Origin of the sequence: Porticoccus sp. (genome assembly GCF_965660005.1) — a bacterium.
Lineage (GTDB): Bacteria > Pseudomonadota > Gammaproteobacteria > Pseudomonadales > Porticoccaceae > Porticoccus.
In genome coordinates, this window is record NZ_CBFHYF010000013.1 from 1 (window position 1) to 49,571 (window position 49,571).

The 49,571-nt window shown below is 53.5% G+C and carries 54 protein-coding genes, 1 rRNA gene and 1 other RNA gene; 35 read left to right on the forward strand and 21 right to left on the reverse strand.

Annotated features, from left to right (window positions below; genetic code table 11):
* From ACTF5G_RS04705 to secB, 3 genes are all read left to right on the forward strand, one after another.
* A partial coding sequence (locus tag ACTF5G_RS04705; RefSeq protein ID WP_438951665.1) for a hypothetical protein occupies nucleotides 1-411 on the forward strand: 411 nt, incomplete at its 5' end.
* A gap of 90 nt (nucleotides 412-501) precedes the next feature.
* Complete coding sequence (locus ACTF5G_RS04710) at nucleotides 502-1,002, forward strand: acetone carboxylase subunit gamma (protein WP_438951666.1); 501 nt, start codon at nucleotides 502-504, stop codon at nucleotides 1,000-1,002.
* Nucleotides 1,003-1,270: 268 nt separating this feature from the next.
* Entirely contained in the window at nucleotides 1,271-1,717 is a 447-nt protein-coding gene (gene secB, locus ACTF5G_RS04715; protein ID WP_438951667.1) for a protein-export chaperone SecB, read from the forward strand.
* A gap of 150 nt (nucleotides 1,718-1,867) precedes the next feature.
* Here secB and ACTF5G_RS04720 read toward each other — a convergent pair whose 3' ends face one another.
* Genes ACTF5G_RS04720 through ACTF5G_RS04740 form a run of 5 tightly spaced genes read right to left on the reverse strand, consistent with a single transcriptional unit; the run spans nucleotide 1,868 to nucleotide 7,079 of the window.
* A complete protein-coding gene (locus ACTF5G_RS04720; protein WP_438951668.1) occupies nucleotides 1,868-2,602 on the reverse strand; it encodes a 16S rRNA (uracil(1498)-N(3))-methyltransferase in 735 nt (244 codons plus the stop codon).
* The gene (gene metF / locus ACTF5G_RS04725; protein WP_438951669.1) at nucleotides 2,595-3,440 is read right to left on the reverse strand and encodes a methylenetetrahydrofolate reductase [NAD(P)H]; all 846 of its coding nucleotides are present in this window, start codon (nucleotides 3,438-3,440) and stop codon (nucleotides 2,595-2,597) included. The genes ACTF5G_RS04720 and metF overlap by 8 nt, the downstream gene beginning before the upstream one ends.
* Nucleotides 3,441-3,486: 46 nt before the next feature.
* On the reverse strand, nucleotides 3,487-4,860 hold the full coding sequence (gene ahcY, locus ACTF5G_RS04730) for an adenosylhomocysteinase (RefSeq protein ID WP_438951670.1): 1,374 nt from the start codon (nucleotides 4,858-4,860) through the stop codon (nucleotides 3,487-3,489).
* 27 nt (nucleotides 4,861-4,887) lie between these two features.
* Complete coding sequence (gene metK / locus ACTF5G_RS04735) at nucleotides 4,888-6,042, reverse strand: methionine adenosyltransferase (protein ID WP_438951671.1); 1,155 nt, start codon at nucleotides 6,040-6,042, stop codon at nucleotides 4,888-4,890.
* Nucleotides 6,043-6,080: 38 nt separating this feature from the next.
* The gene (locus ACTF5G_RS04740; RefSeq protein WP_438951672.1) at nucleotides 6,081-7,079 is read right to left on the reverse strand and encodes an ArsR/SmtB family transcription factor; all 999 of its coding nucleotides are present in this window, start codon (nucleotides 7,077-7,079) and stop codon (nucleotides 6,081-6,083) included.
* Between the two features lie 148 nt (nucleotides 7,080-7,227).
* Here ACTF5G_RS04740 and tkt point away from each other — a divergent pair, with 148 nt between their 5' ends.
* The 6 genes from tkt (at nucleotide 7,228) to ACTF5G_RS04770 (ending at nucleotide 13,979) form a co-directional block, all read left to right on the forward strand.
* On the forward strand, nucleotides 7,228-9,222 hold the full coding sequence (gene tkt / locus ACTF5G_RS04745) for a transketolase (RefSeq protein WP_438951673.1): 1,995 nt from the start codon (nucleotides 7,228-7,230) through the stop codon (nucleotides 9,220-9,222).
* A 38-nt stretch (nucleotides 9,223-9,260) separates the two neighbouring features.
* Nucleotides 9,261-10,283, forward strand: coding sequence for a type I glyceraldehyde-3-phosphate dehydrogenase (locus ACTF5G_RS04750; RefSeq protein ID WP_438951674.1), 1,023 nt, complete (start codon nucleotides 9,261-9,263; stop codon nucleotides 10,281-10,283).
* 41 nt (nucleotides 10,284-10,324) lie between these two features.
* Nucleotides 10,325-11,488: a phosphoglycerate kinase gene (locus ACTF5G_RS04755; RefSeq protein WP_438951717.1), complete on the forward strand. Its 1,164-nt coding sequence runs from the start codon at nucleotides 10,325-10,327 to the stop codon at nucleotides 11,486-11,488.
* Nucleotides 11,489-11,581: 93 nt separating this feature from the next.
* On the forward strand, nucleotides 11,582-12,646 hold the full coding sequence (gene fba / locus ACTF5G_RS04760; protein ID WP_438951675.1) for a class II fructose-bisphosphate aldolase: 1,065 nt from the start codon (nucleotides 11,582-11,584) through the stop codon (nucleotides 12,644-12,646).
* Between the two features lie 99 nt (nucleotides 12,647-12,745).
* Complete coding sequence (locus tag ACTF5G_RS04765) at nucleotides 12,746-12,976, forward strand: DUF2798 domain-containing protein (RefSeq protein ID WP_438951676.1); 231 nt, start codon at nucleotides 12,746-12,748, stop codon at nucleotides 12,974-12,976.
* Nucleotides 12,969-13,979: an alpha/beta hydrolase gene (locus ACTF5G_RS04770; protein ID WP_438951677.1), complete on the forward strand. Its 1,011-nt coding sequence runs from the start codon at nucleotides 12,969-12,971 to the stop codon at nucleotides 13,977-13,979. The genes ACTF5G_RS04765 and ACTF5G_RS04770 overlap by 8 nt, the downstream gene beginning before the upstream one ends.
* A 42-nt stretch (nucleotides 13,980-14,021) precedes the next feature.
* Here ACTF5G_RS04770 and serA read toward each other — a convergent pair whose 3' ends face one another.
* Complete coding sequence (serA, locus tag ACTF5G_RS04775) at nucleotides 14,022-15,251, reverse strand: phosphoglycerate dehydrogenase (RefSeq protein WP_438951678.1); 1,230 nt, start codon at nucleotides 15,249-15,251, stop codon at nucleotides 14,022-14,024.
* Nucleotides 15,252-15,352: 101 nt separating this feature from the next.
* Between serA and ACTF5G_RS04780 the strand changes: the two genes are divergently transcribed.
* The 5 genes from ACTF5G_RS04780 to ACTF5G_RS04800 all read left to right on the forward strand — a co-directional run bounded on the left by ACTF5G_RS04780 (nucleotide 15,353) and on the right by ACTF5G_RS04800 (nucleotide 18,691).
* Nucleotides 15,353-16,753: an FAD-binding oxidoreductase gene (locus ACTF5G_RS04780; protein WP_438951679.1), complete on the forward strand. Its 1,401-nt coding sequence runs from the start codon at nucleotides 15,353-15,355 to the stop codon at nucleotides 16,751-16,753.
* A 15-nt stretch (nucleotides 16,754-16,768) separates the two neighbouring features.
* Nucleotides 16,769-17,179 carry a DUF4870 family protein gene (locus ACTF5G_RS04785; RefSeq protein WP_438951680.1) on the forward strand — a complete coding sequence of 137 codons (411 nt, stop codon included), beginning with the start codon at nucleotides 16,769-16,771 and terminating at the stop codon, nucleotides 17,177-17,179.
* On the forward strand, nucleotides 17,166-17,843 hold the full coding sequence (locus tag ACTF5G_RS04790; RefSeq protein WP_438951681.1) for a fumarylacetoacetate hydrolase family protein: 678 nt from the start codon (nucleotides 17,166-17,168) through the stop codon (nucleotides 17,841-17,843). Before ACTF5G_RS04785 ends, ACTF5G_RS04790 begins: the two co-directional genes overlap by 14 nt.
* 92 nt (nucleotides 17,844-17,935) lie before the next feature.
* Nucleotides 17,936-18,415: a peroxiredoxin gene (locus ACTF5G_RS04795; RefSeq protein ID WP_438951682.1), complete on the forward strand. Its 480-nt coding sequence runs from the start codon at nucleotides 17,936-17,938 to the stop codon at nucleotides 18,413-18,415.
* A gap of 57 nt (nucleotides 18,416-18,472) precedes the next feature.
* Nucleotides 18,473-18,691 (forward strand): DUF1653 domain-containing protein, encoded by a 219-nt coding sequence (locus tag ACTF5G_RS04800; RefSeq protein ID WP_438951683.1) that lies wholly within the window; start codon nucleotides 18,473-18,475, stop codon nucleotides 18,689-18,691.
* Nucleotides 18,692-18,740: 49 nt separating this feature from the next.
* On the opposite strand, the gene ACTF5G_RS04805 is transcribed toward ACTF5G_RS04800, so the two are convergent.
* Entirely contained in the window at nucleotides 18,741-19,052 is a 312-nt protein-coding gene (locus ACTF5G_RS04805; protein WP_438951684.1) for a hypothetical protein, read from the reverse strand.
* Between the two features lie 171 nt (nucleotides 19,053-19,223).
* Here ACTF5G_RS04805 and ACTF5G_RS04810 point away from each other — a divergent pair, with 171 nt between their 5' ends.
* Both ACTF5G_RS04810 and ACTF5G_RS04815 read left to right on the forward strand, forming a co-directional pair.
* Nucleotides 19,224-20,402, forward strand: coding sequence for a hypothetical protein (locus tag ACTF5G_RS04810; protein WP_438951685.1), 1,179 nt, complete (start codon nucleotides 19,224-19,226; stop codon nucleotides 20,400-20,402).
* Complete coding sequence (locus ACTF5G_RS04815) at nucleotides 20,399-21,421, forward strand: serine/threonine protein kinase (protein ID WP_438951686.1); 1,023 nt, start codon at nucleotides 20,399-20,401, stop codon at nucleotides 21,419-21,421. Before ACTF5G_RS04810 ends, ACTF5G_RS04815 begins: the two co-directional genes overlap by 4 nt.
* A gap of 15 nt (nucleotides 21,422-21,436) precedes the next feature.
* On the opposite strand, the gene rpiA is transcribed toward ACTF5G_RS04815, so the two are convergent.
* Entirely contained in the window at nucleotides 21,437-22,129 is a 693-nt protein-coding gene (rpiA, locus tag ACTF5G_RS04820) for a ribose-5-phosphate isomerase RpiA (protein ID WP_438951687.1), read from the reverse strand.
* A gap of 144 nt (nucleotides 22,130-22,273) precedes the next feature.
* On the opposite strand from rpiA, the gene ilvA reads away from it, so the two are divergent.
* Both ilvA and ACTF5G_RS04830 read left to right on the forward strand, forming a co-directional pair.
* A complete protein-coding gene (gene ilvA, locus ACTF5G_RS04825; protein WP_438951688.1) occupies nucleotides 22,274-23,785 on the forward strand; it encodes a threonine ammonia-lyase, biosynthetic in 1,512 nt (503 codons plus the stop codon).
* A gap of 31 nt (nucleotides 23,786-23,816) precedes the next feature.
* Nucleotides 23,817-24,719: a prenyltransferase gene (locus tag ACTF5G_RS04830; protein WP_438951689.1), complete on the forward strand. Its 903-nt coding sequence runs from the start codon at nucleotides 23,817-23,819 to the stop codon at nucleotides 24,717-24,719.
* A 22-nt stretch (nucleotides 24,720-24,741) separates the two neighbouring features.
* Here ACTF5G_RS04830 and ACTF5G_RS04835 read toward each other — a convergent pair whose 3' ends face one another.
* The 6 genes from ACTF5G_RS04835 to ACTF5G_RS04860 all read right to left on the reverse strand — a co-directional run bounded on the left by ACTF5G_RS04835 (nucleotide 24,742) and on the right by ACTF5G_RS04860 (nucleotide 28,920).
* Entirely contained in the window at nucleotides 24,742-26,136 is a 1,395-nt protein-coding gene (locus ACTF5G_RS04835) for an alkaline phosphatase (RefSeq protein ID WP_438951690.1), read from the reverse strand.
* A gap of 3 nt (nucleotides 26,137-26,139) precedes the next feature.
* Nucleotides 26,140-27,564, reverse strand: coding sequence for a pyruvate kinase (pyk, locus tag ACTF5G_RS04840; RefSeq protein WP_438951691.1), 1,425 nt, complete (start codon nucleotides 27,562-27,564; stop codon nucleotides 26,140-26,142).
* 28 nt (nucleotides 27,565-27,592) lie between these two features.
* Nucleotides 27,593-28,165: a 5-formyltetrahydrofolate cyclo-ligase gene (locus tag ACTF5G_RS04845; RefSeq protein ID WP_438951692.1), complete on the reverse strand. Its 573-nt coding sequence runs from the start codon at nucleotides 28,163-28,165 to the stop codon at nucleotides 27,593-27,595.
* A gap of 30 nt (nucleotides 28,166-28,195) precedes the next feature.
* Nucleotides 28,196-28,372: non-coding RNA, 6S RNA (gene ssrS / locus ACTF5G_RS04850), on the reverse strand.
* Between the two features lie 24 nt (nucleotides 28,373-28,396).
* A complete protein-coding gene (locus ACTF5G_RS04855; RefSeq protein ID WP_438951693.1) occupies nucleotides 28,397-28,708 on the reverse strand; it encodes a cell division protein ZapA in 312 nt (103 codons plus the stop codon).
* A 5-nt stretch (nucleotides 28,709-28,713) separates the two neighbouring features.
* Nucleotides 28,714-28,920 (reverse strand): TIGR02449 family protein, encoded by a 207-nt coding sequence (locus ACTF5G_RS04860; RefSeq protein WP_438951694.1) that lies wholly within the window; start codon nucleotides 28,918-28,920, stop codon nucleotides 28,714-28,716.
* 179 nt (nucleotides 28,921-29,099) lie between these two features.
* On the opposite strand from ACTF5G_RS04860, the gene ACTF5G_RS04865 reads away from it, so the two are divergent.
* The 6 genes from ACTF5G_RS04865 to ACTF5G_RS04890 all read left to right on the forward strand — a co-directional run bounded on the left by ACTF5G_RS04865 (nucleotide 29,100) and on the right by ACTF5G_RS04890 (nucleotide 35,330).
* Complete coding sequence (locus tag ACTF5G_RS04865) at nucleotides 29,100-29,669, forward strand: UPF0149 family protein (RefSeq protein WP_438951695.1); 570 nt, start codon at nucleotides 29,100-29,102, stop codon at nucleotides 29,667-29,669.
* A gap of 41 nt (nucleotides 29,670-29,710) precedes the next feature.
* A complete protein-coding gene (pepP, locus tag ACTF5G_RS04870; RefSeq protein WP_438951696.1) occupies nucleotides 29,711-31,024 on the forward strand; it encodes a Xaa-Pro aminopeptidase in 1,314 nt (437 codons plus the stop codon).
* A complete protein-coding gene (gene ubiH / locus ACTF5G_RS04875) occupies nucleotides 31,021-32,301 on the forward strand; it encodes a 2-octaprenyl-6-methoxyphenyl hydroxylase (RefSeq protein WP_438951697.1) in 1,281 nt (426 codons plus the stop codon). Before pepP ends, ubiH begins: the two co-directional genes overlap by 4 nt.
* Complete coding sequence (locus ACTF5G_RS04880) at nucleotides 32,294-33,532, forward strand: UbiH/UbiF/VisC/COQ6 family ubiquinone biosynthesis hydroxylase (RefSeq protein WP_438951698.1); 1,239 nt, start codon at nucleotides 32,294-32,296, stop codon at nucleotides 33,530-33,532. The genes ubiH and ACTF5G_RS04880 overlap by 8 nt, the downstream gene beginning before the upstream one ends.
* A gap of 89 nt (nucleotides 33,533-33,621) precedes the next feature.
* The gene (gene gcvH, locus ACTF5G_RS04885) at nucleotides 33,622-34,011 is read left to right on the forward strand and encodes a glycine cleavage system protein GcvH (RefSeq protein WP_438951699.1); all 390 of its coding nucleotides are present in this window, start codon (nucleotides 33,622-33,624) and stop codon (nucleotides 34,009-34,011) included.
* Nucleotides 34,012-34,109: 98 nt separating this feature from the next.
* The gene (locus ACTF5G_RS04890) at nucleotides 34,110-35,330 is read left to right on the forward strand and encodes a class I SAM-dependent rRNA methyltransferase (RefSeq protein WP_438951700.1); all 1,221 of its coding nucleotides are present in this window, start codon (nucleotides 34,110-34,112) and stop codon (nucleotides 35,328-35,330) included.
* A 9-nt stretch (nucleotides 35,331-35,339) separates the two neighbouring features.
* Here the strand turns inward: ACTF5G_RS04890 and hemB are convergent, their stop codons facing one another.
* A complete protein-coding gene (hemB, locus tag ACTF5G_RS04895; RefSeq protein WP_438951701.1) occupies nucleotides 35,340-36,353 on the reverse strand; it encodes a porphobilinogen synthase in 1,014 nt (337 codons plus the stop codon).
* 431 nt (nucleotides 36,354-36,784) lie between these two features.
* Between hemB and ACTF5G_RS04900 the strand changes: the two genes are divergently transcribed.
* The 4 genes from ACTF5G_RS04900 (at nucleotide 36,785) to ACTF5G_RS04915 (ending at nucleotide 38,671) form a co-directional block, all read left to right on the forward strand.
* Complete coding sequence (locus tag ACTF5G_RS04900) at nucleotides 36,785-37,135, forward strand: hypothetical protein (protein ID WP_438951702.1); 351 nt, start codon at nucleotides 36,785-36,787, stop codon at nucleotides 37,133-37,135.
* Between the two features lie 383 nt (nucleotides 37,136-37,518).
* Nucleotides 37,519-37,968, forward strand: a complete 450-nt coding sequence (locus ACTF5G_RS04905; RefSeq protein ID WP_438951703.1) for a hypothetical protein — start codon at nucleotides 37,519-37,521, stop codon at nucleotides 37,966-37,968.
* 200 nt (nucleotides 37,969-38,168) lie between these two features.
* Nucleotides 38,169-38,411: a type II toxin-antitoxin system Phd/YefM family antitoxin gene (locus ACTF5G_RS04910; RefSeq protein ID WP_434985316.1), complete on the forward strand. Its 243-nt coding sequence runs from the start codon at nucleotides 38,169-38,171 to the stop codon at nucleotides 38,409-38,411.
* On the forward strand, nucleotides 38,408-38,671 hold the full coding sequence (locus ACTF5G_RS04915) for a Txe/YoeB family addiction module toxin (protein WP_438951704.1): 264 nt from the start codon (nucleotides 38,408-38,410) through the stop codon (nucleotides 38,669-38,671). The genes ACTF5G_RS04910 and ACTF5G_RS04915 overlap by 4 nt, the downstream gene beginning before the upstream one ends.
* 39 nt (nucleotides 38,672-38,710) lie before the next feature.
* Here the strand turns inward: ACTF5G_RS04915 and ACTF5G_RS04920 are convergent, their stop codons facing one another.
* Together ACTF5G_RS04920 and hemL are read right to left on the reverse strand one after the other, a co-directional pair.
* On the reverse strand, nucleotides 38,711-39,292 hold the full coding sequence (locus ACTF5G_RS04920; protein WP_438951705.1) for a DUF2238 domain-containing protein: 582 nt from the start codon (nucleotides 39,290-39,292) through the stop codon (nucleotides 38,711-38,713).
* Nucleotides 39,293-39,445: 153 nt separating this feature from the next.
* Nucleotides 39,446-40,759, reverse strand: coding sequence for a glutamate-1-semialdehyde 2,1-aminomutase (gene hemL, locus ACTF5G_RS04925; RefSeq protein ID WP_438951706.1), 1,314 nt, complete (start codon nucleotides 40,757-40,759; stop codon nucleotides 39,446-39,448).
* A gap of 92 nt (nucleotides 40,760-40,851) precedes the next feature.
* Here hemL and ACTF5G_RS04930 point away from each other — a divergent pair, with 92 nt between their 5' ends.
* On the forward strand, nucleotides 40,852-41,463 hold the full coding sequence (locus ACTF5G_RS04930; protein WP_438951707.1) for a DUF924 family protein: 612 nt from the start codon (nucleotides 40,852-40,854) through the stop codon (nucleotides 41,461-41,463).
* Between the two features lie 9 nt (nucleotides 41,464-41,472).
* Here ACTF5G_RS04930 and hemJ read toward each other — a convergent pair whose 3' ends face one another.
* Both hemJ and ACTF5G_RS04940 read right to left on the reverse strand, forming a co-directional pair.
* Nucleotides 41,473-41,928: a protoporphyrinogen oxidase HemJ gene (gene hemJ / locus ACTF5G_RS04935; protein WP_438951708.1), complete on the reverse strand. Its 456-nt coding sequence runs from the start codon at nucleotides 41,926-41,928 to the stop codon at nucleotides 41,473-41,475.
* Nucleotides 41,929-41,938: 10 nt separating this feature from the next.
* Nucleotides 41,939-42,118, reverse strand: coding sequence for a hypothetical protein (locus tag ACTF5G_RS04940; RefSeq protein ID WP_438951709.1), 180 nt, complete (start codon nucleotides 42,116-42,118; stop codon nucleotides 41,939-41,941).
* A gap of 100 nt (nucleotides 42,119-42,218) precedes the next feature.
* Between ACTF5G_RS04940 and argC the strand changes: the two genes are divergently transcribed.
* The 4 genes from argC (at nucleotide 42,219) to erpA (ending at nucleotide 44,875) form a co-directional block, all read left to right on the forward strand.
* Nucleotides 42,219-43,250, forward strand: coding sequence for an N-acetyl-gamma-glutamyl-phosphate reductase (gene argC, locus ACTF5G_RS04945; RefSeq protein WP_438951710.1), 1,032 nt, complete (start codon nucleotides 42,219-42,221; stop codon nucleotides 43,248-43,250).
* A gap of 11 nt (nucleotides 43,251-43,261) precedes the next feature.
* Nucleotides 43,262-43,969: a DUF6776 family protein gene (locus tag ACTF5G_RS04950; RefSeq protein WP_438951711.1), complete on the forward strand. Its 708-nt coding sequence runs from the start codon at nucleotides 43,262-43,264 to the stop codon at nucleotides 43,967-43,969.
* 11 nt (nucleotides 43,970-43,980) lie between these two features.
* A complete protein-coding gene (locus tag ACTF5G_RS04955) occupies nucleotides 43,981-44,421 on the forward strand; it encodes a bactofilin family protein (protein ID WP_438951712.1) in 441 nt (146 codons plus the stop codon).
* A gap of 100 nt (nucleotides 44,422-44,521) precedes the next feature.
* A complete protein-coding gene (gene erpA, locus ACTF5G_RS04960; RefSeq protein ID WP_438951713.1) occupies nucleotides 44,522-44,875 on the forward strand; it encodes an iron-sulfur cluster insertion protein ErpA in 354 nt (117 codons plus the stop codon).
* Between the two features lie 43 nt (nucleotides 44,876-44,918).
* On the opposite strand, the gene ACTF5G_RS04965 is transcribed toward erpA, so the two are convergent.
* Nucleotides 44,919-46,043 carry an anhydro-N-acetylmuramic acid kinase gene (locus ACTF5G_RS04965; protein ID WP_438951714.1) on the reverse strand — a complete coding sequence of 375 codons (1,125 nt, stop codon included), beginning with the start codon at nucleotides 46,041-46,043 and terminating at the stop codon, nucleotides 44,919-44,921.
* 11 nt (nucleotides 46,044-46,054) lie between these two features.
* Nucleotides 46,055-47,482: a peptidoglycan DD-metalloendopeptidase family protein gene (locus ACTF5G_RS04970; protein WP_438951715.1), complete on the reverse strand. Its 1,428-nt coding sequence runs from the start codon at nucleotides 47,480-47,482 to the stop codon at nucleotides 46,055-46,057.
* Nucleotides 47,483-47,651: 169 nt separating this feature from the next.
* Between ACTF5G_RS04970 and tyrS the strand changes: the two genes are divergently transcribed.
* Both tyrS and ACTF5G_RS04980 read left to right on the forward strand, forming a co-directional pair.
* The gene (gene tyrS, locus ACTF5G_RS04975) at nucleotides 47,652-48,959 is read left to right on the forward strand and encodes a tyrosine--tRNA ligase (protein ID WP_438951716.1); all 1,308 of its coding nucleotides are present in this window, start codon (nucleotides 47,652-47,654) and stop codon (nucleotides 48,957-48,959) included.
* 547 nt (nucleotides 48,960-49,506) lie between these two features.
* Nucleotides 49,507-49,571 (forward strand): 16S ribosomal RNA (locus ACTF5G_RS04980); the annotation flags it as partial.

A 49,571-nucleotide genomic window follows, 5' to 3' on the forward strand; every position in this document is an offset into this window, starting at 1 on the left:
GAAGACCTTAACCAAAACTTCCTGATGGAAGAGTTCGCTGTAAAAATCTACGGTGCAGTTTTCACCAAAGATGAAGAAGGTGTTTACACTATGGATGCAGCGAAAACCAAAGCCCGTCAAGCTGAAATCCGCAAAGCACGTATTGCTCGCGGTGTTCCAGTGCGTCAGTGGATGGAAACAGAGCGTGCTAAAATCATCGATAAAGACGCATCTTTGGCAGTCCAGCAGATGTTCGCGTCAAGCTTCTATCTGTCAGCCAAATTCCTTGCCGAATTCAAGGAATTCTGGGATCTTCCTGCAGATTGGGAACTGCCTGAAGAAGAGCTGGGTACGCCGATGTACGGTGCAAGACACAATATTGATATTGGTGATCTGCCCGACGTCCATCCAGTGATCATGGTAGAAGAATAAGGTATTAATCTGCCTATGAGCGGGGCTGCCACTCTAGTAGTGGCACGCTCCATCACTTGACGAATTGACAGAATATAAGAGAGTTTAGTTATGTCTACTTACACTAAGAAGCAGGTTAGTGACCTGGTCAAAGGAACTTTGGATTGGGATACAGTTCACCTGATGCTGTCCATGCCAAAAGACGAAGGTCGTTATAAACTGTACATGGAAGTGCTGCAGGAAAATGTCTCCTATGATGACAAAATCCTTCTGGCTGTTGGTCCTCACCTGAACATTGTTGAGTCATCCAAAGATCAGGAAATCATCATCAAGTGCGATTGTGGCCACGAATTTGGTCATTACAGCAAAAACTGGAAGCTTAACGCATTGATTTATGTACGCGACAATGTGGAGAAGATGAAAGAGGTTTATCCAGAGTTGATGGCTCCGGACACCAACTGGCAGGTATACCGTGAGTACTACTGCCCGTCGTGCGGTATTATGCATGATGTGGAAGCACCAACTCCCTGGTATCCTGTTATGCATGACATCCAGCCTGACCTGAAGACTTTCTTCGAGTGGGTGGGAATGCCTGCACCGGCTAAGATCTAATGGTGTTGGGTCCCGGCCTTTGGCCGGGACCTTTTTTATGTCTGGTATAAAACTTTAGTTACAAATTTCTACGATAAAAGTAATGCACTGACTGTTAAACTTTCGGTTGGCAGGCAAATGTTTTACACACCCCTTTCATGCCGCCTGAAACTCGATCTGAATAGTATCGGGCCGGTAGACTATTCAAAAGATATCAACGGCCCAATAAACAGGCTCTGCATGTGTTTTTTTTGGTCTGGTATCCTGTGCGACATACAGAGGAAAAATTATGTCTCAGAATAAAAAAGCGCAAACGACCCCACACTTTTCGATGCAGAAGATCTATCTCAAAAAAAATGATTACGAAGCACCGAATCCTGCTTCCGTATTTAAGACGGATTGGAAGCCAGAAGTGACTTTGGATCTCGATATCAAGGACCAGAAACTGGAAGAAGACAGGTATGAAGTGATTCTGTCAATTTCGATTACCGCAAAGAATTCAGATCAGATTGCGTTTTGTTTGAAGGTCGATCAGGCCGCTTCGTTTTTGATTAGCAATTTCCCAGATGATCGTCTTGAAGAGGCATTAGGTTCGGCATGCCCGGCCATTATGTTTCCTTACTTGCGTGAGACTGTAGACCATATGTTGCTGAAGGGCGGTTTCCCTCCGCTCATGTTGGCACCGGTCAACTTTGATTCACTGTATAAAGATAAAAAGGCACAACTTACTCAATAACTGTCGGGAGGTCGCGGCCTCAAGTTGTGTAGTAGCTTCATTGGAATACGCTGTCGTGTACGCTGATCAAAGTTTTGGTCAGCGTTTTTGAATGATCTAAAGGCACGGGGGAATCCAGACCGGGCAATATAAACGGCAAGTGAAGGGCTGCTAGGTAAAATCCCCCCAAAGGGATTGCAGCAGCGTGATGGCGACGATGGGTGCTGTTTCTGTCCGCAGGACGCGAGGACCTATTGTCAGCGCTTCAAAACCACTCTGCAGCGATGATGAAATCTCATCGTCTGTGAGACCACCCTCTGGCCCTATCAACAATGCGGCGCTTTTAATCTTTTGGTTACGGAGTTCAAATACAGTTTGGTTGCTGCGGTGGTGGAGCACAAGCTTCTTGTCCGTGTATAGGGATTGTGCCCACTGATCAGGGAGAACCGGGTCATGGATAATCGGGGGGATGTTTCGGTAGCATTGCTCACATGCGTTAATAGAAATTTGTTCCCAGTGACGAATTTTCTTGTTGGCACGCGCTCCCTTGAGTCGAACTTCACTGCGTGCTGTAAAAAGCGGGGTGATTTCAGAAACACCGACCTCCGTTGCTTTTTGGATAATCGAGTCCATGCGATCACCCCGTGACAAGCCAATTCCCAGTGAAATGTATAGTGGAGATTGTCTGTCAATATCGAAAAAATCAGTGACTAGTGCGCGGGCCTGTTTACCAGCGTGCTCGCAGAGTGTTGCTGTATATTCCCCACCGCTTCCATTAAATAGAACAATACTGGCGCCAGCTTTTAGGCGTAACACGACAGTTAAGTGGTGGGTACTCTTCTCGTCGAGTGATACTTCGGTATCTACTGCCAGGGGCTGAGTAGTGAAAACTCTGATATCACGCATCGGTCATTGAAAAGCCTAAATTACGACATAGAATTGCACAGGTATCCGCCTGATTCATTGTATAAAAATGCAGGCCCGGTGCCCCGCCCGCGATAAGCTTTTCACAAAGCCGGGTGACGACTTCAAGCCCAAAGGCTCGGATGCTCTGGTTATCAGCACCATAGGATTTCAGTTGCTGTTTGATCCAGCGGGGTATATCTGCACCACAACTGTCTGAAAAGCGGATGAGGTTTTGATAGTTAGTGATTGGCATTATTCCAGGGATGATCGGATTTCGGATACCTGCCGAGTAACATTGATCGCGAAAATAAAAATAAGCATCCAGATTATAAAAATATTGTGTAATACAACGACTTGCACCAGCAGCAAATTTTTGACTAAGCCAATAAATGTCTTTCTGGTAGCTTTCGGCCTCGGGATGGATCTCCGGGTAGGCTGCTACAAGTAACTCAAATGTATCACCAAAATGCTCGCGAATGAAATGAACCAGCTCATTGGCATAGACGAGTTGCGCAGAGCCACCCATGCCCGAAGGTAAGTCACCGCGCAGGGCCACGATACGACGTATACCGGCTTCACGGTAAGTTTCAAGCAGGGATAGAACCGACGATTTGCTGTCGCCACCGAAGGATAAGTGTGGAGTGGCATCGGAACCGGCCTGATTTATCTCCAGGACGATGTCCCGGGTGTGCTCGCGGGTAGAGCCACCCGCACCATAGGTGACAGAGAAAAACTCAGGATTGAACCGGGACAGCTGACGGTGAACAAGACGTAATTTGTCACACCCTTCAGCGGTTTTCGGTGGAAAGAACTCAAAACTTAAATGTCGATCATTCATGGTTGATCAGTATTCCCTGCGGCCAAAAAATGTAGTGATTGAGTTATCAATAACGGTAACTGTCTTCCTTGAATGGACCATTTATGTCCACGTTGATATAGGCGGCCTGGGAAGGCTTCAGCGTCGTCAGTACGCCACCAAAGCCTGAAACCATATGGGCAGCCACCTCTTCGTCCAGCTTTTTGGGTAATACTTCGACACGCAACAAAGTCTCTTTTGTGCCCTCATCGCGGTCGGCATATTTTTGCTGGTATAAGTGAATTTGAGCGAGGACCTGGTTGGCAAAAGAGCCATCCATGATACGGCTCGGATGACCGGTGGCATTGCCGAGGTTGACCAGTCGCCCCTCAGAGAGCAGCAGCAGGTGGTCATTGGTGTTGCGATTTCGATAAACTTTATGAACCTGGGGTTTGATTTCTTCCCAGTGCCAGTTTTTGCGCATGTAACTGGTATCGATTTCATTGTCGAAGTGACCGATGTTACAAACCACGCAGCCGGATTTCAGCGCGTGAAGAATATCGGCATCGCAGACATTGTAGTTGCCGGTGCAGGTGACCAGCAGATCGGTGGTCGCCAACAATGTTGAATTAACACCGCTCCCGGGATTGCCTTCAATATAGGGAGAGACGACCTCGAAACCATCCATGCAGGCCTGCATGGCACAGATTGGATCAATCTCGGTCACCTTGACAATCATGCCTTCCTGACGGAGGGACTGGGCAGAACCCTTGCCCACATCGCCGTAGCCGATCACAAGTGCTTTCTTTCCGGACAGCAAATGGTCAGTGGCACGTTTCAGCGCGTCATTCAGGCTATGACGACAGCCGTATTTATTGTCATTTTTTGACTTGGTTACGGAGTCATTGACATTGATGGCAGGAATTTTCAGTTCGCCCTTTTTCAACATTTCGTAAAGGCGATGCACGCCGGTTGTGGTCTCCTCGGTAACGCCGTGTACGCGCTCAAGTACCTGTGGAAATTTTTCATGCAGCATGGCGGTGAGATCGCCACCATCATCGAGAATCATGTTCGCATCCCAGGGAGAGCCCCCCTTGAGGATTTGCTGTTCCAGACACCATTCGTACTCTTCTTCAGTTTCACCTTTCCAGGCAAAAACCGGCGTACCATTTGCCGCAATCGCCGCCGCCGCGTGATCCTGGGTAGAAAAGATATTGCAGGATGTCCAGCGCACCTGGGCTCCCAGTGCCTCAAGAGTCTGGATCACTACAGCTGTTTGAATCGTCATATGAATGCAGCCGAGAATTTTTGCACCGGCGAGGGGCTGTTCTGCACGGTACTTTTCTCGCAGTGCCATCAGCGCTGGCATCTCGGTTTCAGCAATGGAAATTTCACGGTTGCCCCACTCGGCGAGGGAAATGTCAGCAACCTTGTAATCGTTTTTGATGGCCATGTTGGTCATAGAAAATTCCTGTTTGTTCAATGAGAATTACAGAGCGCGTTTCAGACTTTCAGCGCGATCGGTCCTTTCCCAGGTAAAATTATCAAGTTCGCGACCGAAGTGCCCGTAAGCGGCCGTTGGCCGATAAATAGGGCGTTTGAGGTTGAGCATTTCTATCAGACCCTGTGGTCGCAAATCAAAGTTTTCGCGGATCAGCAGTGCGATTTCGTCATCCGTTAATTTCCCCGTACCAAAACTGTTGACGCTGATTGATGTGGGTTCAGTGACACCAATGGCGTAGGAGATCTGAATTTCGCAGCGCTCTACCAGCCCGGCAGCGACAATGTTTTTTGCCACGTAGCGGCCGGCATAGGCAGCCGAACGATCTACCTTGGAAGGATCTTTGCCGGAGAAGGCGCCGCCACCGTGGTGGGCCATGCCGCCATAGGTATCCACAATTATCTTTCGGCCGGTGAGACCGCAGTCACCCATGGGGCCGCCGATGATGAATTGCCCGGTAGGATTGATATGGTAACGGGTGCTTTTGTGGAGCCACTCCTCGGGGAGCACATGTTTGATGATCTCTTCGAGAACGGCTTCCTGCAAATTGGCTTGAGAGATACTGGGTGCATGCTGTGTCGATAACACAACGGCGTCCACTGCCACTGGTTTGCCATCGGCGTAACGCAGGGTCACCTGGCTTTTGGCGTCCGGCCTCAACCAGGGCAGTACACCTTCTTTGCGCAACTGTGCCTGGCGCTCTACCAGTCGATGGGCGAAATAGATCGGTGCGGGCATGAGGACATCGGTCTCGTTGTTGGCATAGCCAAACATCAGGCCTTGATCACCCGCGCCGAGCTCTTTGTCATCGGCTTCATCAACACCAATGGCAATATCGCGGGATTGCTTGCCAATGGCATTCAACACGGCGCAGGATGCGCCATCAAAGCCCACATCCGAGCTGTTGTAGCCAATCCCCAGAATGACACCGCGGACAATATCTTCCAGATCGACATAAGTGTTGGTGCGTACCTCCCCGGCGATGATGGCCATACCGGTTTTCACCATGGTTTCCACCGCCACTCTGGAATGTGGGTCATCGGCGAGAATGGCATCCAGAATGGCATCGGAAATCTGGTCGGCCATCTTATCGGGATGGCCCTCGGATACGGATTCAGAGGTAAATAAGTTGTAATTTGACATAGATAGCAGTTCCTGTGCTGATGAGTGTCAGCTATTTCTCATATGGGTTTATGTTTAAAAAATTGTCTCAGTTGCACCTGAAAGCCATTGCGCTGGGCCAGAAACAGGCTGTCCCCTTCGGTCAGGGCCGCAGCCGATGCCCAACTGCTGAGATCCTCCGGCTCAAAACCAAGCCATAGGTCGCCGCAGCTTTCGCGGGCCCAGCTTTGATCGTGATGGCAAAGCTCAGTCACGATCAGAGCGCCGCCAGATACCAGGAGGTCGGCAAGATGTTTAAAGATAAGCGCCGGGTTCGAGGTATGATGAAGCACCATGTTGAGGGTGATGTAATCCGGGCTGAGGGAATGCGCTACTGCAAGCCCGGTGTCGCCGTGCATAAATTGTATATTTGTCAGGTTGCGTGATTCGGCAAATTTGCGTGAGCGGTTGAGCATCTCTGCGGATGAGTCCAGTGCAATCACCTGATCAAAGCGCCGGGAGAGTGCGGGTAACAAGCTGCCTTCACCGGGGCCAATCTCAAGTACCGTGCCACGAACTCCCGGTGTTGCGTCCAGGAAATCGGTGACCGGCTCACCGTATTGATCGAAACTGGCAATCAGATCCTGATTGACATGAAACCGGTCTGCATTCTGTTCAAAAAAAGCGCTTGATGCCCGGGTACGCTCGTCATTGATGCGCTGTATGCGCTGTTGCAATTTTCGGTCGGGTTCAGTCTGGTCAATGGCGGCAAACAGGGCGCGGTATAATGACTGAAGTCGTGGTTCCCCCGGTATTGGCGACCGCCGGTAAAAAATGCTGTTGCCTTCCCTGCGGGTGGCGGTCAGGCCCGCTTTGGTGAGTATTTTCAAATGATGGCTCATCCCGGATTGGCCAATATCCAGAATCTCACTCAATTCCAGTACACCGTAGGCGTTCTGGCGCAATACCCTGAGAATATCCACCCGCAGAGGGTCGCCCGCCGCCTTGCAAAGAGCAGCCAGTGAGTCGGTGTCTGAACCGGTAGAATGCCGGATTTCGGTTTGAAGACAGGTGGTCATGGCAGCGACTTTAACATAGCTGAAAATCTATATCAAAAAAATTAGATATAGATATAGCATGCTATTGGTTGTTTACTGTGCAGCGCGAGTACGAGAAAATAGCGCCCCTTTCGATCTCCCCGTTTTGCCCTCCAGGAGCCTGTTCCAAATGCCTTCCAGACGTGATCTCGCCAATGCCATCCGCGCCCTGAGTATGGACGCAGTTCAACAAGCCAATAGTGGTCACCCCGGCGCTCCCATGGGGATGGCGGATATCGCCGAGGTATTGTGGAACGACTACCTGGTGCACAACCCGGCCGACCCCTCCTGGGTTAATCGAGACCGCTTTGTCTTGTCCAATGGCCACGGCTCCATGTTGCTCTACTCCCTGTTGCATCTGAGCGGCTACGACCTGCCGCTGGATGAGCTGAAAAATTTCCGCCAGCTGCATTCCAAAACGCCGGGCCACCCGGAATATGGCTATGCCCCGGGTGTTGAGACCACTACGGGACCATTGGGGCAGGGTATCAGCAATGCCGTGGGCATGGCGTTGGCAGAGAAAATTCTGGCAGCACAGTTCAACCGCCCGGGACACGATATCATTAACCACTACACTTACTGTTTTCTCGGTGATGGTTGTCTGATGGAGGGGATATCCCATGAGGTCAGTTCGCTGGCGGGAACCCATAAGCTGGGCAGGCTGATCGCTTTTTATGATGACAATGGCATTTCCATTGATGGTGAAGTGGATGGCTGGTTTACCGATAACACGCCGGCCCGTTTTGAGGCCTATGGCTGGCAGGTGATCCCGAATGTCGATGGCCATGATGCGGCGGCCATCAAGGCGGCCATCGAGATTGCCAGAATGAATGAGGAGCAACCTACCCTGATCTGTTGCAAAACGATCATCGGTTTCGGCTCGCCAAACAAGCAGGGCAAGGAAGATTGTCACGGTGCCCCACTGGGTGCCGAGGAAATTGCACTGGCCCGCCAGCAATTGCAATGGAATCACGGACCCTTTGATGTGCCCGATGAGATCTATCGTGGCTGGAATGCCCGCGAAAAGGGTAGTAAAGCGCAGGCAGACTGGCAGGAAAAGCTTGAGCGTTACCGTGCCGAGCACCCGGATTTAGCCGCTGAGTTGATCAGGCGCAGCAAAGGCGAGTTGCCGACAACATTTCTTGATCGAGCCGATGCCTATATTCAGCAATGTCAGCAAGCCATGGAAAAAGTGGCTTCCCGCAAAGCGTCGCAAAACTGCCTCAATGCCTTTGGCCCGCTGTTGCCTGAACTGCTCGGCGGTTCTGCAGACTTGGCCGGCTCCAACCTCACGCTGTGGTCCGGTTGTCAGGGCATCACCGCTGCGGATGCGTCCGGTAATTACCTGTATTACGGGGTTCGTGAATTTGGGATGAGTGCCATCATGAATGGTCTTGTGTTGCACGGCGGTTTTGTCGTGTATGGCGCCACTTTCCTGATGTTCATGGAGTATGCCCGCAATGCGGTACGTATGGCTGCCCTGATGAAACAGAGAAGTATCTTTGTTTATACCCATGATTCCATCGGATTGGGTGAAGATGGCCCCACCCATCAGCCGGTGGAGCAGCTCACAGCCCTGCGGGCAACTCCCAATCTGCATACCTGGCGCCCCTGCGATACGGTTGAATCGGCGGTCAGTTGGAAGCAGGCCATTGCTCGCAGGAACGGGCCAAGTGCGCTGATTTTTTCCCGGCAGAGCCTGGTTCCGATGTCGCGTTCAGATGCTCAGCTGAACAATATCCAGCGCGGTGGTTATGTGCTGAAAGATTGCGATGGCAAGCCACAGACGATATTGATTGCGACGGGTTCAGAGGTGTCTCTGGCGATGGATGCTGCTGCGGAGTTGAAAGGTGCAGGGGTGGCGGTACGGGTTGTCTCCATGCCCTGTGCCGAATTGTTTGATGCCCAGGACGCGGTCTACCGGGACAGCGTGCTGCCACCTCAGGTCAGGGTGCGGGTGGCTGTTGAGGCGGGGCACCGGGATTACTGGTATAAGTATGTCGGCCTCGACGGCAGGGTGGTTGGTATGTCGACTTTCGGCGAGTCTGCTCCCGGCGATCAGTTGATGAAACAGTTTGGTTTCACCATGGAAAACGTGGTTGAAGCTGTCAGAGCCGTGTTGTAAGCGGGGCGTTTATCGCCAGTGAAAGAGAGTCGAGCTCGATGATTCGTGTAGCAATTAATGGTTATGGTCGAATAGGTCGTTCGGTCCTGCGGGCACTTTACGAGTCCGGGTCCCGCGATCGTATCCGGGTCATTGCCATCAACGAGCCGGCGGATTGCAAGACCATCGCTCACCTGACCAAATATGACTCCACCCATGGCCGGTTTCCCGGTACGGTGGATATTCAGGACGATACCCTGATCATTAATGGTGATGCCATCTCGGTTTATCACCGTGAGGATATTTCAACTCTTCCCTGGGGTGAGCTGGGAGTGAATGTAGTGCTAGAGTGCAGCGGCACGTTCACCGATCGCGAGACGGCCGAGGGGCATCTGCGTTGTGGGGCAAAGAAAGTATTGTTTTCCCAGCCAGCTGAAGCAACGGTGGATGCCACTATCGTACTGGGTGTCAACGAAGGGATACTGACCGGTGCAGAGACGGTAATATCCAATGCCTCCTGTTCCACCAACTGCGTGATCCCGGTAATTAAAACCCTGCATCAGGCATTTGGTGTGGAGGGGGGGGTGATCACCACGATCCACTCGGCCATGAATGATCAGCCCGTTATCGATGCCTACCATCATACGGATTTGCGTAAAACCCGTGCCGCAATGCAATCCATTATCCCGGTGGATACCGAGTTGGCGCGAGGCATCGACCGCCTGCTGCCCGAACTCAGGGGATGTTTTGAAGCCCAGGCGATGCGCGTTCCCACATTGAATGTGTCTGTGATTGATCTTTCCGTATTGCTCAACACGGACGTCGATGTCGCCACTATAAACCGGGTACTGGCTGATGCCGCCGGTGCCGAACTGAGCGGAATTCTCGGTTATACCGAGGAGCCGCTTGCCTCCTGTGATTTCAACCACGATCCGCGCAGCGGTATTGTAGATGCGGGCCAGACCAGAGTCAGTCAACGCCGTCTGGTAAAAGTTTTGCTCTGGTTTGACAACGAGTGGGGCTATGCCAACCGGATGGTGGAGCTGGTGAACTACTGGCTGTCCATTCCCGAACCAAAATAACCTGAAATACAATACATGGATATAGAGTAACCAGCATGCCATTGAATGTAGTGAAGATGACGGATCTGAACCTGGCGGGAAAGCGGGTGCTGATTCGTGAAGATCTCAATGTCCCTATCCGCAACGGGGTGGTCACGTCTGATGCAAGATTGCGCGCCACACTGCCCACCATTAAGTGGGCGCTCCAGGCCGGGGCTACGGTTATCCTGATGTCCCATCTGGGACGTCCGGTGGAGGGGCAGTTTGATGCCGAGTTTTCCCTGCAACCGGTGGCGGATCGATTGAGTGCCTTGTTGGGGCGAGAGATATCGCTTGTCAGTGACTGGCGAAAGGGCATTGAGTCGGGAGATGGCCAATTGATTTTGCTGGAGAATGTGCGTTTTAACCCCGGTGAGAAGGGGGATGATGAAACCCTGGCGAAAGCCTATGCATCACTCTGTGATATTTTTGTCATGGATGCCTTTGGCACGGCACACCGCGCCCAGGCTTCCACCCATGGTGTGGCAAAATTTGCCCCGCTGGCCTGTGCAGGACCACTGTTGGCTGGAGAGTTGGAGGCACTGGAAAAGGCGCTGGCCAATCCGGCCCGCCCGCTGGTGGCCATTGTAGGAGGTGCCAAGGTTTCCACGAAGCTGACTATACTTGAAACACTGTCTGAAAAGGTGGACCAGTTGATTGTTGGGGGTGGCATTGCCAATACCTTCCTTGCTGCAGCTGGATTACCCGTTGGTAAATCCCTCTGTGAACACGAACTGCTCTCCGAGGCCAAACAACTGATGGCCAAAACAAGCATTCCCCTACCCACTGATGTGGTCGTCGCCAGTGAGTTTTCCGCCTCGGCCGAGGCGACCCTCAAAGCAGTGGCGGATGTGGAGGAAGGGGATATGATTCTTGATATTGGTCCCGATACAATCGCGGTGTTGACTGCGATACTCGAAGGCGCAGGGACTATTATCTGGAATGGCCCGGTAGGTGTCTTTGAGTTTGATCAGTTTGGGGCCGGTACTGAGGCCATCGCCAAAGCCATTGCCGCCAATAACGGGTTTTCGATAGCGGGTGGTGGCGATACCCTGGCAGCAGTAGACAAATACGGCATTGCCGACCGGGTTTCCTACATTTCAACCGGTGGCGGGGCCTTTCTGGAATACGTGGAGGGGAAAATCCTGCCCGCGGTTGCGGTGCTTGAGACGCGTGCAACCTCTTGACAGCAGGTGAATTTTTTACAACCCCCCGGTGAGTGTTGAAAAGCTTTCCTCGCTCTGGCGGGAGCCAATCAAAAATGATGGAAGGATAACCAAATGGCACTTATTTCACTGCGACAGTTGTTGGATCATGCCGCCGAGTACAGCTATGGTGTGCCGGCATTCAACGTGAATAATCTGGAGCAGATGCGCGCCATTATGGAGGCTGCAGACCAGACAGATTCCCCGGTAATCGTTCAGGCTTCAGCGGGTGCGCGAAAATACGCGGGAGCGCCTTTTTTGCGACACCTGATTCTGGCGGCGATTGAGGAGTTCCCTCATATACCGGTCTGCATGCATCAGGATCATGGCACCAGTCCGGCAATCTGCCAGCGGTCTATTCAGCTGGGGTTCAGTTCAGTGATGATGGACGGTTCTCTTCAGGAAGACGGTAAAACACCGGCATCCTATGAGTACAATGTTGACGTCACCCGGCGCGTAGTGGACATGGCACATGCCGGTGGCGTTTCTGTTGAAGGGGAGCTGGGGTGTCTGGGCTCGCTGGAAACCGGTCAGGCCGGTGAGGAAGACGGTGTCGGTGCCGAGGGCACGTTGTCCCATGAACAGATGCTGACGGATCCGGAGGAAGCCGCGGATTTCGTGTCCCGGACTGCGGTTGATGCATTGGCGATTGCCATTGGCACGTCGCACGGGGCGTACAAGTTTTCCCGCCCACCCACAGGCGATATCCTCGCTATAGAACGGATCAAGGCGATTCATGCTCGCATCCCAAACACCCATCTGGTGATGCACGGTTCCTCCTCCGTGCCGCAGGACTGGCTGTCGGTTATCAATGAATTTGGTGGTGAGATTTCGGAAACCTACGGTGTGCCAGTTGAGGAGATTGTTGAGGGGATCAAGTACGGTGTGCGTAAAATCAACATAGATACCGACTTGCGCCTGGCTTCTACGGGTGCGGTGCGCCGCTTTCTTGCCAATCATAAGTCCGAGTTTGATCCGCGCAAATACCTGAAAGCGAGCACGGATGCCATGAGAGAGATTTGTGTGGCCCGCTATCAGTCTTTCGGCACCGCGGGCAATGCCGGTAAAATCAAACCGTTCAGCCTCGATAAAATGGCCGAGTGCTACCAGCGCGGTGAACTGAATCCCAGGGTCAACTGAGCAGCTGCACAATGAAGCCACCTGTATATTCGGGGGTTGGGCGATCGGTGTTCACCACAACCGGTAGTTGCATGCCGCGGCTGGGCAAAGGCGGCACCGATGATCGCTAGAAAGTACCAGCACCTGGTGTTTGCCTTTTTTATGGCGGGGTTGATGTCTTGCCTGATGTCATTAGTGATCAGTATTTTTAATGTCGGTCTGGTGGACAACATTCTACAGGTCTGGCTTCGTGCATGGGCCCTCGCTTTTGTGGTTGCGTTCCCCACGGTGCTGGTGGTGCTGCCTTTGGTGAGAAGGCTGGTCAGTATGGTGATTAAAAAAGATGAGTGACGATCAGTTGCTTGCCATGACTGATACCCGCGAACCTTTGCCCGATGCTCTGCTGGAACGTGTGCGCAGTGGTTTGTTGCCACTGTCTTTCCAGTTCGAACTGGATCGACGAGACAGTACGCCGGACGAAATGGCCTACCTGAATTACTACGGGCTGGTGGCTTCGGCACCGTTGACGGCGGTCAGTCATTGTATGGGTACTTTCTCCTCCGGTGGTTTCGAACTGGCTACCCATTACTGGTTACCAGAAAATCCGCGCGGCACCTATCTGTTGGTGCATGGCTACTTTGACCATGTCGGACTTTATGGCCACTTGATTCATTACCTGCTGAAGCGGGGCTATGCCGTAGTGGCATTCGATTTGCCGGGGCATGGCCTGTCCAGTGGTGAGCGGGTCAGTATCGACAGCTTCGATCGCTACGTGGATGTGTTTTCGGACCTGTTGCACAAATGCGTGAACAGCTTCCCCAGACCCTGGAAAGGGGTTGGTCAGAGCACGGGGGGGGCTGTTTTAATGAAGTATGTGATGGCGGCGAAACCCTATCACTACCCGAACGAACTGGCCTCAGTCACTGTGTTGGCGCCACTTATCAGGCCAAGGGAGTGGATGAAAAGCCTGCGAACCTACAAACTTTTTCACCGGGTTTTGAAGAAGGTATCACGGACCTTCCGCCCCAATACGACCAACGAAGCATTTAATGAATTTCTGAGTAACCGCGATCCACTGCAGTACAATTACATTCCCATTGAATGGGTGGCATCGATGAAGCGCTGGACAGAGGAATTTGCCGCGCTACCGCCCAGCGATTATCCGTTAAAAGTGGTTCAGGGTGATTGTGACGGGACCGTAGACTGGCGTTACAACGTGGCCTCGATCCGCAAAAAATTCCCCAACTTCGAGCTGCTTTTGATCCCCGGGGCTCAGCACCATCTGGTTAATGAGGTCGGCTACATGCGCGATCGGGTCTTCGAGGCTCTGGATGAGTGTGCTCCAGGGTTGTGACAGAAACTGGTGGACATCGTGTCTGCCAGTTTCTGGTGAGGCTTAGAACAACACCCTGCAGCGGATGGTGCCGTCAATCGTTTTTAATGCCTTCAACGCCACGTCACTGTATTCCGCATCCACATCCAGCACCACATAGCCCACAGACTGATTGGTCTGCAAATATTGGCTACTGATATTGATATTGTTGTCAGAAAACACATGGTTGATGGCCGTCATAATGCCCGGCACATTGTGGTGAACGTGCAGCAGGCGGTGAGCACCACTGTGGGAGGGCAGTGATACCTGAGGAAAATTGACAGCGCTGATGGTGGTGCCGGTATCACTGTACATGACCAGCTTTTCAGCGACTTCCAGACCAATATTTTCCTGCGCTTCCTGAGTGGATCCACCGATGTGCGGCGTCAGAATGACGTTGTCAAACTTGCGCAGTGGTGAGAGAAATTCTTCCTGATTGGATTTCGGTTCAACCGGGAAGACATCAATCGCGGCACCGCCGATTTGTTTGTTTTCGAGCCGGTCACACAGGGCATCAATGTCGACCACATTGCCGCGAGCCGCATTGATCAAGATAGCCCCGCTTTTCATGGCAGCAAGCTGTTCGGCTCGAATCATGTTGCGCGTGGCGGGGTTATCCGGCACGTGGAGAGAGACCACATCAGATAGCGCAAGTAGCTCTTTAAGAGAGCCGACCTGTTCGGCATTGCCCAGTGGCAGCTTGGTGACAACATCGTAAAACTTCACCCGCATGCCCATGGATTCTGCCATGACGCTGAGCTGGCTGCCGATATTGCCGTAGCCAATGATGCCGAGAGTTTTTCCCCGTACTTCGTGAGAGGCCGTGGCAGTTTTAAGCCAGCCACCCCGGTGGGCGGCAGCATTCTTTTCAGGAATCCCCCGCATCAGCATGATAATTTCAGCAATAATCAGTTCTGCAACGCTGCGGGTGTTGGAATAGGGCGCGTTGAATACCACGACGCCGTGCTCCGTGGCCGCCTGCAGGTCCACCTGATTGGTGCCGATGCAGAAACATCCTACGCCGATCAGCCGACTGGCTGCTTCGAATACCCTGCGGTTGAGCTGGGTGCGGGAGCGAATTCCGACGAAGTGGCAGTCGCGGATTTTTTCGATCAACTGTTCTTCTGACAGTGCCGCTTTGTGATACTCGACATTGTGGTAACCCGAAGCTTTCAGTGTCGTGACCGCCGATGTGTGCACGCCCTCAAGCAGGAGGAATTTGATCTTGGACTTATCGAGAGAAAAATTGACCATACACTCCTCGGTTGGGTGGCCGTACTGCTATCTGAAAAAAAGGCGGCTATGATACCATGCACGCCCTTCCATAACTGCCCCTTTTTGAGGAGATCCGCCAGATGACTGTTGCCTCCCCGGTCATTGAAAAATTACGTGAGATCGTCGGTCAGCAGCGTGTGCTGACGGATGAATCTTCATTTCAGCAGTACGGTGTCGACCGTACGACGATCTGGTCGCCATCACCCGGCGTCGTGGTCTTGCCGGGGAGCACTGAGGAGGTGCAGGCCATTATCCGGTTGGCCAATGCCGAGCGCATCGCGGTGGTTCCCTCTGGCGGTCGCACAGGCCTCAGCGGCGGGGCTGTGGCATTAAACGGTGAGATTGTTCTGGCACTGGATCGGATGAACGATGTCGTGGCATTCAATGCCATTGATCGCAGTGTGACGGTGCAGGCGGGAATGATTACCCAGCAGTTGCAGGCGTTTGCCGAGCAACAGGGATTATTCTATCCGGTTGATTTCGCCTCGACCGGTTCCAGCCAGATTGGCGGCAATATTGCGACCAATGCGGGGGGTATCAAAGTCATTCGCTACGGCATGACCCGCAACTGGGTACTTGGCCTGAAGGTGGTCAGTGGCAATGGCGATGTCCTCGAACTGAATCATGGCCTGGTGAAAAACAACACGGGCCTGGATTTCCGGCACCTGTTTATTGGTTCCGAAGGTACTCTGGGTATCATCACTGAGGCCACCATCGGTCTCACCCGGCCGCCAAGGGAATTGAGTGTACTGGTGCTGGGCGTGGTGGATTTCCCCAGCATTATCGATGTCCTGAAAACCTACAACGATGGCATGGCGTTAACGGCCTTCGAATTCTTTACCCACAACGGTATGGAAAAAGTATTGACCCACAGCGAGGTGCCCGCACCCTTTGAATCTGAAGCGCCGTTTTATGCGCTGGTAGAATTCGAGGTGCTGTCCGAGACACAGCTGGATCAGGCGATGTCGCTTTTTGAAACCTGTGTCATGGAGGGTTGGGTGCTCGACGGGGTCATCAGCCAGAGCCTCTCGCAGGCGGAAAATCTCTGGAAGTTGCGCGAGGACATGTCGGAAACCTTATCCCGTTGGAAGCCCTATAAAAATGATATCAGTGTGAATGTGTCTCGCATGCCGGAGTTTCTTGCCGAGGTGGAGTCACTGGCAGCCAGGGAATATCCCGGCTTCGAACTGGTCTGGTACGGCCATATCGGCGATGGCAACCTGCACCTGAACATTCTGAAACCGGACGACCTGCCCGTAGAGCAGTTCGCCGAGCAATGCAGTGTGGCCAGCAAGCAGATCGCAGCACTGGTGGGGCAATTCAACGGTAGTATCTCTGCCGAGCACGGTGTCGGTTTGCTGAAAAAGGATTACCTTGAATACTCGCGCTCCGCCACAGAAGTGCAGTTGATGCGACAGGTCAAGCAGGTGTTCGACCCCAATGGCATCATGAATCCGGGCAAGGTATTTGATGCAGCCTGACCAGAGATCCCACTGATGTCGGATGAAAAGGTGCCATCACGGCTGGGCCATGCGGCGCAGCCTACCGGGACAGCCGGAACAGTGAAGGCCGAGCCTCAAGTGAGCGGGCAGTTGAGGGATCTGACGCAAATGGTCTATATCCTGCAAATCATCAGCCTGGTGATTGGGTTGACCGCTGTGGCAGGTGTCATTATCAATTATCTCAAGCGAGATGAGGTCCATGGCACGTATCTCGAATCGCATTTCAACTGGCAGATCAGAACCTTCTGGTGGCTGCTGGCGGGTCTGGTGGTCGGCTGGTTGTTGACCCTGGTGCTGGTTGGCGTCCTGATCCTCGGCCTGCTGTACGTCTGGTATATTTATCGAATCGTCAGGGGTTGGCTGGCACTCAGCGACAGAAAAGGGCTTGATCATGCATCACTTTGACCACTGTATTCACTTTGCCGACGGGCTTTCTGCGCAGATTCCCGCCGGCAAGGTGGTGTGCGTGGGGCTTAACTATCGGGATCATATCAGCGAGATGAACAGCCAGCCCGGCGCCGAACCGGTACTGTTTATGAAGCCTTCGACGGCACTGGCCTCTCTGGAACAGCCGATTGCGATACCGACCACTCTGGGTGCCTGTCACCATGAAGTAGAAATGGCAGTGCTGATTGGCGAGCAACTGAGTCGGTGCAGTGAGCGGGAAGCAGAGACCGCGATTACCGGGGTGGGTGTGGCGCTGGATCTCACCCTGCGCGAGCTGCAATCGCAACTCAAACAGAAAGGGCTTCCCTGGGATAAGGCCAAGGCCTTTGACGGTGCCTGTCCCGCCTCCGCTTTTGTGGATCGTGCCCGGGTCACTGATTTGCAGGACTTGCCAATACGATTGACGGTGAATGGTGAGGTCCGACAGCAAAGCAACACCGCCATGATGTTGACACCGGTTGCGCAGCTGATCGCCTATATCTCCGGTTTTTTTACGCTGATGCCCGGCGACATCGTACTGACTGGCACGCCTGCCGGTGTGGGTCCCCTGGTTCCCGGTGACCAATTGCTGGTAGAGTTGGGTGACTTGATTGCCGTGTCCACCGAAGTGATGGCACGCTGATACGTGGCGACCGGCATTGCATGCCGAATCCTTTCTCTTTTTCGGTATTGTGTGCCGGATCAAATTTTTTGTTATGGATAAAAGGTGCAGTTATGACGATTTCTGTTGGCGACACTATCCCCGCTTTGACCCTCAAAACCCCGGGTGAAAAGGGGCCGGAAGATATCACCACTGGCGGTATTTTCACGGGTAAAAAGGTGGTACTTTTTGCCGTGCCGGGTGCTTTCACCCCCGGTTGTTCTCTCAGCCACCTGCCGGGCTATGTGGTCAATGCAGATCAGATCAAGGCGAAAGGGGTCGATACCATTGTCTGTATGGCGGTCAATGATGCCTTTGTGATGGGTGCCTGGAGCAAGGACCAGAATGCCGACGCGCTACTGATGCTGGCCGATGGCAACGGTGAGTTCACCAAAAAGCTGGGTCTCGAGATGGATGCCAGTGGCTATGGCATGGGCCTGCGCAGTCAGCGGTTTGCCCTGGTGGCAGAGGACGGTGTGGTGACTCACCTGGCAATAGAGCCCGAGGGCAAGGTGGATGTCAGTGCCGCAGAAAAAATCCTCGAGATCCTCTAGTTCAAAGCCCTCTAGGTCAAAGTTCTCGGGTTCCAGGTTCTCTGGAGTGACGGGACATTGATTCCGCTGGGGCGTTACCGGCATTTCAAGGGTAACTTGTATGACGTGACAGGTCTGGCCCGTCACAGTGAAACCGGTGACTGGCATGTGGTTTATCGACCACTTTATGGCGAGGGCGAACTGTGGGTTAGGCCGCTGGCTATGTTCGATGAGACCATCGAGCGGGATGGTGCAACGGTGAACCGATTTGCGTTCGTGGGTAAAACCGGTGAATAGCGTTGCCGTGTAAGTCGATGGTCGTTCACGGTGTCCAGTGGCCGCCCAATCAGTGCCTTGGCAGCACTGGGCGGCCATCAAAATAATCGCTGCGGCGAATCAGTTCATCGGTAATTGCATCAATAAAAGCCCCCTCCAGATCACAGCCGGGGATTTCAGCGAGACGCAAAATGTCCCAAAGTTTAGTGCTGGACAACATATCCACCCGGGTATCAATCCAGTGGTAAATGCGTTCACCAGATCCGGTCACCTCGATAAAGAAGTTGGTTGCCTGTTCGTGCATTAACCTGTTGATGGACAGTTCGTTCTGTTTTGTTTGCTGAGCCTTGTTCATGGCATTTTCCTTTTCATTTCTCTTCATATTCGTTGCTGAGGCTAGCAAGTATCTGTGTCAGAAAAATGAATGTGACGTGACAGATTGATGTCACTGCAACAAGGCCAGCTGGGTGTTCCATGACGGTAAATCCGTCTGGACATTTATTTCGGCAGGCAGCAAAGTACCCCCTTTCAGCGTGGGGAGCGGATACCGGACATGTCTTCAATTCTGTTTGAAAAGAAACGCGCGGATGTAAACCGTTTCAGTGTGCGCTTCACGGCCATACTGGTGGGGGCGTGCCTGTCCTTATACTGGCAGGCCTTGCCCTATTTTCAGCAGGATATGGCGGCAGCTGCATCATTGCATCGCTGGGCTTTACCGGGATTTTTTTCGGCTGGCGTCCTGCTGGCGTCAGGCTTGGCAGTCTTTTTCATCCGTTTGGGCGACTGGCGGCGTTTGGTGTTGATCGGTGGCTTCGGCTCTGCGCTGGCGTTGTTGGGGGCCGCACTGGCATCCGGCTCCCTGTTGCCGATGATGTGTCATGGTCTTGCCGGATTATTCGCCGGTCTGGGCCTGAGTGTGGTGGTCAGTTGTCTGGGCGATACCGTGAAACCGGTCAGCAGCTTTGGGTGGGCACTTGCCGTCCAGGCCCTGCTGGCTACAGGGCTCACTTTTCTGGTGCCGTCGTTTGCGCCGCCCGTCGACTCACAGCAGATATTGCTGGTGCTGTCCGGACTGGCATTGCTGACGGTATTGTTGAGCCGCCTGTTGCCGACCAGCGGTACCAAACGCCTGAGCTTGCTCAGTAGTCGCAACAGTCGGGCCGACACACAGTTGCTTCAGGTGGCGATGGCCGGGTTGTTGATCTTTCTGGGGTGTGGCCTGTTCTGGTCGTCGCACCAACTGCAGTTTGAAACAGCGCAGTCGGCGATGGGACTGGGCGCCTCGGCGATTATGCTACTTTTGTTGGCCAGGGTCTGCGGTGCTTTGCTGGGCGCAGTTCTGGCGGCACGCTGGGGGTTTTTGCTGCCCGTTGGTGTAGCGGGGGTGCTGGTGTTGGTGGCTGTTGTTTTGTTGCAGGTTGTGCCGGATAAAACCGGTTATTTAGGAGCATTCGGTCTACTGGGAGCTGCCGGTTTTTTTGTCGCAGCCTATCTGATGGGGTTGCTGGCAAAACTGGACAGTAGTGGGCGGTGCTCAGCACTGATTCTGGCGGTGCCACTGCTGGCCATTGTGGGTGCGACGATCGTGTCAGAAGCGCTGGCAAGTGAACAATACCTGTATTTGTTGCCATGGTTGGGTGTTGCGCTTTGGGGGGCGGGGTTATTCCTTTATGCAAACGTTGTTCGAGCCAACAGACAGCTACTCACCGACAACAATGTTGCCTCTTTATGAACGGCGATGGGCCGCAGGATATAAGCTGTGCTGCCAATCCAGAGGAGCAGCCGTTTTACCGGCTCGGCCCCGAGATCGTCATGGATGCGGTGGAGAGCATTGGTTATCAATGCGATGGGCGGCAATTCCCCCTCAACAGCTATGAAAACCGGGTCTATCAGATTGGTATTGAGGATCGCCAGCCGTTAATTGGCAAGTTTTACCGCCCCGGTCGCTGGAGCGACCAGCAGATCCTTGAGGAGCATCAATTCTGTTTTGAACTTGAAGACCATGAGCTGCCTGTGGTTGCTCCCATTCGTGATGAGCAGGGACGCAGCCTGTTCGAATACAAAGACTACCGTTTTGCGCTGTATCCAAGAAAGGGGGGGTATGGTCCAGAGCTGGATAATCTCGATAATCTCTATTTGCTCGGTAAATTGCTGGGGCGTATCCATGCCGTGGGGGCCGTGCGCCCCTTCGTGTATCGGCCAACTTTGACCAGCAGGATTTTTGGCCACGAGGCTGCGGCACTGGTCAGCGAACGGTTCATTCCCTCCGAGCTAAAGGAAGCGTACGACTCACTGGTCAGGGATCTGCTTCAGGTGGTGGATCAAGCGATTGCCAATGCCGGCTCCATCAACTATATCCGGGTTCATGGGGATTGCCATGCCGGTAACATCCTGTGGCGTGATGACAATGCACATTTTGTCGACCTCGACGATGCACGGATGGCCCCGGCCATTCAGGATATCTGGATGCTGTTGTCCGGAAACCGGGATCGCCAGACGGCCCAATTATCGGAAATCATTGATGGCTACAATCAGTTCTTCGATTTTCACCCACGAGAATTACAGTTGATCGAAGCTTTCCGCTCATTGCGAATTATTCACCACGTCGCCTGGCTGGCGAGCCGCTGGACTGATCCTGCCTTCCCCATGGGATTTCCCTGGTTCAACACGGTGCGCTACTGGAGTGAACACATTCTTGAATTGCGTGAGCAGTTCGCCGCAATGGCAGAACCGCCCCTGCAGGTGATGTAGCGCCGGTGACAGCAGTCAGCCCGGGTAGATGGTCTTGACACCAGTCGATGAGCCCAGCATCAGGGCATCTGCCGGGCGCAGGGCAAACAGGCCATTGCAGACCACCCCGGTGATATTGTTGATCTGCTCTTCCAGTTTTCGTACCGGGCTAATGGGGAACAGGTGATGTACGTCGAGAATCACGTTGCCATTATCTGTCACTACACCCTGCCGGTAGACCGGATCACCACCCAGCTTGACCAGCTCCCGGGCCACATGACTGCGTGCCATGGGGATCACTTCCACCGGTAGTGGAAAGGTACCCAGATGTTCAACCCACTTGGACTGGTCGGCAATACAGAGAAATTCACGGGCCACTGCTGCAACAATTTTTTCGCGGGTAAGGGCAGCCCCGCCACCCTTGATCAGCTCCAGGTGGGGATTCACCTCGTCGGCACCGTCCACATAGAGTGTGATCTCATCGACACTGTTCAGGTCGTAGACGGGAATGCCATGGCCCCGCAGCCGCTGGGCTGAGGCCTCGGAGCTGGCAACCGTGCCCGTAATCCTGGCCTTATGTTCTGCCAACAGATCGATATAGGCATTGGCCGTTGAGCCGGTGCCAATGCCGATAGTGCTTTTGTCGTCGATGCGTTGCAGGGTGAATTCCACGGCGGCGGCGGCAACGGCCTGTTTCATGGCATTCTGGCTGGTCGATGGTGCGGTCATGGTTCTGCTTGCCTGATTTCAGATGCGTTTGATTATACGGATCACCGGATGAAAAGTCAGATAATCCCCCCGCAGTGCTGGTGTTGTCGTAGGGGAAAATTTACTATTGCCCGTTGATAACAAACTTGGACTATGCGCAGAAAAATGCCAGAAAACTACGTAAAACGTATCCTCAATGCCCGTATCTATGATCTGGTGGTGGAAACTCCTGTAGACGAAGCCGCACAACTCTCCCGGCGTCTCGGTAACCGGGTGCTGCTGAAACGGGAAGACCTGCAACCGGTATTTTCCTTCAAATTGCGCGGAGCCTATAACAAGATGCTCTGCCTCACGGAGGAGCAACTTGCGAAAGGTGTGGTCGCCGCATCGGCGGGAAATCATGCCCAGGGCCTTGCCATGGCCGCCAAAAAACTGGGCGCCAAGGCAATTATCGTCATGCCGACCACCACGCCGCAGATTAAGGTCAATGCGGTGCGGGCGCGCGGGGCAAAGGTCGTTCTGCAGGGTGACACCTACGATGAAGCCTCGGATTATGCGCTCAAGCTGGTAACCGAAAAGGGCATGACCTATATCCACCCATTTGATGATCCCGATGTGATTGCCGGACAGGGCACCATTGCGATGGAGATTTTGCGCCAGGTGTCCGGCCCGCTTGATGCCGTTTTCATTGCGGTTGGGGGTGGCGGTTTGGCTGCGGGGATGGCGGCATATATCAAATATGTGCGGCCTGAGGTCAAAGTGATTGCTGTAGAGCCGGAGGATGCGGCTTGCCTGGATGCCGCCATGAAAGCGGGTCGCCGGGTGCGGCTGAAGCATGTGGGCATCTTTGCCGATGGCGCGGCCGTTACCCAGGTTGGCAAGGAAACGTTTCGTGTCCTGCGGAATACCATAGATGAAGTGATTACAGTCTCGGTGGACGAGATCTGTTCAGCGATCAAGGATACCTTCGAGGATACCCGATCCATTTGTGAGCCCGCTGGGGCACTGGGTCTGGCGGGGTTGAAAAAATATGTCGAGCGTACCGGCGTAAAAGGGCAGACGCTGCTGGCGGTGGATTGCGGTGCCAATATCAATTTCGATCGGCTTCGGTATATCTCCGAGCGCACGGAGATCGGTGAAAAACGCGAGGCGATTCTGGCAGTGACGATTCCGGAACAACCCGGCAGCTTCAAGGCCTTTTGTGCCTCTCTCAGCAAGCGCAACATAACCGAATTCAATTATCGTATGGGCAATCCCGCCGAGGCCCATATTTTTGTCGGTGTACAGGTCTCCGGTGACGAGGATCGTCAGCAGCTGGTGGCGGCTCTGACGGACAAGGGATATCCGCTGGTGGATATGACCGAAAATGAAATGGCCAAGCTGCATATTCGTCATATGGTAGGTGGCCGCGCGCCGGAGGCGACCGAAGAGGTGGTGTACCGCTTTGAGTTTCCCGAGCGGCCCGGTGCACTGATGAATTTCCTCAATCAACTGGGTGGGCAGTGGAATATTTCAATGTTCCACTATCGCAACCACGGCGCGGCCTACGGCCGGGTTCTGGCGGGTCTTCAGGTACCATTGGATGAACAGAAACTGGTGAGTCAGTTCCTGGACCAACTGGGCTACACTTGGGTGGAAGAGACCCAAAATCCCGCTTACCAGTTTTTTCTCAGCTAGGGTTGAGAGAAAAATAGGGAGAGAGTGTGGCATGTTGATTTTCCGGCGATTGCAGGGCTTGCTGGCGATTGCCCGAGGCCCCTTTCTGCTGCTCACCCCCGTGGTGTTGTTCCCTGCTGCTGTCGTCAGTTTCCGGTTTACGGGTAGTTTATCACTGGATTTGCTGTTGTTGATTCTTGTGGGTGCGCTGGCGGCCCATGTGGCGGTCAACGCACTCAACGAATACCAGGATTTTCAAAGTGGCCTCGATAATATCACCCGGCGAACGCCGTTCAGCGGTGGCAGCGGAACCCTGCCCGACAGGCCTGCCCTGCTGGGCACCGCGTGGTGGCTTTTTATCAGTGCCTTTATCCTCATGGTGCTGATTGGTGCCTACCTTTCATGGCGGGTGGGGCCGCAAATTCTCTCACTGGGCCTGATGGGCGGCTTGATTATCGTCGCCTATACCCGCCTGATTAACCGGCTACCGATGGCGTGTCTGGTATCGCCCGGAGTGGGTTTCGGTCTGTTGATGGTTAACGGGACGGTCTATGTTTTGGCAGGCCAGTTTCTTGTTGCGGGGCAATTGGTTGGCTGGCTGGTTTTTTTTCTGGTGAATGGCCTGTTGTTGCTGAATCAGCTCCCGGATATTGATGCAGACCGGGCGGTCGGCCGGCGCCATTTCCCGATATTGCTGGGTGTGATGGCCAGTATTCGCATTTATCAGGTGTTACTGCTCGGTGCGTACGGTTCTGTAGTGATCGGCGTGGCACTGGGCCTGTTGCCGTGGCCAGCATTACTGGCGTTGACCACCGTGCCGCTAGGGTGGGTTGTTATCCGTGACCTGCTGGGTAGTGGTGGTGAGATTCCCGCCATGGTGCCCGCTTTGGGCAAAAATGTGTTGCTGGTGCTGTCGACCCCGGTACTGCTGGGTATCGGCATCCTGCTGGGCTAGCACTGCTCACGGGAAGGCCCGTTCAGGGCAACTGCAAATGCTCCCGCATTAGCTGGTAAATATCCCGTTGGCTCATGAGTGCAGGAATTTCCCGCCCGTCAACGCCCTTCAAAAATACAGGAACATGGACCCCGGTGTGCTGCTCCCATTCCCCATGGGGTGGTGCATTGGTGGTATAGCTGACAGCCATCAAATCACTCTGCCGGGTTTTCAGTACAGCGTAATAGCCGGGTGGATACTGGGGTCTTCCCAGTGACTTTGTCATGGCCATATAGTCGTTGGGTAGAGGAACAATCTGCTCAGCCTGGCCATGATCCGCTGTGACGATGACCAGGGTCCCGGGATGCTGTTGGGCAAATTCCTGTCCGATCGTGACAGCGCTGTCCAGCGCGTTCAATTCGCCAATCTGGCCACAGGGATTGCGCTGATGGGCCTGTTTGTCAATGGACGCGCCCTCAACCATCAGAAAGAATCCCCGCGAAGGGTCTCTCGATAACCGGGCAAGTGCCTTCTGGGTCAATTGGGATAGTGTCGGTGTCCCGGTATGTCGGGGGTTTTTCAGGCAGTCAAAAGGCTCGCTGAACGCGGGTTCGCCGGAGGCCAGTTGGATGGCCTCGGCTTTGCGGTTGCCGTCGCCGACCCACTCCACAGGCAGATGTCCCGGTGCAAACAGACCCAGTAGGCGGAACTCGGCGGAATCATCCAGTTTATCCAGCTGGTTGATGCTGTCGATATACTGATATCCCTCATGCCTTGCCTGATCCAGTAGAGTGGTTCCCGCCTGATTTTTCTGGGCAAAATGTCGTTTTCCACCGCCGAGTAGCACATCAGTGCGGGCGTCAATGAGTTGCTCGGCGATTGAACCGGGACCACCCTGTTGTTTCGCGTCGATGGGGCACTGCTGGGAGGGCGGAGCATAGCTGATGGACCGATCCATATCCTCCGGACCCTGACAATTGCGGTGTGCTGTATGAGCGGCAAAAGCGGCTGGCGTGGCATCGGTAAGACTGGCTGTGGTGACCAGTCCGGTAAGGAATCCAGATTCGCGAGCGGCCTGGAGTATCGTGGGCTGGTCGAGATCCGTTCCGGCGCTGGTAGCAATGCGCCCGGCACTGGTGAGTTGGCCAGTCGCCAGGGTCGATGGGGAATTGGCACTATCGGCGATGAAGCTGAACTGGTCTTGCTGGTGCTCCAGAAGCGTCTGCACCCGAGCAGAACTGCGCACCGGCAATTGTTCCATCGCCAGGGTGCCCTGTGGGCCGTGCAGGTAATTGCGTGCCATGGTGATCTGGTGTTCATCCATGCCATCGCCGATAAAGAAAATCACATTGGTCGGCTTTTCTGCATCACTCCGCGCTACTCCGGTTAGAAGGCAGGCTATGGTGACTGTTGCCAGTATTTGAGCGATCCGAAGCATCGTCTATTCGATAGGTACTTTCAGCAAATCACCCAGTTTGCGAATCTGAATGGCATCAATGCCGGAGCCTGCGAGGGCATCGGAAATAACCACCAGTCGATCTTCCGGGGTAAATTCGGCCCGCTCAATAAGGATGTTGGCCGCCGTGGCGAGGGTTTTTTCCGGGTCTTCACTGAAGCTGATACGAAAACTCAGGACGTTGCGGTTCAGCACCAACTGACGGCGGGTGCGGCTGTCATTGGTAAAGGCACAGATGATCGGTGCCTGGGGATGACAGTTGGTGACGTAGCCCGCCATACGCCCCCGGCGGGTAGGCACAATGATAGCCTTGGCCTTGATCGACTCTGCCAGCTTGACGGCGGCGGCGGCAATCTCTTCCTTGTCATTTTTGAGAATCAGGTGATCGGTAAAGCGAAGGCCCCGGCTGAGTTCGATGGAGCGGGCGATGCGATCGAGGATCTCCACACATTTAACCGGGTATTTGCCGATAGTGGTTTCGCCGGACAACATAATCGCGTCGGCTTCCTCATAGACGGCATTGGCCACATCCGTGACTTCGGCGCGGGTGGGCATGGGGTTTTCAATCATTGATTCCAGCATGTGGGTGGCAACGATGACCCGTTTACCCTCCTGGGCGCAGAGGCGGATAATGCGCCGCTGTACCCGGGGCAATTTTTCAATGGCGATTTCGACACCGAGATCACCCCGCGCCACCATCAGGCCGTCCGAGACCTTGATGATCTCACGGACATTCTTGACTCCCTCCTGATCCTCGATCTTTGAGATGACCTTGATCTTTTCAGCCTTATCCCCGAGCAGTTGATGGAGCTGGTGAATGTCTGCAGCATCGCGAACAAAAGAGAGTGCAATAAAGTCCACTTCCTGTTCGACCGCGAATTCAATATCGCGTTTGTCCTTTTCGGTAATGGCCGGAAGATTGACTCTGATGCCTGGCAAATTGACGTGGCGCTTGCTCTTCAGCACACCGCCATCGACGACGCGGCAGCGCATCACCCGGTCCTCTTTGCTGAGAACCTCGAGATTGATCAGGCCATTATCCACGGTAATTTTGTCACCGATCTGTACATCGTCGATCAGGTTTTCATAGTTGATGCGAATGGAGCTTGCCTCCACATCATCCTCGCCCCGTGCAACGACTGAGATTTCATCGCCCTGTTTCAGGTCGAGTTCGTTGTGGATATCGCCGGTACGAATTTCGGGTCCCTGAGTATCCATCAGGACAGCAATCGGGTGGTGGCGTTTTCTGTTGAGCGTCCGGACAGCCTTGATAACCCTGGCGTGGGATTCATGATCGCCGTGGGACATGTTAAGTCGCACCACGTTCATGCCGGCATTGGCCAACTGTTCGAGCATGTCGTAGGACTCGGTAGCGGGCCCTATGGTACAAATAATCTTGGTTTTACGCATATGGAGAAGGCTTCTCGACCTGACTGGGTTAACGAACCTGAATAATATTCCGTTCGGTGACGATGGCTTGCAATGGAATATCCCAGGGTTGCGAGGCAATACTATCAGTTTCCTGGCAGCTGTGGGCTAATCCGATGAATTTGGTCAGCCCGAAAGCCTGACTCAGGGTGCGGTCGTAGAAGCCGCCCCCCATGCCCAGCCGGTTGCCCTGACGGTCAAAGGCGACCATGGGTAACAGAACCACATCTATGGCAAGCAGCGGAACGATCCGATTACGACGCAGGGTGGGCTCTGCGATGCCAAAGCGATTGCTTGTCAGCAGTTGCCCCGTACGGTAGCGAACAAAGTGCAGGCGATTCTGTTTCAGTGGGTGCAACACGGGTAAATAGCAGGCCTTTCCAGCTGCCTGGGCGATTCCCATGGCAATAAGCGGATCTATCTCGCCATCATTGGCCAGGTAAAAAGCGATGTTTTTGCCAAACAGGAAGGCTGGCAGCTGGCACAATTGCCGTGCAACACCGTTGCTGGCTTCAGATTGCTGTCGTGCTGACAGTGACTGGCGTTGTTGACGCATCCGTTGACGAATGGCTTTGTTGTCCATCGCTGCTCAGTCTTTTGGCTGTGATCTGGAAAGGTCCCCGGAGGTGCCGCTGTCAACGTGGCCTTGAACCGTACAGTTCAAGGTGGTGGGTAACGCAATACTTTAGGCTTTCCGTCACGCGGACTTGCACACCGTATAGACTGTTACCCTCCAGGTTACAGATTATCGGCTCAAGGACTTGTCGACTGGCAAGCACCCCAGGGCGTTTAACCATTATAGCTCAGGGGGTGATTAAAAGGAGGAGGTGGAAGGTTCAAAACTCTCCAGTGCCGAGGAGAGTTTGCGGTCCAGGCGCTGAAAAGCCTCATCGGAAAGGCTGTGACTGGCCGTTTGAGCTTCCAGCTTTGACAGGTCATAGGTGAGGTTCAATGCCGCCATCACGGCGATGCGCTCCAGCCCGATAACGCCGCCACTGCTGCGGATGGAACGCATGCGCTCATCCAGTGCGCGGGCTGAGAGCAGCAAGGCGTCGCGTTCTTCCGGTGGACAACTGACCTGGTATTCCTTGTCGAGAATGCGGATGTTGACAGTCTGCTGGTTCATCCGGTTCAGCCTTCGTTATTGAGGTTTTTGAGTCTGACAATCATGTGCTCAACCCGGTTGCGAGCCAGCTCATTCTTTTCCAGAAGTTTGCTGCGCTCCTTTAAAAGGGTGGATTCACGCTCGCGCAGTGAAGTGTTCTCTTTCTGCAGGCGCGCACAGATATTGATCAGTCGATCAATTTTCTGTTCAAGGGTTTGTAGATTTTCTGACATGGACACGACCGTGGATGTACGTTGCACACAACTATATTGTGCCCTAACACGCCGGTCAATAATCCTTACAGCGCTTCGAGAAGTGTTACCTAGCTTATTATGCAAGCAGGAATTTTTATTTCTGCTCTGTGACGGGATGATTGGCTTCTGGAACGGTGATAGGATTCCGGTTCATTTTCTTGCCGAAAGAGCAGACGGATATGGAGTTTAATGACATTGCCGATGCGTTTTTGCGCGCCAATTTGCCGGGCAGTCCGGCCGAGTTGCATGGTCTCTTGTGTGGCCGTATCAGCGGTGGCCACCATGACGGTGGAGAGCAATTAATGACCATGGTCCGCCAGTTGCTTGATGTGGAAACAGAACGGGTGGAGGACCTCGGTGATGTATTGCCGGAGCTGCACCGTTTTTCGCTCGGCTCAATCAGCAGTGGTACCTACGAGTTTCAACCCTTGCTACCCGGCGATGAGGTCGAGCTGAATCAGCGCCTGCTGTCATTGGGCGAGTGGTGCCAGGGCTTTTTGTTTGGCCTCGGTAGCGCGGGGCTTTCCGGGGAGGATGCGCTTACCGGTGATATCGCCGACGCATTGGGTGATCTGGCGGCTATTTCCCAGATCGGGACTCTGAACGAAGAAAGTGAGGAAGATGAAGTCAGTTATACTGAGCTGGTCGAATACGTCAGGGTGGCCGTATTATTGGTGTATGCTGAATTGAACAAGGTCGATGATCCGTTATCCCGCACACTACACTAACATTCTACCGCCAGAACCCCGTCTGGAGACCCTGTAATTTTATGATCAACAAGCAGGAATTTGCCCGCCGCCGCCGAACCCTGATGGAGCTGATGGCGGATAACAGTATTGCCATTATCACGGGTGCTGCCGAGCGCATCCGCAACCGGGATGCACATTACCCATTCCGCCAGGACAGTGATTTTTATTATTTGAGTGGCTTTCCGGAGCCCGAGGCGGTACTGGTGATGATTCCCGGTCGAGAACAGGGCCAGTTTCTGCTGTTCTGCCGGGAGCGCAATGTCGAGCGTGAGATATGGGACGGCTACCGGGCGGGACCGGAGGGCGCGTGCAGTGAGTACGGTGCCGACGATGCTTTCCCGATTGACGATATTGATGACATTCTGCCGGGTCTGCTGGAGGGCCGTGACAAGGTCTATTACGCGATGGGCAAGGATCCCGCTTTCGATCGCCACCTTATGGAGTGGGTCAACAGTATCCGTTCCCGTTCGAGGGCCGGTGCCAGTCCGCCGGGGGAGTTTGTCGATCTCGATCATCTGCTGCATGAGCTGCGGTTGTTCAAGAGTGCCGGTGAACAGAAAATCATGCGGGCGGCGGCAAGTATTTCTGCCAGAGCACACTGCAGGGCCATGCAGGTCTGCCGTCCAGGCATGCACGAGTATCAGTTGCAGGCCGAGATTGAACATGAATTCGCCATGGCCGGGGCCCGTTTCCCGGCCTACAACACCATTGTCGGCGGGGGTGCCAATGGATGCATCCTTCACTACGTTGAAAACAGTGCCAAGCTGACTGGAGGTGATCTCGTATTGATCGATGCCGGTTGTGAGCTGGAGCACTATGCCTCTGACATTACCCGCACATTCCCGGTGAATGGCCGTTTCTCGGCTGAACAGAAAGCGATTTATGATGTGGTATTGCAGGCCCAACTTGAAGCCATTGAGGCATGTAAGGTGGGCAGTCACTGGAATGAACCGCATCAGACCACGGTAAAAATTATCACCGATGGGCTGGTCGAGCTGGGGATTCTCGACGGCGAGCTGAATGAGCTGGTGGAAACCGGGGCCTACCGTGACTTCTACATGCACCGCGCCGGTCACTGGCTGGGCATGGATGTCCACGATGTGGGCGATTACAAAGTACATGATGAATGGCGGTTGCTTGAGCCCGGTATGGTGCTGACCGTGGAGCCCGGTATTTATATTTCCAAAGATAACCCCCGGGTCGACGAACGCTGGCGGGGCATTGGCATACGCATTGAAGATGACATCCTGTTGGGCAGTTCGGGTCCGGTTGTACTGAGCGCCGATGCACCCAAGACAGTCTCCGATATTGAAACCCTCATGGCCGGCAAATGACGGGTAGCGCCGCCCCTGAATCTGCGGTGGACATCGCCATTGTTGGTGGTGGCATGGTGGGTGCGAGTCTGGCATTGCTATTGTCTCACCTGAAGGTGAACTGGCGCATCCGGGTCATTGAATCCTTTCCTCTGCCGGGCGCCGACATCCTGCCGCCGGGTTTCGATGAGCGCTCTACGGCGCTATCCCACAGCAGCCGGGAAATCTTTGAGTTATTGGGGCTTTGGCAAGCGTTGCAGCCCGGTATTACTGAGATCAGGCAGGTGCACGTCTCTGATCGGGGTCATTTCGGTATGACCCGGCTCACGGCTGCCGAGCAGCACCTGCCCGCCCTGGGCTATGTGGTGGAAAATCGCCAGCTGGGTGCAGTGTTGATGAGTGCCCTGCAGCAGGCACCCGGCGTTGTGGTGACATCTCCGGCTCAGGTTACGGCCATCAGCCCATCGACCTGCAGTGTGCGTCTGCAGGTTTCCAGAGATGCCAATGTGGTAGAGGTTGTTAATGCCGGATTACTAGCAGTGGCCGATGGTGCACAATCCCCTACCCGCGAACTGCTGGCGATTGGCTCGCGGCGCAAGGATTACGGGCAGAGTGCTGTGGTCGCCAATATCGGTTTGCAGCTGGATCATGGCGGCATTGCCTATGAGCGCTTTACCGATCTTGGCCCCATGGCCATGTTGCCACTTCAGCCATTGGCGGGAGCGCATCGCTGTGCCATGGTCTGGACCATGCCGCCAGAGCAGGCCACTGAACTGTTGGCGGTTGACGAGGCGGAGTTTCTTGCCCGGTTGCAGCAGCGTTTCGGTTATCGGCTTGGGCCATTTGTCCGGGTGGGTAGCCGGCAGGTGTATCCTCTGAGCCTGATCACCAGTGAAGAACAGGTGCGCAGTCACCTGGTTGTGGTGGGCAATGCTGCGCATTCGTTGCACCCGGTGGCTGGGCAGGGGTTCAACCTCGCCCTGCGCGATGTCGCCGTACTGGCAGAGACACTGGGTGAAGCAGTGGCAAACCACCAGCTACCCGGCGACTTAAGTGTGCTGCAACAGTACCTGCAGCGACAGCAACTGGATCAGCAGCAAACCATTCTACTGAGCGATTTGCTGCCTCAGGTATTCGGTCTGCATTCCATCCCGATGGCATTGTTGCGCAATACCGGTTTGCTGGCACTGGATACGGTGCCGCTACTGCGCCATCAATTTACCCGGCTGGGTATGGGGCTCGAAACCCGTGGAACGCCCATGCTGGGGCCTATGTCGGAGAGCATGACCGTTGGCTGAAAAAGAGCAGGTGACCGAAAAGTCGTTTGATATTGTCGTTGTGGGTGCCGGCATGGTCGGTGCCAGTCTGGCTGTGCTGATCGCCGGGTCCAGCTGGGGACAAGCACTGCGCATCGGGGTTCTGGAAGCGCGTCCCTTTACGATGCCCGACCTTTCGAGCAGCTTTGATCCCCGGGTCGTGGCGCTGACGGAATCATCCCGACAATTGTTCGATCAAATGGGTATTTGGTCATCGATCGCGGCGCAGCGTGTCTGTGCCTACCATCGTATGGAAATCTGGGAAGCCGATGGCACTGGTCATATCGAGTTTGACTGTGCCGATGTGCGCCAGCCCAACCTGGGCCATATTGTGGAGAATGCACTGATCGTCCGAGCACTGCTGGAACGGTTGGAGGGTGTGCCCAATGTGGAGTTGTTGTGCCCTGCGGTGGTCGAGAACCTGGCCATTGCCGGCAAGGATTCTGACAGGGCTGTTCTGACCCTGTCGGACGGTCGGTCTATCAGTGCCGGGTTGGTGGTCGCAGCCGATGGTGCGAACTCCGTTATTCGCAGGTTGTGTGGTCTGAAGCTCCGGCAGTGGGATTATGGTCATCATGCGATTGTGACAACAGTGACCACAGAAAAGAGCCATGGCCATACGGCAAGACAGCGTTTTCTGCCAACCGGGCCGCTGGCCTTTTTGCCACTATTGGACGACGGAGGTGAGGCTCGACAATGCTCCATTGTCTGGTCTCAACAAACGCCGGTGGCGGAGTCACTGATGGCGCTTGATGACCGGGCATTTTGTCAGGCCCTTGGCCAGGCGGCAAACCATTGTCTGGGCGAAGTGTTGGCTGCTGATCGTCGTCACTGCGTTCCGCTTTGGCAGCGCCATGCGGTCGATTACACGGTTCCCGGTGTCGTCTTGCTGGGAGATGCGGCCCACAGTATTCATCCCCTGGCGGGACAGGGCGCCAATCTGGGTTTACAGGATGCGGCTGTGCTGGCAGAGGAAGTGCAGCGGGCATTGCAGCGTGGGTTGCCCCCCGGTGACCGATTGGCGTTGGCGCGCTACCAGCGCCGCCGCAAACCACAGAACCTGGCAATGATGGCGGCCATGGAGGGTTTCAAGCGCCTGTTTGAAGCTGACGCATTACCGTTGCGATTGCTGCGCAATGACGGCATGACCCTGTTTAACGGCGCCGGACCATTGAAAAAGCAGTTGATCTGGCAGGCCATGGGCCTGACATAGTGAGTTCGGCTGATTCGGCACTTCTGTTTGCGCCCGATCGGGTTTAGAATCGCCGACAGTTTTTGATCGTCAATATCGAGGAGACCACCATGAGCGAGACACCCGGGGACCTGAAATATGCGCCTACCCATGAATGGGCGCGCGATGAAGGCGATGGCACTGTGACAGTGGGAATTACCCAACATGCACAGGACAGTCTGGGTGACGTGGTTTATGTGGAGCTGCCCGAAATTGGCGCTGTGCTGGTGGCGGGTGATGACGCCGGGGTTGTCGAGTCGGTCAAGGCGGCTTCGGATATCTATGCCCCGGTTTCCGGTGAGGTGATTGCCATTAATGAGATCCTTGAGAATGCCCCGGAAACGATCAACGATTCTCCCTATGACGACGGCTGGTTTTTCAGGCTCAAAATGTCTGGCCCCGATGAGCTGGAAGATCTGCTCGATGCGGACAGTTACCAGGATCTGGCCAGCGACAAGTAAGGTCGGTGAGTGGGATCAAGGCGGCGTAGTCCCCGCCAAGCAGAGCTGCCAGGTGGCAGCTCTTTTTGTTTGTAGCTTTACCTTTTTTGGAGTGAGTCATGTCAGTTGAATCGCCTGTTGAGCAAAGCCCGGTAGCCAGTTTGCGCCTCAAGACCGGTGCAGACCGTCGGTTGCGCGCGGGCCACCTGTGGATATACAGCAATGAGGTGAACACGGATATGACACCGCTGAAAGGCCTGTCGGCCGGTGCGGCTGTGGTCGTCGAAGATGCCAGAGGGCATTTTGTCGGTATGGCCTCGGTCAACCCGTCTTCCCTGATCTGTGCCCGACTGTATTCACTCCAGCAGGATCGGCAGCTTGACCGCAGTCTGATTACCCAGCGCCTGAAACAAGCCATGAAACTGCGCGAACAGTGTTTCGAAAAACCGTTTTATCGGGCGATTTTTGGTGATTCCGACCTTCTGCCCGGTCTGGTGGTCGATCGGTTTGGCGATTATCTGTCGGTACAGCTGACCACGGCGGCGATGGACAGCCGCCGGGATGAGGTGATTGCAGCGCTGGATGACGTGTTTTCTGCGAAGGGTATTCTGCTGCGCAACCAGGGCTCCTTTCGCACCATGGAAGGCTTGTCGGAGTACGTGGAAGTCGTGGCCGGGGAAATACCCGAACGGGTGGAACTGGAGGAAAACGGTGTTCGCTTTCTGGCACCGCTGCTCACCGGTCAAAAAACCGGCTGGTACTACGATCACCGGGAAAACCGCCAGCGCCTGCAGCATCTGGCAAAAGACAAATCGGTTCTGGATGTCTACAGTTACGTGGGTGGTTGGGGCGTGCAGGCCGCTGCCGCCGGTGCCAGCTCGGTTACCTGTATCGATGTGTCGGGCGACGCCCTGGCTCTGGCACAGGAAAACGCTGCCCTCAATAATTATCGGGGCGAGTTTACCACCCTGCAGGGCAAGGCCAATGATCTGATGAAATCCGTGCTGGATCAGGGGCGTACCTACGACCTGGTGGTGCTGGATCCCCCGGCTTTTATCAAGCGGCGCAAGGATCAGCGTCAGGGTGAAAAGGCCTATCATCAGATCAACCAGTTGGCGCTCAGACTATTGGCCCCGGGCGGCACACTGGTTTCCGCCTCCTGTTCCATGCATTTGTCGCGTGAGGCGCTGATGGATGTGGTGAAAACCGCGGCGGCCCATCGGCATCGCCAGCTGCAGGTTTTCGCTCAGGGCGAGCAGGGTCCCGATCATCCGGTGCATCCGGCCATTCCAGAAACCAGCTATCTGAAGGCGATTTTTGCCCGTGACATTGCCGATTAATCGCGCCGATTAGTCGTTCAGCAGGCGGGCGGCTTCCATCGCAAAATAGCTCAGCACGCCATCGGCGCCGGCGCGCTTGAAGCACAGCAGGGATTCGAGAATAATCTGCCCGCGGTTCAGCCAGCCGTTCTGGAATGCCGCACAGTGCATGGCGTATTCGCCACTCACCTGATACACAAAGGTGGGGGCTTTCAATTCCTCCTTCACTCGGCGCACCACGTCCAGATAGGGCATGCCCGGTTTTACCATGATCATGTCCGCGCCCTCCTGCAAATCGAGGGCGCACTCGTGCAGCGCCTCGTCACTATTGGCCGGGTCCATCTGATAGGTTTTCTTGTCGCCCCCCTTGATGTTGCCCGCTGAACCTACCGCGTCCCGGAACGGCCCGTAGTAACTGGAGGCATATTTGGCGGAGTAGGCCATGATGCGGGTATTCACATGCCCGGCCTGTTCCAGTGCTGCCCGCACCGAACCAATGCGACCGTCCATCATGTCCGAGGGTGCCACCACATCGGCACCGGCGGCGGCGTGGGACAGCGCCTGTTTCACCAGTGTTTCAACGGTGATGTCGTTCAGCACATAGCCACTCTGGTTATCAATAATGCCGTCCTGGCCGTGCACGGTGAACGGGTCCAGCGCCACATCGGTTATCACCCCCAGTTCCGGCACCGCATCCTTGATGGCTTTCACCGCCCGCTGGGCTAGGCCATCCGGGTTGTAGGCCTCCTCCGCCAGCAGACTCTTGGCGGACTGCCGTGTCACCGGGAACAGGGCAATAGCGGGAATACCGAGACCGGCAATTTCCCGCGCCTGTTTCACCAGCAGATCAATGGACAGCCGCTCGATACCGGGCATCGAGCCCACCGCCTCGCGTTGGCCGGCACCTTCCAGCACAAACACCGGGTAAATCAGATCATTCGGAGTCAGCACCGACTCCCGCACCAGACGGCGGGAGAAATCGTCGGCGCGGTTGCGACGCAGGCGGGTGGTTGGAAAGGGACCGTGAGGGTGATTAAAACTCATGATTGCTCCAAGGCTGATAGGCCTGAGGATAATAGGCAGGATGGGGCGGTTAATCAATTTGTTGGTGGCTGGGGCCACTAACAGCGGTTGCGACTACAGGAGCGCGGTGAAATACTTGTGGCAGTAGTGAAGATAGGTCGGTCGACTTGCTTCATGCGGGAAACAACCAAAACCAAAGGAAAGGTAATGGCGATATTGCAAAAAAAACATTTCGAGTCGGCAGCGGATTCAGCCTGCCAGATTTTTTTGTCCAGCAAACCAAACGCGGCCCTGATAACAGATTCTGGACATCTGATGGTGTATAGATTGTTATTAAAATCAATGTTTTACGGAATACTACGGGTGTCAGCATAATATATTACAGTGGCCGCCTTTTAATAATTATTATGAGGCCGAAGGCCTCATTAACAGGCTGTTAGCTTAAGGAAAATATGAGCACAACTAAAAATACAAAAAGGCTTTATAGTGTTTTAAGGTTTATCTCTCCATTTCTACGAGATATCTTAGAAAAAGATCCAGTGACGTCACATTCGATGTTCAAAGCTCTTGCTTATGGTCAATCAGGTATAACATTTGCCCTTGTCCTAAGTAATTTAGAACAACCAAATATTGTTATTGAAGGTTTCACAGCATTATTTCCAATATTTTTTGTATTTGGAATATTTTTTGTATTTGGAATATTTTTTGGCTTTATGGAGGGCAGTAAGAACAAGAATCAAAATTTCCTTTCTTCTATCGCACTATACTTTTTGGCGTGCTCTTTATTAAACCTTATTTTTTAGCAATACTATTTTTTCTAAGTTCTATTTATCTCGGCATAGCTTATATTCTAGGAATATTCGCTAATTTTCATATAGTTGGTTCCGCCATGAAGCTTTATGTGAGGTTAAGGGATAATTAAGCTAACGTAAAAGCGTAAGGATTAAAGGCGTCGGTGACAGTTGAGAATAATTTGCAGTTGTCACCGACCCCTTTATTCCCATGTTTTCTGTCAAAAATCGACTTTTACGCATAGAGGGAACTATTGTCATTGCAGGAACTTTGGTATGGGGATTTGGAGATTTACTTGTGCCATGTGTAAATTAATGTTGCCAAAAAGTGGCATTACAAAGCCAGTCAGCAGGACGCTCGCAAGCTTGTGCCTCTGCTGGCGGGGTTAGTTGCTATGAGTATTTCCGAACCACTTAGATTACTGAAAGCCTTATCTGTCGAGGGGGAGCTTACTTGTGGACAAGCAAGTGAGCTTATTAAGAAAAAGTCTAATGATCACAGAGATTACCACCCATTAGCGATATTATTTTGTGCTGGATATGTAAATATCGATACTAAAGACAGCAGCAAAACTTTCGCATCTCAAGGTATACATCAATTATCAATATTCTTATATATGATGCTTTCGTTGGGTCCTGGAAAACCATATTTAGGTCAATCTGTATCCGGATCAGGATTTGATAAGGAGATCCTATATATTACGGCTGAAGGGCATTTTAAACTTGATGAATTGGCCCAAAAGCGCTCTGAACGTATCTGGGCAATATTGATAGGTATAGCAGTAGGTATATCTGTTGCAGTCATTTCTAATCATGTAATTGCTAATGTTCCAGTATGTAACTAACAAGAGGGTCTACCAAAGAATAAAGGGGTCGGTGACAACTGAGAGTCATTCCCATTTAATGTTCACTGGCTTCTTGGGCTTTTGTGTAACCCCGCTTTGTTAAGGGTGTTTTTTACTTTTGTAGGTGCAGTACGTTCGTATTGACGTACGTACTTTATCGCGTACTATTGGTGAGTAGATAGCCACGCGAGAAATACGTCATGACCGGAATCACTGCAACTGAGGCACGCAGCAACCTGTATCGGTTGATTGATGAAACCGCCGAGTCTCACCAACCAATTGTCATTATGGGCAAACGGAACAAGGCTGTTCTGGTGTCCGAGGAGGATTGGTCTGCAATTCAGGAAACGCTCTACCTGCTCTCTGTGCCAGGTATGCGCGAGTCTATTCGTGAGGGGATGGATACCCCTGTAGACGAATGCAATGAGGAGCTGGACTGGTGACATGGACGTTGCTTTACACTAATCAGGCTCAAAAAGATGCGAAAAAACTGGCTTCAAGTGGTCTGAAGTCAAAAGCTCAGGAATTGCTGGTACTGATTGCAGAGGACCCTTACCGAAAACCGCCACCGCTTGAAAAGCTCATTGGCGATCTTGCCGGGGCTTATTCACGCCGCATTAATATCCAGCATCGTCTGGTCTACCAGGTGCTTGACGAGAAGTGCGTGGTAAAAGTTCTCCGACTTTGGAGTCATTACGAATAGAGAATAAAGGGGTCGGTGACAACTGAGACTCATTCTCATTTAATTTCGACCGGTACCTTTTACTTGTTCTTTGAAAAACGGGATTGCCAGACAGGCGCCGAGAAGATTCGCCACTAGGTCGATCGCTGTGTTCTCGTATCCCCCCACATTGGTGTCGGGTACTAGCACGGTGGCAGCAAACTCTACAATTTCATTGAGGCCGCCGACACCGCTCGCCGCCAGGACCGTCAGACCCGTGAGCAGCCAGCGGGGCGCGTCGAGGCCAGCTGCTGCGATCACTCGCCACAGCAGAAGCGCGATGATGAAGTAGCAGTAAACGTGTACCAATTGATCATATTTCAGAATCGAGTAGGGCTCTCCGACGATATCGATCAGCACCAGCGAATACAGGACACCATCGCCCACCTGCCACAGTCCCCCGAAGATGTGCAGAAGCAGCCAGAGGTTGAAACCCCAGAGCAGTGCTTGGCCGAAAGCGAATTTTCTGTCACCCAGGTGAATCAGCGTTACCAGCGCGAATGCGATGATCGCGTAGATCAGGAATTCGTGGTTTTTGTCGACCAGACTCCAGGTGCCCAGCGTCGCCACCAGTGTGTAGGCGAACAGAAACGGTTTACGCATGCAGTGGCCTTCTGTAGAGAATCAAGCCAGCGTGCCCTGTGGGGGCAGGGCCGCCTACATATTTCGGTCCGCCCCGCCATGTCTGGCTTTGAGCTGAAATAAAGAGGTCACCGACCCATTTTGCTTTCCCTTTTAGCCGAATAAGAATGAGTCTCAATTGTCACCGACCCCTTTTGCCTCTCTTTTGCTCAGGGTTTTAAACACCTGCTCCGCCGCATCCAGGGTGAACTCCAGATCCTCATCGCTGTGGGCGGTGGACATAAACCCTGCTTCATAGGCTGCCGGGGCCAGATAAATACCGGCATCCAGCATGCCGTGGAAGAATTTGCCAAAGCGTGCGGTGTCGCAGGCCATGACTTGCTGGTAGTTGGTGACGGCCTTCTCCTCGGTAAAGAATACCCCGAACATACTGCCCACATGGTTGGTGGTCATGGCAATGCCGGCGGCATCAGCGCGTGCTTGCAGGCCCTCGATCAACTGTGTGGTTTTGGCAAAGAGTTCGTCGTGGAAGCCGGGCCGCGTCATCAGTGCCAGTGTCGCCAGCCCGGCGGCCATGGCCACCGGATTGCCGGACAGGGTGCCGGCCTGGTAGACCGGCCCGAGTGGGGCGATCTGCTCCATGATTTTACGCTTGCCGCCAAAGGCGCCTACCGGCATGCCGCCACCGATGACTTTGCCCAGCGCAATCAGGTCGGCATCAATGTTGTAGCGGCCCACGGCACAGCGAGGGTCGACGCGGAAACCGGTCATCACCTCATCAATGATCAGCAGGGCGCCATACTTTGTGCATTGACTGCGCAGGCTCTCGAGAAAGCCCGGTGCAGGAGGGATGCAGCTCATGTTGCCGGTAACTGGCTCCAGAATGACGCAGGCTACCTGCTCGCCAATTTCGGCAAACGCCTGTTCGACGTCCGCTATGCTGTTGTAGGTCAGTGTTACCGTATGGTCGGCCAGTGCAGCCGGTACCCCCGGCGAGCTGGGTACGCCCAGAGTTAATGCCCCGGAACCGGCTTTTACCAGCAGTGAGTCCGAGTGGCCGTGGTAACAACCCTCAAACTTGATGATCTTGTCGTGACCGGTAAAGCCCCGCGCCAGACGAATCGCACTCATGGTGGCTTCGGTGCCGGAATTGACCATGCGCACCATGTCCAGCCCCGGCACCCGCTCACAGAGCTCGTCTGCCAGTTCAACTTCCAGCGCAGTGGGTGCACCAAAGGTCATGCCTTTCTTCAGCTGTTCGGTGACGGCGGCAATAACGTCGGGGTGGTTGTGTCCGGCGATCATTGGTCCCCAGGAAAGCACGTAATCGATATAGCGTTTACCATCCACATCGAAAAGATGTGCGCCCTGGGCGTGATCAAAAAAAACCGGGGTGCCGCCAACGGCCTTGAAAGCCCGGACAGGTGAATTGACGCCACCGGGGATGTGGCGCTGGGCCGCTGTAAATAGTTGCTCTGATCGTTGCATGGTTTTAAGCTTTTTTTGTTGATAAATGAAAGAAAGTTATTATCCTTGATTGGGCATAAAGACGCTATGCAAAGCCACAGAATGGAGGTGCGATGAACAGGGCAGAGCCGGCCTGGCAACTGATCCTCGATTACTGGTTTGGTGCAGAGCCTGACGATGCAATCTGTGCCCGTCAACAGTCGCCAATCTGGTGGAGAAAAAGCCCCGAGGTGGATGCCGATATTCGCGACCGCTTCGAACCCTTCCTGCAGGTGCTCATCAATGGTGGTAACCGCTACTGGTTGCAATTCGCCGAGAGCCGCCTGTCTGCCATCATTGTCCTCGATCAGTTTTCCCGGAATATCTATCGGGACTCGTCAATTGCCTTCAATGCCGACAGGCTGGCGCTGAACTGGAGTCTCTCCGGTATTGAGGCCGGCATGGATAAACAGTTGCGGCCGATTGAGCGGGTTTTCTTTTATCTACCTCTGCAGCATGCGGAAAGCCTCGATATCCAGCGACGCAGTGTGGTGTTGTACCGACACTTGCTGGCCCAGGTGCCCGCGGCACACAGGGAAACTTTCGCCGGGTTTCTGGATTATGCCGAGCAGCATGCGACCGTCATTGAGCAATTCGGTCGTTTTCCCCATCGCAATGAGGTGCTCGGCAGAGTGTCCACTGCTGAGGAGCTGACGTATCTTGCCCAGCCGGGTAGTGGGTTCTAGCCGGGTGGATTAAAACGGCCTGACTATAACCATCACCACGATGCCAATCAGCATCAGTACGGGAGTTTCGTTAAACCATCGGTAGAACACATGACTGCGGGTATTTCTGTCATCCCTGAACTGCTTCAGCAGATACAGGCAGCTGTAATGGTAGGCGATGAGGAGTAGCACCAGTACCAGTTTTACCTGAAACCAGCCGCTGTTCAGGAAGTAGTTCGGGTAGATGGAAAACAGCGCAATGCCTAGCGCAACGGTGACCATCATCGATGGGTTTGCGATACCCCGGTAAAGTTTGCGCTCCATGATTTTGAAGCGTTCGATGCTGATCTGATCCTCGGCCATGGCGTGGTAGACAAACAGTCTTGGCAGGTAGAACAGTGCCGCAAACCAGCTGACGACAGCGATGAGGTGAAATGCGGTAATCCAGCTTTGGCCGCCCAGCAGAAATTCTTTTATCAATGCCATTCGCTGATCCTTATTGATAATAATTGTCGATATCCTGACGGGTTATGATACCAGCAACTTCGCTTATGCAGCCCAGTACAGCCAACTGGGGCAGGGCATCGGTGTGGGCAAGGCGCACGCGGAAGGCATTCAGTCGCCGTGAAGGCCACTGTTTCCAGCCATGGACTTTCTGTGCCTCTTGGAAGTTCATTTGACGCGCTCCGATTGTTGCGGGAGAGTGCCCGTTTATTGGCCGATGGTTTGCGCTATTATAGGTAGCTCAATCAAGGCATGACAGGAACATTTATATCGTGATCAAAGTAGGTATTGTTGGCGGGACAGGTTACACCGGTGTTGAATTATTGAGATTGCTCGCGGTTCACCCCGATGTGATGGTGACAACGATCACCTCTCGTGGTGAGGCCGGGCGCCCTGTGGCCGAGCTGTTCCCAAATCTGCGTGGGCACTTTGATTTGTGTTTTACCGATCCTGCCGCCGGCGATCTCGGCAGCTGTGATGTAGTGTTTTTTGCCACTCCTCACGGCGTTGCCCAGATGACTGTACCCGGCCTGCTCGAGAAAGGTGTGCGGGTAATTGACTTGTCGGCGGACTTCCGGATTCGTGATGTGGCTTTATGGGAGACATGGTACAAGCAGCCCCATGCCGCACCTTCGCTGCTATCCGGGGCTGTGTATGGTCTCCCGGAAGTGAACCGTGAGGCGATTCGGCACGGCCGTCTGATAGCCTGTCCGGGCTGTTATCCCACCAGTGTTCAGCTTGGCTTCCTGCCTTTGCTGGAGCAAGGTCTGATCGACCAGGGAGATCTGGTTGCAAACTCTGCTTCGGGTGCCAGTGGCGCTGGTCGTCAGGCCAATGTCGGGACACTGTTGGCTGAAACCAGTGATAATTTCAAGGCGTATGCCGTTCCCGGTCATCGGCATCTGCCGGAAATCAGGCAGGGACTGGAGGATATTGCAGGATCCGGCGTGGGGCTGACCTTTGTGCCGCACCTGCTGCCAATGATCAGGGGTATTCACTCCACACTGTATGCCAATCTGCTGGATACCGATGTGGATGTGCAGCGGCTGTATGAGGACCGTTTTCGGGACGAACCCTTTGTCGATGTGATGCCTGCCGGTAGCCATCCGGAGACGCGCACTGTGCGAGGCTCCAATATGTGCCGGATAAGTGTTTTTCGGCCGCAGAATGGAAACAAGGTGGTGGTGCTGGTGGTCGAGGATAATCTGGTTAAAGGTGCCTCAGGTCAGGCTATTCAGAATATGAACATCATGTTTGGTCTTTCAGAAAAGGCCGGTTTACTGGCGCCTGCGCTACTTCCCTGATGTCCAGGGTGATGTCGGAACAATTGGTTGTCAGGCCCCACAGGCCGGGGTATCGACGGCTGGAACTCACGCTTTGGGTGCTGGTGACAGTAATTTCATTTGGTGTCGGTTTTTTGCTGGGTGGTGGTTTTTTTGACCGAACCCTGATGGACAGCAGAGTGTTGGCCAGAGAGCTCAAATCCGCCCATGAGCAAAACCTGCAGTTGCAACAGCAACTGGCCAATGCGGAACTTGGTGCGCAGGTTGACGCGACTTCTCTAGAATCCGTCAGAAAACTGGTTGCCGCTTTACAGCAAAAGTTGGCCGCCAATGAAGAGGAGCTGGGGTTATATCAAAATCTTCTGCAGGAAAACGATAAGGAAGCGGGTCTGCAAATCGGTAGATTGGTCTTGAAGCCTGCCGTGGAAAATGGTGCAGTGGCCTACCGTTTGATTGTTCAGCAAAAAGCAGCCAATCTGAAGCAGGTCAAAGTGAATGTAGCGATTCGTCTGGAGGGCCTCAGGGATGGTCAGTCAGAGACCTTGGGGTTTGATGAAATGGATGTCCAGATTGCCACATTGCCATTACAGGTTACCTTCAAATATTTTCAAATAATGGAAGGTAGCATTCGGGTGCCTGCTGGCTTTCAGCCATTGGCAGTGCTGGTGAGTGTGTGGAAGGATGGTGCCGAAAATAGTCGAGTGGAACGGAGTTTTGACTGGCAGTTGAACGAGGCTTGATGGAGCAGATCATGAGAAAGAAATCCAATCCGGCACCTTTTGCCGCAGGTACGACAACCTTGGTAGCTGGTGGGACTTCCGTAGTCGGCGACATTCATTTCAGCGGAAACCTTGAAGTGGAAGGACATATAACCGGCAACATTATGGCTGAGAATGGTGCTGATGCGCGGGTTCGCATCCTTCCACAAGGTTGTGTCGTGGGCGATATTACTGTCCCGGTAGTGGTCATTAATGGCCGGATCGAAGGCAATATCTACTCCAATCATCAGGTTGAGCTGGGGGCAAAAGCGGTAGTGGATGGTAATTTGCATTACTCCTTGATCGAAATTGAGAAGGGCGCTCAGGTCAATGGCAGTTTTGTCCATCAAAGCCAGGCTGAACTGGGGTCTAAAGCCGCTTCGGAAGAGTCTGCCCCGGAAGCCGATCTGGAAGTTACACTGGAAAAAGTCTAAGTCTCTAGGCAGTAAGACCCTGCTTCATGATAGAATACCTGAGTGGAATGCTTGGGTATTATCAGATGTTGCATTCCTTACAGTTTATTCAGGAGCATGCATGTCAGGAATTGCAACATTTACACCGATGCCGCTGTACATTTCGGACAAGGCAGCCGGAAAGGTGAAGGCTCTCGTGGAAGAGGAGGGTAATCCCGATCTCAAGCTGCGGGTATTTGTTACGGGTGGAGGCTGTTCGGGATTTCAGTATGGGTTCAGCTTTGATGAGGTCATGGCTGAGGACGATACGTTGGTCAGCAAGGATGGCATAGCTGTGGTTGTGGATCCGCTCAGCTTTCAGTATCTATCGGGGTCAACTGTCGACTATGAAGAAGGGTTGCAGGGTTCCCGATTTACCATTACCAACCCCAATGCCACGACAACCTGTGGCTGTGGTTCTTCATTTTCTGTCTAGTCGTATACATCTTTCTGACTTTTGCGCTACCCGTGCTGTCGGCTCAGGCGGGATGGATAGCACCTAAAATGGAGGCTTTTGAAGCCCCGGTTACGGTAGGCTCATTCCCCGGTTTCCCGGCAAGGGTCTGCTGTGCAAGCCAGGCAAATGCCATCGCTTCTACCCATCTTGGCAAAACTCCTAAAGCGGCTGTGTTGCCTACATGAATCGGGTCTAGCAGCGCGCTGATCCGTCTGACCAGTGTGCCGTTATAAGCGCCGCCGCCACAAATGTATGCTTCTCTTATCCTTGGGTGCGATTCTTTGATACTTGTACTTATCGTCTGTGCTGTAAATTCCAGCAGCGTGGCTTGCAGATCAACAGGATCCGCGGAATCGCCAAAGCTCGCCAGTTGATATGACAGCCATTCGGGGTTGAACAGCTCTCTGCCGGTGCTTTTTGGGGCCTTTTTTAGCAGGTAGGGTGTTGTTAAAAACTGTTCCAATAAAGGTTGTATGACCTGACCTGTGCCGGCCCACTGGCCATCGTCATCGTACGCCTTGCCGAGACACTGCAAAATCCAGCTGTCCATCAGCCCATTACCCGGGCCGGTGTCATAGCCCAACGGGCTGGACACGCCATCGCCGTATAGCAGTGTGATATTGGCAATCCCGCCGATATTGATAATGGCCCTCGGTGTTCCAGATTGTTCAAATGCCGCACGGTGAAAAAGTGGGGTCAGAGGCGCGCCCTGCCCGCCAAGTGCAATATCGCGTCTTCGAAAGTCAGCGACGGTGGTGATTCCCGTCAGGTGCGCAATGGTGTTGGGGTCGCCGATCTGTAAGGTAAAAGGATGCGTGACCCCATGCCCAGCCGGGTAATGACGAATTGTTTGACCATGGCTGCCTATGGCTATCACCTGGCTGCTGTCAAGACCCTCCCTGTGGAGTAGTGTGTTAACGGCATTGGCAAAGCGAATCCCCAGCTCCCTGTCAAGTTGCCCCATACGGGAAATCTCATTTAAGCCGGGTGTTGCCAGGTCGTGGATGTCGCTCTTTAAGTCGTCTATATCACAACTGAGCGTGGTCAGAAGTTGGTGTTGTCCGCCTGACAGATTGGCTAGAACGGCATCAATGGAGTCGGCACTAGTGCCTGACATCAGTCCTATGTAAAGTTCCCTGTTAGGCATTTATCGTGCGATCAATCGACTTGAGCGGGATTTTTGTCGGTGAGCAGGGCCAGCCTGAAGCTTTGGCGATTTTGTGCCAGTCGGGTCATTAATGTCTTGGTGGTACTGGCAAATCTGTTTTTTTCTGCCGGGTCTATTGGCAGTGCCTTGGGCAGTGAGACGGTGCGGGGGTTTTGGTGAACACCATTCACCAGGAATTCGTAGTGCAGGTGCGGTCCGGTTGAATACCCCGTGGAGCCAAGTGTGCCAATTACCTGGCGCTGTTTGACATGTTGACCCTGTTTCACGGTGCGTTTGTCGAGATGCAGGTACTTGGTTGTATACCCCTGGCCATGCTGGATAAACACGTAGTTACCATTGGCTTTGCTGTATGCAGATGCGATGACTTTGCCCTTGCCAGAGGCAAAGATGGGTGTTTCTCTGGGTGCGACATAATCAACGCCGCGGTGGGCACGAATACTCTTGTGGATGGGATGCATCCGGCGCAAGTTGAAATTGGAACTGATTCTTGTGAAATCCAGAGGGGCACGCAAAAAGGCTTTGCGCATGCTCATGCCATCGGGGGTGTAATAATTTGCTACGCCTGCGCTGTCTTCATAACGAACCGCCTGGAAGGTGCTGCCCTGATTGGTGAATTCAGCTACCAGGATATTGCCGGTGCCAATTTTCTCACCATCCAGGTACTTTTCTTCGTATAACACCGAGAACTGATCACCCTTGCGGATATCGAGTGCGAAATCGATATCCCAGCCGAAAATATTGGCAACTTCCATGATGACATTATGGGGTAGCTCGGCCCGCTCTCCGGCCAGAAACAATGAATCCTCGATGGTTGACTCGCGGTAGGCGTTGACGACATCGGGCTGACGTACGACATGTTCCGCAGAGAAGGCCGGGCTCTCAGTATCCGCTTGCTCAGTAAAGACATAGGATTCGAGTTTCGATTTATTATAAATTAATTGGCCTAGCGAACCGGACTCATTAAGCCCGAACAGGAGCTCCTCGCCAGGACGCATGTTTGCCAACGGCTTGGTCAATGGGGACGAAGTCATCAATCTGTGAACTTCACTGGCGCCCAACGAAACTTGCTGAAAGATAGTGGACAGATTGGAACCGCTGCGCACAGTGGCGGTTGACCAGGAGAGCATATCTGTCTGGCGGTCATCTTCTGCCTCATGTGCTCCCTCTATACCGTCAGTTTCGATGGCATCTGTTGGTTCGCGAGCCAATAGATGGCTGTCCTCCTGAAAAGACAAGTCAACGGTGGTCATCTGGCGGTTGGCTTCGACCTCTTCACTGGGTAATACAGAAAGTCCGATGAAGATGGCCGCGGCCAATGAACCGAGTATCACCAGGTGGCGATGGGAATGCTTTCCCATTAGCAGCTGTTGTCTGATGGTTTCACTTTTGGTGCTTGATGAGAATGTGGCTTGGCTCATGATGATTCAATAATCGTCTTAGGTTATTGGTTTAAGATGCCAATATATAACAGAAAGTCTCACAGTCCCACCTTCGGTAACAGGTTTTATCCTGTCGAATACTTGTTTTTGTGAACGGATAAGGTAAGGTTTGCCTCCCCGTCGAAAGCATCCATTTGGGATTGGCAGTATGTCTCAGAATGCCCCTAGTCTAATCACAGAATTGCAGTCCAGAGGACTTGTCGCACAGATGACAGGTGATGGTACGTTGATTGAGCACCTGGCCGATAGCCAGCGTACGGTTTATTGCGGCTTTGATCCAACTGCCGACAGTCTTCATATAGGTAGTTTGGTGCCATTATTGGCATTGCGCCGGTTTCAACTCGGCGGGCATAAGCCTATAGCTCTTGTGGGTGGCGCCACCGGGTTGATTGGCGACCCCAGTTTTAAATCCCAGGAGCGGAAACTCAACACGGCTGACGTGGTTGAGGATTGGGTGGAATCCATAAAAAGGCAAGTGTCCCGCTTTATCGATTTTGATAAGGGTTCCAGCTCCGCAGAGGTGGTGAATAATTTGGACTGGATAGGTCCGCTGAACTTGCTGACTTTCTTGCGTGATGTCGGCAAGCATTTTTCAGTCAACAATATGGTCAATAAAGAGTCGGTGAGGCAGCGTCTCGATCGTGAGGGGGCTGGTATTTCATACACCGAGTTCACTTATATGCTGCTCCAGTCATACGATTTTGCGCAGCTGAATCGACGCTATAACTGTACCGTACAGTTAGGGGGCTCTGATCAATGGGGTAACATCACCGGGGGCATTGATCTCACCCGTCGATTGAATGGCCAGCACGTGTTTGGTATGACGCTCCCGCTGGTGACGAAATCGGATGGTACAAAGTTTGGTAAAACTGAAACGGGTACCATCTGGTTGGATCCAGCCAGAACATCGCCCTATGCTTTTTATCAGTTCTGGATGAACACAGCCGATGCGGATGTCTACAAATTCCTCCGCTACTTTACTTTTCTGCCTATGGCCGACATAGAAGGAATAGAAAGGGCCGACCTGGAGGCGGGCGGAAGAAAGTCTGCACAGGGTCTGCTTGCCCGGGAGCTGACCAATCTGGTCCACGGGCACGAAAGCGTAATGACTGCTGAGCGAATTACCCAGGCACTGTTTACGGATGGGCTTGATGAGCTCTCTGAAAGTGATCTTGAGCAGTTGAAGCAGGATGGTATGCCGGCCAGCGATCTAAGTGTTGCAGGTCTGCAGGGAAAACCGCTGACTGGCTTGCTGGTGGAGTGCGGGCTGGCTAATGCTGGTAGAGAAGTTAAGGACGCGCTCGGTCGATCGGCGGTGTGGGTTAACGGTGTGGCCAAAAATGAATGTGACAACCTGGCAGCAAGCGATACGTTTGCCCCGGATCGCGCACTGTTTGGTCGCTTCTTTGTCGTCAAATTAGGCAAGAAAAAATACCATCTTCTTGAATTGGTTTAAGAATACGCCACCCTGTGTTGTCTTCTACAGACTCGGTGCCACGGGTTGAATCGGGTAGGTTTAAAAAAAAGATTGTATAAAGGCGTTGACGGGTCGAAATAAAACGCTAGAATGCGCGCCTCGGTTCAGGGCGAAGCCCAAAAATCGACAGTCCGGCAACTACAAATTTTTTGTTGAAAGCCGTTGACAATAAGGTTTAAAGCGCTAGAATGCGCGTCCGCTTCAGGTAACTCGGAAGCGGGGTCAACTGGGAAAGCAGGCATGAAGATGCCAAGCAATATTAACGGCTTAAATCAGTTGACATTAGGGCCGCGATAATTAGAATACGCAGCCCGCTCAAACCATAGAGCAAACGTTCTTTAACAATAGATCAGATAATGCGTGTGGGTGCTTGCTGAGACGATTCGAGTGATAACGAATCATCAAACGCAAGTAACTCATCAATTCATACGATTTGGTAAGCCAAAGTGTTTGAGCCAAGTTTTTGAGTAGTATCGCGGGTTTCGTGAAACTGCTCCCTCTTATCGAAAGGTAGAGGTTAAAGATTAAACTGAAGAGTTTGATCATGGCTCAGATTGAACGCTGGCGGCAGGCCTAACACATGCAAGTCGA

Excerpts from the sequence above, each read along its gene's own strand:
- ACTF5G_RS04710 (WP_438951666.1), top strand. The coding sequence starts at position 502 with ATGTCTACTTACACTAAGAAGCAGGTTAGTGACCTGGTCAAAGGAACT.
- secB (WP_438951667.1), top strand. The coding sequence starts at position 1,271 with ATGTCTCAGAATAAAAAAGCGCAAACGACCCCACACTTTTCGATGCAG.
- ACTF5G_RS04720 (WP_438951668.1), bottom strand. The coding sequence starts at position 2,602 with ATGCGTGATATCAGAGTTTTCACTACTCAGCCCCTGGCAGTAGATACC.
- metF (WP_438951669.1), bottom strand. The coding sequence starts at position 3,440 with ATGAATGATCGACATTTAAGTTTTGAGTTCTTTCCACCGAAAACCGCT.
- ahcY (WP_438951670.1), bottom strand. The coding sequence starts at position 4,860 with ATGACCAACATGGCCATCAAAAACGATTACAAGGTTGCTGACATTTCC.
- metK (WP_438951671.1), bottom strand. The coding sequence starts at position 6,042 with ATGTCAAATTACAACTTATTTACCTCTGAATCCGTATCCGAGGGCCAT.
- ACTF5G_RS04740 (WP_438951672.1), bottom strand. The coding sequence starts at position 7,079 with ATGACCACCTGTCTTCAAACCGAAATCCGGCATTCTACCGGTTCAGAC.
- tkt (WP_438951673.1), top strand. The coding sequence starts at position 7,228 with ATGCCTTCCAGACGTGATCTCGCCAATGCCATCCGCGCCCTGAGTATG.
- ACTF5G_RS04750 (WP_438951674.1), top strand. The coding sequence starts at position 9,261 with ATGATTCGTGTAGCAATTAATGGTTATGGTCGAATAGGTCGTTCGGTC.
- fba (WP_438951675.1), top strand. The coding sequence starts at position 11,582 with ATGGCACTTATTTCACTGCGACAGTTGTTGGATCATGCCGCCGAGTAC.
- ACTF5G_RS04765 (WP_438951676.1), top strand. The coding sequence starts at position 12,746 with ATGATCGCTAGAAAGTACCAGCACCTGGTGTTTGCCTTTTTTATGGCG.
- ACTF5G_RS04770 (WP_438951677.1), top strand. The coding sequence starts at position 12,969 with ATGAGTGACGATCAGTTGCTTGCCATGACTGATACCCGCGAACCTTTG.
- serA (WP_438951678.1), bottom strand. The coding sequence starts at position 15,251 with ATGGTCAATTTTTCTCTCGATAAGTCCAAGATCAAATTCCTCCTGCTT.
- ACTF5G_RS04780 (WP_438951679.1), top strand. The coding sequence starts at position 15,353 with ATGACTGTTGCCTCCCCGGTCATTGAAAAATTACGTGAGATCGTCGGT.
- ACTF5G_RS04785 (WP_438951680.1), top strand. The coding sequence starts at position 16,769 with ATGTCGGATGAAAAGGTGCCATCACGGCTGGGCCATGCGGCGCAGCCT.
- ACTF5G_RS04790 (WP_438951681.1), top strand. The coding sequence starts at position 17,166 with ATGCATCACTTTGACCACTGTATTCACTTTGCCGACGGGCTTTCTGCG.
- ACTF5G_RS04795 (WP_438951682.1), top strand. The coding sequence starts at position 17,936 with ATGACGATTTCTGTTGGCGACACTATCCCCGCTTTGACCCTCAAAACC.
- ACTF5G_RS04805 (WP_438951684.1), bottom strand. The coding sequence starts at position 19,052 with ATGAAGAGAAATGAAAAGGAAAATGCCATGAACAAGGCTCAGCAAACA.
- ACTF5G_RS04810 (WP_438951685.1), top strand. The coding sequence starts at position 19,224 with ATGTCTTCAATTCTGTTTGAAAAGAAACGCGCGGATGTAAACCGTTTC.
- ACTF5G_RS04815 (WP_438951686.1), top strand. The coding sequence starts at position 20,399 with ATGAACGGCGATGGGCCGCAGGATATAAGCTGTGCTGCCAATCCAGAG.
- rpiA (WP_438951687.1), bottom strand. The coding sequence starts at position 22,129 with ATGACCGCACCATCGACCAGCCAGAATGCCATGAAACAGGCCGTTGCC.
- ilvA (WP_438951688.1), top strand. The coding sequence starts at position 22,274 with ATGCCAGAAAACTACGTAAAACGTATCCTCAATGCCCGTATCTATGAT.
- ACTF5G_RS04830 (WP_438951689.1), top strand. The coding sequence starts at position 23,817 with ATGTTGATTTTCCGGCGATTGCAGGGCTTGCTGGCGATTGCCCGAGGC.
- ACTF5G_RS04835 (WP_438951690.1), bottom strand. The coding sequence starts at position 26,136 with ATGCTTCGGATCGCTCAAATACTGGCAACAGTCACCATAGCCTGCCTT.
- pyk (WP_438951691.1), bottom strand. The coding sequence starts at position 27,564 with ATGCGTAAAACCAAGATTATTTGTACCATAGGGCCCGCTACCGAGTCC.
- ACTF5G_RS04845 (WP_438951692.1), bottom strand. The coding sequence starts at position 28,165 with ATGGACAACAAAGCCATTCGTCAACGGATGCGTCAACAACGCCAGTCA.
- ACTF5G_RS04855 (WP_438951693.1), bottom strand. The coding sequence starts at position 28,708 with ATGAACCAGCAGACTGTCAACATCCGCATTCTCGACAAGGAATACCAG.
- ACTF5G_RS04860 (WP_438951694.1), bottom strand. The coding sequence starts at position 28,920 with ATGTCAGAAAATCTACAAACCCTTGAACAGAAAATTGATCGACTGATC.
- pepP (WP_438951696.1), top strand. The coding sequence starts at position 29,711 with ATGATCAACAAGCAGGAATTTGCCCGCCGCCGCCGAACCCTGATGGAG.
- ubiH (WP_438951697.1), top strand. The coding sequence starts at position 31,021 with ATGACGGGTAGCGCCGCCCCTGAATCTGCGGTGGACATCGCCATTGTT.
- gcvH (WP_438951699.1), top strand. The coding sequence starts at position 33,622 with ATGAGCGAGACACCCGGGGACCTGAAATATGCGCCTACCCATGAATGG.
- ACTF5G_RS04890 (WP_438951700.1), top strand. The coding sequence starts at position 34,110 with ATGTCAGTTGAATCGCCTGTTGAGCAAAGCCCGGTAGCCAGTTTGCGC.
- hemB (WP_438951701.1), bottom strand. The coding sequence starts at position 36,353 with ATGAGTTTTAATCACCCTCACGGTCCCTTTCCAACCACCCGCCTGCGT.
- ACTF5G_RS04900 (WP_438951702.1), top strand. The coding sequence starts at position 36,785 with ATGAGCACAACTAAAAATACAAAAAGGCTTTATAGTGTTTTAAGGTTT.
- ACTF5G_RS04905 (WP_438951703.1), top strand. The coding sequence starts at position 37,519 with ATGAGTATTTCCGAACCACTTAGATTACTGAAAGCCTTATCTGTCGAG.
- ACTF5G_RS04910 (WP_434985316.1), top strand. The coding sequence starts at position 38,169 with ATGACCGGAATCACTGCAACTGAGGCACGCAGCAACCTGTATCGGTTG.
- ACTF5G_RS04920 (WP_438951705.1), bottom strand. The coding sequence starts at position 39,292 with ATGCGTAAACCGTTTCTGTTCGCCTACACACTGGTGGCGACGCTGGGC.
- hemL (WP_438951706.1), bottom strand. The coding sequence starts at position 40,759 with ATGCAACGATCAGAGCAACTATTTACAGCGGCCCAGCGCCACATCCCC.
- ACTF5G_RS04930 (WP_438951707.1), top strand. The coding sequence starts at position 40,852 with ATGAACAGGGCAGAGCCGGCCTGGCAACTGATCCTCGATTACTGGTTT.
- hemJ (WP_438951708.1), bottom strand. The coding sequence starts at position 41,928 with ATGGCATTGATAAAAGAATTTCTGCTGGGCGGCCAAAGCTGGATTACC.
- ACTF5G_RS04940 (WP_438951709.1), bottom strand. The coding sequence starts at position 42,118 with ATGAACTTCCAAGAGGCACAGAAAGTCCATGGCTGGAAACAGTGGCCT.
- ACTF5G_RS04950 (WP_438951711.1), top strand. The coding sequence starts at position 43,262 with ATGTCGGAACAATTGGTTGTCAGGCCCCACAGGCCGGGGTATCGACGG.
- ACTF5G_RS04955 (WP_438951712.1), top strand. The coding sequence starts at position 43,981 with ATGAGAAAGAAATCCAATCCGGCACCTTTTGCCGCAGGTACGACAACC.
- erpA (WP_438951713.1), top strand. The coding sequence starts at position 44,522 with ATGTCAGGAATTGCAACATTTACACCGATGCCGCTGTACATTTCGGAC.
- ACTF5G_RS04965 (WP_438951714.1), bottom strand. The coding sequence starts at position 46,043 with ATGCCTAACAGGGAACTTTACATAGGACTGATGTCAGGCACTAGTGCC.
- ACTF5G_RS04970 (WP_438951715.1), bottom strand. The coding sequence starts at position 47,482 with ATGAGCCAAGCCACATTCTCATCAAGCACCAAAAGTGAAACCATCAGA.
- tyrS (WP_438951716.1), top strand. The coding sequence starts at position 47,652 with ATGTCTCAGAATGCCCCTAGTCTAATCACAGAATTGCAGTCCAGAGGA.